The organism is Streptomyces sp. NPDC001796, from assembly GCF_042892355.1.
In the GTDB taxonomy this organism is placed as follows: Bacteria; Actinomycetota; Actinomycetes; order Streptomycetales; family Streptomycetaceae; genus Streptomyces.
The window spans coordinates 474,920-531,605 of record NZ_JBIAUC010000002.1; the positions used below are offsets into that span (position 1 = coordinate 474,920).

Here is a 56,686-nt window from a genome sequence, read left to right on the forward strand (position 1 = left end):
GACCTGCGACGACCGGTTGATACGGGCACGGTTGGCCTTGCCGGGGTTCAGCTCCAGCTCGACCAGCTGCTGCCTCTCGCCCTGGCGGACGGCGGCCCGGATGATCGCGCGCTCGGCACCCATGCGGACGAGGGGGGCGTCGGAGGAGACGCGGTGGCTGCCGAGGGTGGCGAGGTAGCCGACCGCCTCCACGAGGTTCGTCTTGCCCTGGCCGTTGGGGCCGACGAAGGCGGTGACGCCCGGGTCGAGCGGGACTTCGACCCGGGCGTACGAGCGGAAGTCGGCCAGCGACAGATGCGTGACGTGCATGGTCGTTCGCCGACCTCCCCCAGGGTTGTGGACCGCCGTGCGGTCCTGCGGACTACTTCTTCTCCACGGCGTGGCCGCCGAACTGGTTGCGCAGCGCGGCGATCATCTTCATCTGCGGCGAGTCCTCCTGCCGGGAGCTGAAGCGGGCGAAGAGGGACGCCGTGATCGCCGGGAGCGGGACGGCGTTGTCGATGGCAGCCTCGACGGTCCAGCGGCCCTCGCCGGAGTCCTCGGCGTAGCCGCGAAGCTTGTCCAGGTGCTCGTCCTCGTCCAGGGCGTTGACCGCGAGGTCGAGCAGCCAGGAGCGGATGACGGTGCCCTCCTGCCAGGAGCGGAAGACCTCGCGGACGTTGTCCACGGACTTGATCTTCTCCAGCAGTTCCCAGCCCTCGGCGTAGGCCTGCATCATGGCGTACTCGATGCCGTTGTGGACCATCTTCGAGAAGTGGCCGGCACCGACCCTGCCCGCGTGGACCGAGCCGTACGGCCCCTCCGGCTTGAGCGCGTCGAAGATCGGCTGCACCTTGGCGATGTTCTCGGGGTCGCCGCCGTACATCAGGGCATAGCCGTTCTGCAGGCCCCACACACCGCCGGAGACGCCGCAGTCGACGAAGCCGATGCCCTTGACGCCTAGTTCGGCGGCGTGCTTCTCGTCGTCCGTCCAGCGGGAGTTGCCGCCGTCCACGACGACGTCACCGGGCTCGAGGAGCTCGGCCAGCTCGTCGATCGTCGACTGGGTCGGGGCACCGGCCGGGACCATCACCCAGACCACACGCGGACCCTTCAGCTTGCCCACAAGCTCTTCGAGGCTGTGGACATCGGCGAGGTCCGGGTTGCGGTCGTATCCGATGACGGTGTGGCCCGCGCGGCGTATCCGCTCGCGCATGTTGCCGCCCATCTTGCCGAGGCCGACGAGACCGAGCTCCATCAGTTGTTCCTTAGGTCGCTGTGTGGCGTGTGGGGCACGTTCGTACCCATGCCCGAGCCTAAACCCGGACGGTCACGCACAGCTGTGGGCATACGCGCTCATACGTGGTCCCACCTGCGGCTTCCCCCTGGGACCCGTCGTCCACCGGACCCCAGGGGACTGTGGACGACCGTCAGCCGCTGAGGCGCACCGGCATGATCAGGTACTTGTACGCCTGGTCCGCCTCGGCGTCCATGGCCGGCTTGCCGCCCAGCAGCGCGGGCTTGGTGGACGTCGTGAAGGACAGCTGGGCCACCGGGGAGTCGATCGCGCTCAGGCCGTCCAGCAGGAAGGTCGGGTTGAAGGCGATCGAGATGTCGTCGCCCTCCAGATTGGCGTCGACCCTTTCCACAGCCTGTGCGTCGTCGCTGGAACCGGCCTCCAGGATCAGTACGCCCTGCTCGAAGCTCAGCCGCACCGGGGTGTTGCGCTCGGCGACCAGCGCCACGCGCTTGACGGCCTCCACGAAGGGGGCGGTCTCCAGGGTGGCGACCGAGTTGAACTCCGTCGGGAACAGCGTGCGGTACTTCGGCAGGTCGCCCTCCAGGAGGCGGGTCGTCGTCCGCCGCCCGGCACCCTCGAAACCGATCAGGCCCTCACCCGCGCCCGAGCCGGACAGCGCCAGGGTCACGCTGTCGCCGCTGGTCAGCGCCTTGGCGGTGTCCAGGAGCGTCTTGGCGGGCACCAGGGCGACCGCGGACGCCTCCGGGTTCTCCGGCTTCCACAGGAACTCGCGGACCGCGAAGCGGTAGCGGTCGGTGGAGGCCAGCGTGACCGTGTCGCCCTCGATCTCGATACGCACACCGGTCAGTACGGGCAGCGTGTCGTCACGGCCGGCGGCGATCGCGACCTGCTGCACGGCGGAGGCGAAGACCTCGCCGGGGACCGTGCCCGTCGCGTTCGGCATCTGCGGCAGCGCCGGGTACTCCTCCACAGGCAGTGTGTGCAGGGTGAACCGGGAGGACCCGCACACCACCGTCGCCCGTACACCGTCTGTGGAAATCTCCACCGGACGGTTGGGGAGGGCGCGGGAGATGTCGGCAAGAAGGCGGCCGGAGACGAGGACCGTGCCCTCCTCCTCGACCTCGGCCTCCACCGACACACGTGCGGAGACCTCGTAGTCGAAGCTGGACAGGCTCAGCTGGCCGTCCTCGGCCCTCAGCAGCAGGCCGGCGAGGACAGGCGCCGGCGGACGGGCCGGGAGGCTGCGCGCCGCCCAGGCCACTGCCTCCGCGAGTACGTCGCGTTCCACCCGGATCTTCACCGTAAGCCGCCTCCTGCTGTTGCCGGCGCTCTCGCCCTGCTGGCCTTCGTCGTCTGACTCGGTGTCGTGGGTCCCGGCGAGGGGAAGGACACCGGGGACCAGTCTGACGCACCCCGCTGACAGTAGGTGCCTCTCGGGGTCAAGTCGTGACGAGGGGCAGTCGGGAGCCGGAGGGCGAGTTGTGCACAGACCCCGCTTCCAAGCGAATTTCCCGGTCTCTCTAGTCGGGAGTAGTAGTAGGGCCTGTGGAAACCGTGGATAACCCCGTTGTCCCAGGTCGGAGGCGGAATTTTGTCCACGGGGCCTGTGGGCGCAGCCCGTGGACAACCTGGGGTCTCTGTGGAGAACGGAAAGTTCTGCACATCCCGTGCACAGCCTCGGGGCACTTCTCCCCAGTGCCGTCCCCAGTTTTACCCACCTTTCCCACAGGGCAACCCAGCACCTTGATGTGACGGCTTTCACTCCCGTCGGTGAGCAGGCGCGCCGCGTTGCCGAACAGTGGACAGGACTGTGGAGAAGCTGGGGATCACTGGGGACAACCCGCCTCGGCCTGTGGGTTGCCGGTGGACAACTCCGTGCACAGCCTGTGGATCTTCTCCTCGTCCACAGTCTGTGGAGACTCTCCGTCCACGAATCCACAAGCCCGTGAGCTGGCCTGATGCTTCTTCCCCAGCACTCCCTGTGGACGCGATCTGGACAACTCCGCAGTCCCCAGGATGTGGACGGAAGAAAGTCACCGAATCTGTGGAGGGTGGCCGTAACGCGGCAGCTAATCGAACAGCGGGTGTCCTGAGGCGTCTGGTGGTCGGGGACGCGGGAGGAGCAGGACCGGAACGCAAAGGCGCCCCGGGGCCTTGCCCCAGGGCGCCTGCGGAGGCGGATGACCGTCCGCGTCGGCTGTGGTGAGCGCGCCGGCCGTGGCGAGCGCGTCAGCGGTGGCGACCGCGCCGGCCGTGGCGAGCGCGTCAGCGGTGGCGACCGCGCCGGCCGTGGCGAGCGCGTCAGCGGTGGCGACCGCGTCAGCCGTTCTTGATGCGGTTCGTCAGCTCCGTCACCTGGTTGTAGATGGAGCGCCGCTCGGCCATCAGCGCGCGGATCTTGCGGTCGGCGTGCATGACCGTCGTGTGGTCGCGGCCCCCGAACTGCGCGCCGATCTTCGGCAGCGACAGATCGGTCAGCTCACGGCACAGGTACATCGCGATCTGCCGCGCGGTCACCAGGGCGCGACCGCGTGAGGTGCCGCACAGGTCCTCCACCGTCAGCCCGAAGTAGGCGGCGGTGGCGGCCATGATGGCGGTCGCGGTGATCTCGGGTGCCGTGTCCTCGCCGCCCGGGATCAGGTCCTTGAGCACGATCTCCGTCAGGCCCAGGTCCACGGGCTGCCGGTTGAGCGACGCGAACGCCGTCACCCGGATCAGCGCGCCCTCCAGCTCGCGGATGTTGCGCGAGATGCGGGAGGCGATGAACTCCAGCACCTCCGGCGGCGCGTTCAGCTGCTCTTGGACCGCCTTCTTGCGCAGGATCGCGATGCGCGTCTCCAGCTCGGGCGGCTGGACGTCGGTGATCAGCCCCCACTCGAAGCGGTTGCGCAGCCGGTCCTCCAGGGTGACCAGCTGCTTGGGCGGCCGGTCCGAGGACAGCACGATCTGCTTGTTGGCGTTGTGGAGTGTGTTGAACGTGTGGAAGAACTCCTCCTGCGTCGACTCCTTCTGCGCCAGGAACTGGATGTCGTCGACGAGCAGGATGTCCATGTCGCGGTAGCGCTTGCGGAAGGCATCCGCCTTGCCGTCGCGGATGGAGTTGATGAACTCGTTGGTGAACTCCTCGGAGCTCACGTACCGAACGCGCGTGCCGGGGTACAGGCTGCGCGCGTAGTGCCCGATCGCGTGCAGCAGGTGCGTCTTGCCGAGCCCGGACTCCCCGTAGATGAACAGGGGGTTGTAGGCCTTGGCCGGTGCCTCGGCGACGGCGACGGCGGCGGCGTGCGCGAAGCGGTTGGAGGCACCGATCACGAACGTGTCGAAGAGGTACTTGGGGTTCAGGCGCGCGGTGGGCTCGCCCGGCCCGGTCGCCGGCGCGGGCTGCGCGGCCAGCGGGCCGGGGGCGCCGGTCGTGGGCAGGTTCGGGCCGACCGGGCCCCCTCTGTGCACGTGGCCGTTGCCGGAGGGCGGCTCCGGTAGTTCGCGGCGGTCGGGCCGCTGCTGGTCGTAGTCGGGGCGTCCGCTGTCGTAGTCCGGGCGCCCACTTTCGTAGTCCGGGCGTCCGCTGTCGTAGTCGGGGCGTCCGCCGTCGTAATCCGAGCGCTGCTGCTCGTAGGGCGAGCGGTCCAGCGACTGCGTGCGGTAGTCCGGTGTCGCGTACGGGTCGCGCTCGGGGAAGCCGAGGCGCTGCTGCTGCCAGCCGTAGTCGTCCTGGGCGGGGCGCGGCCATGCGCCGGGCTCCGGGCGCTGGTACTCGCCCGGGTACGCGGGCCGGGCCGCCGGGAGCTGGTTGGCGCGGGCGGGCGGGAGCTGGTCACCGGGACGCTGCTCGGGGCGGCCGGCGCGATGATCGCGGTGGTCGCGGTGGTCGTCCGCGCGGTGGCGGCCGTACCCCTCGTAGCCGCTGCCGTCATATGCGTCGCGCCCCTGGGGAGAGGGCAGCTCGGGCTCCTCGTAGCGCGACTGGGCGGGCGGGGCGGGCGGCTCACCCGCGGAGTCGTCGACGGTGATCGCGATGCGGATCGGGCGGCCGCACTCACGGCTCAGCGTCTCGCTGACGATCGGCGCGAGCCGGCCCTCGAGGACACCCTTCGCGAACTCGTTCGGAACGGCGAGCAGGGCGGTGTCGGCCACCAGCGCCAGCGGCTGGCAGCGCCTGATCCAGTGCTCGTCCTTCGCCTCGACGCCCGGCCCGTGGCCCTCACCGAGGAGCTGCTCGAGTACTCGCGGCCATACTGCGGCAAGATCGGCGGGTACGTCAGCCACAGGGCACGCTCTCTCACAGGTCCCACGAACGTCTGGTTGCGGGACGGGTCGGGATGTGAATCGGTTCGGTCAGGTCGGGGGCAAAACTGCTCGGGCAGCGATAAAGGAACGAATCGGAGTCCAGTCACGGTAGTCAGGGCGGCCCGTGCGGTTCAAGTTGTTGTCCCCAGCCTGTGGACAAGTGTCCCCGACCGGCCACCGGTTTGACCGGATGGCGCAGCCCCGCGTACCGTAACCAGGTCGAGTTGTCGATGGCTGCTGCCGCCTGCCTCCGATGGGCACAGATCACGTATCAGTGTGCCGACCAGGGCACATTTCGGTGATCGGGAAGCGGTGCACTCGGGCGTAACGCGAGCTACTCGTGGGCGCACGGTGACAGCCAGGTGACACCCCGCCACCCACCGAATCATTACTGGAGCCCCCGAGTGAGCAAGCGCACCTTCCAGCCGAACAACCGTCGTCGCGCGAAGACCCACGGCTTCCGGCTGCGTATGCGCACCCGTGCCGGCCGCGCCATCCTGGCGTCCCGCCGCAGCAAGGGTCGCGCCCGCCTGTCCGCCTGATCGCGTACAGGTCATGACGTGCTGCCTACCGAGCATCGGCTGAGGCGGCGCGAGGACTTCGCGACCGCGGTACGCCGAGGACGCCGGGCCGGACGCCCGCTTCTCGTCGTCCACCTTCGTAGCGGTGCCACGGACCCGCACGCGCCTGGGGAGAGCGCTCCCCCGACGCGTGCGGGTTTCGTCGTGAGCAAGGCTGTGGGTGGAGCGGTCGTTCGCAACAAGGTGAAGCGCAGGCTTCGCCATCTGATGCGTGACCGAGTGGCCCTGGTGCCCCCCGGTAGCCTGGTAGTCGTACGAGCGCTGCCCGGTGCGGGTGACGCCGACCATGCACAGCTGGCCCGAGACCTGGATGCCGCTCTCCAGCGGCTGCTGGGAGGAGGGGGCACGCGATGAAGTACCCGCTGCTGGCTCTGATCAAGCTGTACCAGTGGACGATCAGTCCACTGCTCGGGCCCGTGTGCAAGTACTACCCGTCGTGTTCCCACTACGGCTACACGGCCATCGACCGGCACGGTGCGATCAAGGGGACGGCACTGACCGCCTGGCGCATCCTGCGGTGCAATCCGTGGTCGCTCGGCGGTGTGGACCATGTCCCGCCGCGCAAGCGTCCGCGGTGGCACGAAATGCTGCGTGACGCCTGGCGCACACGCAAGGGCGGGCCCTCCGCCGCCGAACCGGCCACCGAGGAGAATCTCCCCTCGAGCCCGGCCGCAGAGACCTCGTCCCATGCCCAAGGAGCATGATTAGTGGACACGATTGCCAGCCTCTTCAGCTTCATCACCACACCCGTTTCCTGGGTCATCGTCCAGTTCCACAAGGTGTATGGCGCGATCTTCGGCGCCGACACGGGCTGGGCCTGGGGCCTGTCCATCGTGTCCCTGGTGATCCTTATCCGTATCTGCCTGATCCCGCTCTTCGTGAAGCAGATCAAGGCGACCCGGGCCATGCAGACGCTCCAGCCCGAGATGAAGAAGATCCAGGAGCGCTACAAGAACGACAAGCAGCGTCAGTCCGAAGAGATGATGAAGCTGTACAAGGAGTCGGGCACCAACCCGCTCTCCTCGTGCCTTCCCATCCTGGCGCAGTCTCCGTTCTTCTTCGCCCTCTACCACGTGCTCAACGGCATCGCGACGGGCAAGACGATCGGTGTCATCAATGACACGCTGCTTGCCAGCGCCCGTAAGGCGCACATCTTCGGCGCCCCGCTGGCCGCGAAGTTCACAGACGGCTCGGGCAAGGTCGCCCAGCTCGGTGCCTCGCTGACCGACGTCCGGGTCGTCACCGCGGTCATGATCGTCCTGATGTCGGCGTCGCAGTTCTACACGCAGCGCCAGCTGATGACCAAGAACGTCGACACGACGGTGAAGACGCCGTTCATGCAGCAGCAGAAGATGCTGATGTACGTCTTCCCGGTCATGTTCGCCGTCTTCGGCATCAACTTCCCGGTCGGTGTCCTCGTCTACTGGCTGACCACCAACGTGTGGACCATGGGCCAGCAGATGTACGTCATCCACAACAACCCGACCCCGGGTTCCAAGGCCCAGGCGGCCTACCTGGAGCGCCTGAGCAATCACGTCACGCACCACGGCAAGATCCGTCGTCGCAGCGAGAAGACCATCGTCAAGGCGATCGTCGCCAAGGGCCGGGACCGCAACGAGTTCGAGCGCAAGTTCATCAACGCTCTGAACAAGGCCGGCCTCGCGGCCCAGCCCGACGGCACCGTGGTGAAGAGCGAGGTCACGGCCGTCGCCACCGCCGAGGACGGTACGACGGTCGCCGGTGCCGCCGCCCCGAAGCGTCAGCAGCCCAAGCGGCAGAGCAAGGCACAGCGCCAGTCCGGTGCTGTCAAGCCGGCCGGGGGCTCCGAGCCGACGACCTCCTCGCCGTCGCTGGACAAGGCCGATGAGCCGCAGGACGCCAAGCCGGCCGGTGCCGCCAAGAAGGCGGCGCAGCAGCCCGGCAGTGGCACCCGTAGCCGGGCCCAGTCCGGCCAGCGCAAGGGTCCGCAGCGGCCCAAGTCCCCGTCCAAGAAGTAAGAAGGAGTCCATCCCGTGACGGAAGGCACCACCTCCGCCGCTGCCGAGGGTGCAGACACCCTGACCCGCCTGGAGCAGGAGGGTGAGATCGCGGCGGACTACCTCGAGGGTCTGCTGGACATCGCCGATCTCGACGGCGACATCGACATGGACGTCGAGGGCGACCGCGCGTCCGTCTCGATCATCAGCGACACGGGCAGCCGTGACCTGCAGAAGCTGGTCGGCCGTGACGGTGAGGTGCTGGAGGCGCTCCAGGAGCTCACGCGCCTGGCCGTGCACCGGGAGACCGGCGACCGCAGCCGCCTGATGCTCGACATCGCGGGCTTCCGGGCCAAGAAGCGCGCCGAGCTCTCGGAACTCGGTGCCAAGGCGGCGGCCGAGGCCAAGAGCACCGGGGAGCCCGTGAAGCTCAAGCCGATGACGCCGTTCGAGCGCAAGGTGGTGCACGACGCGGTCAAGTCCGCGGGCCTGCGCAGCGAGTCCGAGGGCGAGGAGCCACAGCGCTTCGTCGTCGTGCTGCCCGCCTGAATCGGTCCGTACGTCTCTCCGGCCCCGTCTGTAGCGCAGGCGGGGCCGAACTTTGTCAGCCTGGTAGTTCTGGTGATCGGCGCTGGTCGCGCTGATGCGGTACGGAAGGACGGTCCCCGTGACGGAGGCAGCGGAGCTCCCCCCTGCGCCCGAAAAGGCACGTGACGTATTCGGTGATCGCTTCGCGGATGCGGTCCGGTACGCCGAATTGCTGGCAGAGGCGGGCGTGCAACGAGGGCTGATCGGCCCGCGCGAGGTGCCCCGCCTGTGGGAGAGGCACCTGCTGAACTGCGCGGTCCTTTCGGAGGTCGTCCCCGAAGGAGTGACGGTGTGCGACGTCGGCTCGGGTGCCGGCCTGCCCGGTATTCCCCTGGCGCTCGTTCGGGACGACCTGAAGATCACGCTGCTCGAGCCGCTGCTGCGGCGGACCAATTTCCTCACCGAGGTCGTCGAGCTGCTCGGCCTGGATCATGTGACCGTGGTTCGTGGTCGCGCCGAGGAAGTCATGGGCAAGATTCCACCGGTCCATGTCGTGACCGCGCGGGCGGTGGCTCCGCTGGATCGTCTGGCCACCTGGGGCATCCCCCTGCTGCGTCCCTACGGGGAGATGCTGGCGCTCAAGGGCGACACCGCGGAAGAGGAACTGAAGAGTGCGGCCACCGCTCTGGCCAAGCTCGGTGCGGTCGAGACGTCCATCCTCCATGTAGGGGAGGGCATCGTGGACCCGCTGTCGACCGTGGTGCGGGTCGAGGTCGGGGAGAGCCCCGGTGGGGTGCGATTCGCGGCCAAGCGGGCCAAGGCGGCCCGGACGGGGCGGGCACGCCGACGTCGTTGATCTGGCGATTGTCTGATCTGCTCTGAGTCTGGGCCGTACGCCACACAAGCTGCCAAACCTGCGCATCTCGGAGTGTCGCGGAGGCCTGACCGCGGCTGCTGTGCATCGTGTTTCACGTGAAACGTCGCTCACTGCTGCACGGCATCATCAGTCGCGGCCGGGCCGCGGCCGAACCCCGCGAACGCAAGCCTCTCGGATCTCTCGGAGAACCGTCCACTCGTAGCGTGGTACCCCCCGTGGAGGGTACGGAGTTGTCCACAGAGGTGGATTTCTCCACAGAAGACCAGACCTCACTGGTTCACAACCCCGAAGGCATGGGAGGCTCTGTTCATTGCGAGCCTGATGTCGAGGAGAGTGAATCCTTGCGGTCCGACGCCAACATCGCGGGACCGATGACCGATCCGGTCCCCGGTCCCCGTACCGAGTCGATGGGGGAGGATGTTTCACGTGAAACACCGCCCCCGATGGACGACACTCCCATCGGTCGTGCTGCCCAACTTGCGGTGGAGGCACTGGGTCGTGCCGGCGAAGGCCTGCCGCGGCCAGAGCAGACCCGGGTCATCGTGGTCGCCAACCAGAAGGGTGGCGTGGGCAAGACGACGACGACCGTCAATCTCGCCGCCTCCCTCGCCCTGCATGGCGCCCGCGTCCTGGTGATCGACCTGGACCCGCAGGGCAATGCGTCTACCGCGCTGGGGATCGACCACCACGCCGAAGTCCCTTCCATCTATGACGTGTTGGTCGAGAGTAGGCCGCTCGCGGAGGTCGTTCAGCCCGTCCCCGATGTGGAAGGTCTCTTCTGCGCTCCCGCCACGATCGACCTGGCGGGTGCAGAGATCGAGCTGGTATCCCTGGTGGCCCGGGAGAGCCGACTGCAGCGGGCGATTCAGGCCTATGAGCAGCCGTTGGACTACATCCTCATCGACTGCCCGCCCTCTCTTGGCCTGTTGACGGTCAACGCCCTGGTCGCCGGGCAGGAGGTGCTCATCCCGATCCAGTGCGAGTACTACGCACTGGAGGGTCTGGGCCAGCTGCTTCGCAACGTCGACCTGGTGCGGGGACACCTCAATCCAGCTCTGCATGTGTCGACCATCCTGCTCACCATGTACGACGGCCGGACGCGCCTGGCATCCCAGGTCGCGGAAGAGGTGCGCAACCACTTCGGCGGCGAGGTGCTGAGGACTAGCATTCCTCGCTCGGTCCGTATTTCCGAGGCGCCGAGCTACGGACAGACGGTGCTGACCTACGATCCAGGATCGAGCGGTGCGCTCTCGTATCTTGAGGCGGCACGTGAAATCGCGCTGAAGGGTGTTGGCGTCCACTACGACGCACAGCACGCCCATGTCGGCGCCCGGACGGAACAGAGCATGGTGGAGGGGATTCAGTGAGCGAGCGACGGAGGGGGTTGGGCCGTGGTCTCGGCGCACTGATCCCCGCTGCCCCGACAGGGGACAAGGCGACGACTCAGGGGGCGGTGGGCGGCGGTGCACCCGCCTCATCGGCGGCGGTGCCCGTCCTGACCACGGACCGGGGAGTGGCGGCCGCGAAGGTGGCCACGCTGTCGACTGTTTCACGTGAAACCGAGGACGCGTCTGCGCAGGGCGCGGTGGAGACGACCGCGTCGCCGATCGGTGCTCACTTCGCTGAGTTGCCCCTCGACGCCATCACCCCGAATCCACGGCAGCCCCGTGAGGTGTTCGACGAGGACGCGCTCGCCGAACTCGTCACCTCCATCAAGGAGGTGGGCCTTCTCCAGCCGATCGTGGTGCGTCAAGTGGGTCCGGCGCGCTACGAGCTCATCATGGGCGAGCGGCGCTGGCGGGCCTGCCGAGAGGCAGGCCTGGAGGCCATCCCGGCGATCGTGCGAGCCACGGACGACGAGAAGCTGCTGCTGGACGCCCTCCTGGAGAACCTGCACCGAGCGCAGCTGAACCCGCTGGAAGAGGCAGCCGCCTATGACCAGCTCCTCAAGGACTTCAACTGCACCCACGACCAGCTGGCCGACCGCATCGGCCGGTCACGTCCTCAGGTGTCCAACACCCTGCGGCTGCTGAAGCTGTCGCCGGCGGTGCAGCGTCGGGTGGCCGCCGGGGTGCTGTCCGCGGGCCACGCCCGGGCGCTGCTGTCCGTGGAGGACTCGGAGGAACAGGACCGGCTGGCGCACCGGATTGTGGCCGAGGGGCTGTCCGTGCGCGCCGTCGAGGAGATCGTCACGCTCATGGGGTCCCGGCCGCGCAGTGCCCCGCGGTCCAAGGGACCACGCGCCGGTGCCCGGGTTTCCCCGGCGCTCAGCGACCTGGCGACTCGGCTCTCGGATCGCTTTGAGACCCGGGTGAAGGTGGACCTGGGACAGAAGAAGGGCAAGATCACCGTCGAGTTCGCCTCGATGGAGGATCTGGAGCGGATCCTCAGCACGCTTGCCCCGGGTGAGGGACCGGTCCTGCACAAGGGCCTGCAGGACGGCGATGCCGAGGAGCCGGAGGACTAAGCCTTCCGGGTGAAGCCGGTCGTGATCGGTGACCCTCCGGGTGGGCCGTGTCCGGCGTGTACGGAACACGGCCCGCTCTTTGCTTTCAGGCAGTACCGATGGAATCACCAACGTGGATACGATGCGTTGGGGTATGGCGCATCCACCTGACGGCACCTTGATCGGGGAGGCGGGGGCCATGCGAACCATGAGCCGTACCGGACTGATGACTGCGGGCCTGAGTGTGGGAGCGGTCGGCGGGTTCGTCGGCAGCCTGCTCAGGGAGCGGAGCGCTCTGACAGCCGCCCGCAGTGCTGCGGGCGAAGGAAGCGAGGAACTGCCTTCATGGGGCGTCGGCTCGTACCGCTCACGCTGGACAACCTTCCGGATCTTCCCAAGCGCTGTCGCGCGTGTGTCTTCTGGGAACTGGACCCCGTCAGCGGAGAGGCGGCGGTAAAGGCCGGGACGTCCACGCTCGAGAAAGAGGCCTGGATCTCCGCCGTCCTGCTGGACTGGGGCTCCTGCGGCCGGGTGGTCTACGTGGACGACGTACCGGTGGGCTTCGTGCTGTACGCGCCGCCCGCCTATGTCCCGCGCTCCACGGCCTTCCCCACGAGCCCGGTGTCACCGGACGCGGTCCAGCTGATGACCGCCTTCATCATGCCTGGTTACCAGGGCCAGGGGCTTGGCCGGGTGATGGTCCAGACGGTCGCCAAGGATTTGTTGCGCCGGGGCTTCAAAGCCATCGAGGCCTTCGGCGACGCACGCTGGAAGGAACCGGCGTGCCTGCTGCCCGCCGACCACCTGCTGGCCGTGGGATTCAAGACGGTACGGCCGCACCCGACGTACCCCCGGCTCAGGCTGGAACTGCGCTCGACGCTTTCCTGGAAGGAAGACGTCGAGCTGGCGTTGGACCGTCTGCTGGGAGCCGTGCAGAAGGAGCCGGCGCTGCGTCCTCTGTAGACCGGGCTCATGCCTAGGGGCCGACCTCTGAAGGTCGGCCCCTAGGCGTTTCACGTGAAACATCGCCACCTCGCTCGGCCACCTCGCTCGGCGGCCCGGCTGAGTGGCCTCGCCGTCTACTCGGCGATGAAGTCCTCGAGGTCGCGGACGATCGCGGCCTTCGGCTTGGCACCGACGATGGTCTTGGCGACCTCGCCACCCTGGTAGACGTTCAGGGTCGGGATCGACATGACGCCGTACTTCGCGGCCGTCGCCGGGTTCTCGTCGATGTTGAGCTTGACGACCTCGATCTTTTCGCCGTACTCGGCGGCGATCGCCTCGAGCGACGGGGCGATCTGGCGGCAGGGGCCGCACCAGGCAGCCCAGAAGTCCACCAGGACGGGCTTGTCGCTCTTGAGGACGTCCTCCTCGAAGGAGGCGTCGGTCACGTTCTTCAGGGTGCCTGCCACGGCGGGCTCCTTACCTCGGTGATGCGATGGGCGAAACGGGGGTCAGACGGTGGTCTTCTCGGGCTCGGCCTGCTGCTCGCTGTCTGCGAGGGCGGCGAGGTAGCGCTCGGCGTCAAGGGCGGCGGAGCAACCCGTGCCGGCGGCGGTGATCGCCTGGCGGTAGGTGTGGTCGACGACGTCGCCCGCGCCGAAGACACCGGTCAGGTTGGTGCGGGTCGAGGGGGCATCCACCTTGAGGTAGCCCTCCTCGTCGAGGTCGAGCTGGCCCTTGAACAGCTCGGTCCGCGGGTCGTGCCCGATCGCGATGAACAGGCCGGTCACCGGCAGATCGGTGAGCTCACCGGTCTTCAGGTTCCGCAGCGACAGGCCCTCGAGCTTCGGGTTGCCCTTGATCTCGGCTACCTCGCTGTCCCACACGAACTTGATCTTCGGGTCGGCGAAGGCGCGGTCCTGCATCGCCTTCGAGGCCCGCAGGGTGTCACGACGGTGGACGACGGTGACGGACTTGGCGAAGCGCGAGAGGAAGGTGGCCTCCTCCATCGCGGTGTCGCCGCCGCCGATCACGGCGATGTCCTGGTCCTTGAAGAAGAAGCCGTCACAGGTGGCGCACCAGGAGACTCCGCGGCCGGAGAGGGCGTCCTCGTTCGGCAGGCCCAGCTTGCGGTGCTGGGAGCCGGTGGCGACGATAACGGCCTTCGCCTTGTGCACCGTGCCCGCGGTGTCCGTGACGGTCTTGATCTCACCGGTGAGGTCGACGGAGACGATGTCGTCGGGAACCAACTCGGCACCGAAGCGCTCGGCCTGCGCGCGCATGTTGTCCATGAGCTCGGGGCCCATGATGCCGTCCTGGAAGCCGGGGAAGTTCTCGACCTCGGTCGTGTTCATGAGCGCACCCCCCGCGGTGACGGCGCCCTCGAACACCAGTGGCTTCAGCGACGCGCGCGCGGTGTAGAGCGCCGCCGTGTAACCGGCGGGCCCGGAGCCGATGATGATCACGTTACGGACGTCGCTCACGGCTTGATTCCTCGTCTCTGGAGACTGCTGCTGCCTACTGCCGGTGGGAGCCTCGCTCGGCGCTCTCACCCCACCCAACGGATCCTAAGGGGCCCGCATTCCCGGTGTGTCCGGGTACACGGAGACACGGCACCGCACACAGTTCCCAATGACACTCGGGTAGGAACCGGTCCGGGGCGGGAAACCTCAGGAGCGGGCGTACGAGTGGGTCAGCAGCACCTTGCCGGGGGGCCCCGAGGCCTGCTTCACGCAGGCCGCGTCGACGATGTAGGCCGTGACCTTGGTGCTGTCGGAGGCGTCAGGGGTGACGAGCAGATAGACGAGGGTCCCCTGGTACACGCCCTTGTCGGCGGCGAGGACGCTCTCCTTGGTGGTGACGGCCTGCTGGACGCAGGTCGGCACGTTGACCGTGGTGTCCTGGAACGTCCTGTTCGGCCGCATGCCTGAAGAACCGGTCGTGCCCGGGTCGGACTGGACGCCCCAGGGTTTGTCACTGGCGGGGCTGCCCTCGTCCGTCTTCCCGGCGAGCAGGTTGGTGACCTGACTCTGCAGGGTGCCCTCGGAGTAGGTGTGCGCGGAGTCGGTGTGCTGCGGCGTGGCCGTTGTGTTCTTCCCCGTGTCGCCGCCCAGCGTCTGCACCAGGAGGACGCCCAGACCCACGGCCGCAGCTGTGAAGACGGCGGCCACGGCGACGGTCCTGCGGCGGAGGCGACGGGTGCGCTCGGCGCGGCCCGGTCCGGTGGCCGCACGGGCGTGGCCCGAAGGTCGGTCAGCGGCGGCAGTGGTCGCTGTTTCACGTGAAACATGCGCGGTGATGAGTTCGGGTGAATCCGTATGCGCGCTGTTGGGTGCCGATGCCGGTGGCGCGACGTCCGGCAGTGCCTCCGCGGCGAGCGCGGCATCGATACGGTTCGCCACATCGTCGGGCATGCGGGGCGGGTCCGGACTCGCGCCAAGGAGTCCGCGGATCTCCTCCAGGGAGTCGTACACGTCCGCACACAGAGGGCACTCGTCCAGATGCCGCCGCACGTCCGCGACACGGGAGGGTGGCAGAAGCCCTTCGCTGAGGTCGGAGAGCTCCTCGACGTCCGGGTGCCCGGCCCTATCGGTCGTGGATGTCACGCTCGCCCACCTCCGCCCTTCACAGCAGCTGAATCGCTTGGCCCTGCGTCATGTGGTCCTGCTGCGGGTGGGACGGATGTCCCCTGAGCCCGGTTCCGTCCGCCGCCCGACTTCTTTTCGTCCCTGCCTCCGCCCTCCGCGCGCAGATGGGTGAGCAGCGGCAGCAGTCTGGCTCTGCCACGGGCACAGCGGCTCTTCACCGTGCCCGTCGGCACATCGAGGATGCGGGCGGCCTCCGCGACCGGGTAGCCCTGCATGTCCACGAGGACGAGAGCGGCACGCTGGTCCGGGGGCAGGGTGCCCAGAGCCTCCAGCAGCTGGCGGTGCAGATCATTCCGCTCGGCCGGCGCCGAGGCCGACTCATGCGGCTCCAGGAGCTGTTCCAGGCGTGCGGTGTCGTCCACGGGCGAGGTCTTCCTGGAGGCCGCCTTACGGGCGCGGTCCAGGCACGCGTTCACCGTGATCCGGTGCAACCAGGTGGTGACGGCGGACTGGCCCCGAAACGTATGGGCCGCCCGGTAGGCAGAAACCAGAGCGTCCTGAACGGCGTCGGCGGCCTCCTCACGGTCCCCGAGCGTGCGCAGGGCCACGGCCCAGAGCCGGTCCCGGTGCCGGCGCACGATCTCACCGAAGGCGTCGGGGTCGCCGGCTATATGACGGGCGAGGAGGTCCTGATCGCTAGCGTCGTCGTATGCGGTGCCATCCGCCATCGGACCCCCTCCCCTTGATGAATGCTCAGCCGGTGAACTTCACGTCGGTGATGGCCTGCTTGTAGCCGGCTCCGCTGTAGCCGTCGCTCGGCGCCATCGGCACAGCGGTGATCCACAGCAGGACGTACTGCGTCTTCAACGACTTGGTCGCCTTCACAGTGAGAGAGGTACCGCTCGTGGTGGCGGTTCCGATCTCCGTCATTCCCTCGACCCCTGTGGAGGGGGACAGCGAGTCCGTTGCATAGAGATGGATCGTCGTGTGGCTGCCCGGGTAGCGGAGCCCTATGGACGCGGCAGCGATCTTCCTGGCGGAGCCGAGGTCGTAGACGATGCCCACACCGGGCTTGTAGGGCGCCAGCTCGGGACCGTCGTTGTAGCGCTTGGTCCGCCAGTAGGTGGAGCTGTCCCCGTCGTACGTCTTCTTCACGTCCTCGGGTGCCTGCGCGTCACCACTCGCGACGTACTCCTGCGCCCCCTGAATCTTGATCTGGGTGGTGGGCCGACTGGGCGTGATGCCGCCGTTCTTGTCGTTCCCGTCCGTCGTATGGGTCTGGTTCGTGTTGTCCGACTTCTTGCGCTGGTCCATAAGGGCTTCAGCCAACTGCCAGCTGCCCAGGCCCAGTGCCGCGATCAGCAGCGCGGAGACCGCCCACTTGAGGGCCTTGCCCGTGCGGCTCTGCAATGGGGGCGGCGGGGCCTGCACGGGCTGGGTGATGCCCGGGCCGGCCGCGGGGCGGCCGTACGTGCCCTGCTGGTACGTCGTGCGCTGGTAGTCGGGCGGCGCTGTGAACGAGGGCTCCGGCGGGCGGATGCGGGGCATCTCGCCGATCGCCTTGACCAGTTCCTCGGGCGTGGTGCACGGAGCCTCGTGGCGGGAGGCGGTGGCACCGTCGTTGGCCAGCGCCCGCATGGCGAGTTCGGACAGACCGCGGTGCACGCCGGCGCGGACCTGGTCCGGCGCGATCAGGCCGACTCCCTTGGGCAGCCCGGACAGACCGTAGGCGTCGTCCTCGTAGGGCCAGCGCTGGGTGAGGGCGGCGTACAGGAGTGCGCCGATGGCCTCCGTGTCGGTGCGCTGCGGGGTGTTGGAGCTGATGCCGCGCAGGGCGGCGTTCACCGCGAGGCCGCGGATGCGCCACTGGCCGGAGGAGGTGCGCAGGATCGTGCCGGGGTTCAGCCGGAGATGGGAGAGGCCCTCGCGGTGGGCGGCGGCCATGGCTTGGGCCACCTGGGTGACCATCTGGTAGGCGTCGTGCGCTTCCAGCGGTCCGGTGGCGAGCAGCGTGGTCAGTTCGACGGCGTCCGGCAGCCATTCGTGCACGACATAGACGAGGTCGTTCTCCTCGACCGCGTCCAGGACCTGCACGAATCGCGGGTCGCCGAGCAGCGCGGAGGAGCGGGCCGCGGCCAGCACCGAACGCGCCCTGGTGTGGTCCGAGGGAAGGACGTGAATACCGACGGCGCGGCGAAGTTTCTCGTCCACCGCACGCCAGCTGCTGAATCCGTCCAGACGGGTGACGCACTCCTCGAGACGGTAGCGTCTGGCGAGCTTGTGGCCGCTGTGCAGTTCGGGTGGTGAGGCCTTCCCGGGACGCTCGGTCCCGCCGCTCCCCTGCGGCTCGTCGCTGTCCGTGTCCCGCTCCCGGTCCTGGGCCACCCCGTCGGACGTGGACTGGTCCGCCTTGGCGGTCAGCGGCTCGTCACCGCTGTTGTCTGCCACGTCGACGGCAGCCGTGCTCCGTTCCGCCACCGTCGTACCTGCCTCCCCATCCGTTGCGCGCTGTCCGACGCAGAAACCAATTGTGCCCACAGTCCGCCGTTATGCACGACACACGGCGGCGGACAATGGTTGTGCGCGTACCCCCGCCTCAGCGCCCCAGGCGCCCGCGGACCATGCCGACCATTGAGTTGAGTTCCTCGATGCGCATCTTGCGTGCGGCGACGTAGAAGACACCGAGAAGCAGGACGCCACCGCCGACGAGCGCGGCCAGCGAGCCGGCCACCCCCTGCCCCAGCGTGTGGCCGATCTCGTAGCAGGCCGCTCCGCTCAGCAGAGCGGCCGGCACCGAGGCGATGCCGAGCCGTGCGTACGTCCGCAGCACCCGGGCGCCGTCCAGGTCGCCGCCCAGCCGCTTGCGTAGCCGGGCCCAGGCGACACCGACGCCGATCGCGTACGCGAGGCCGTAGGAGCCCGCCATGCCGATCACGGCCCAGCGGGCCGGGAGGACGAAGTAGCAGACGGCGGAGGCCCCCGCGTTCACGGCGGCCACGATGACCGTGTTGTAGAAGGGGGTGCGGGTGTCCTCGTACGCGTAGAAGGCGCGGAGCACGACGTACTGCACGGAGTAAGGGATGAGGCCGAGGCCGAAGGCCATCAGCATGTAGCCCATGTTGGTGGCCTCGCTGGTGCCCGACGAGCCGAAGATCAGGGTGCACATCGGGATGCCCAGCGAGACGAACCCGAACGCGATCGGCACGATCGCGACGGCCGTGGTGCGCAGGCCCTGCGAGATGTCGTCGCGGACGGCTCCCCCGTCGCCCTCGGCGGCCGAGCGTGAGATGCGCGGCAGCAGGGCCGCCATCAGGGAGACGGTGATGATCGCCTGCGGGAGCCCCCAGATCAGCTGGGCGTTGGCGTAGGCGGCGAAGCCGGTGCCGTCGACCGGGGAGTGCTTGCCCGCCGAGGTGGACAACTGTGAGACGACGAGCGCGCCCGCCTGGTTGGCGAGGACGAACAGGACGGTCCACTTGGCGAGCGTCGCGGCCTTGCCGAGGCCATGGCCCTTCCAGTCGAAGCGCGGCCGCAGCCGGAACCCGGTCTCGCGCAGGTACGGGATCATCGCCAGAGCCTGTACGACCATGCCGAGCAGCACGCCGATTCCGAGCAACCGCTGCCCCTCCGGCGGGATGTTCGTCACCTTCATCCCGGAGTTGGCCGCGCTGCCGTACACCCAGATGAACGCGCCGAGCGTCACGATGATGACGATGTTGTTCAGGACCGGGGTCCACATCATCGCGCCGAACTTCCCCCGCGCGTTGAGAACCTGCCCCATCACCACGTGGATGCCCATGAAGAAGATCGAGGGCAGGAAGTAACGGACGAAGGTGACGCCGACCTCGTTGGCCGCCGGGTCGCTGGCGACCGAGTCGGACAGCAGGCGGATCAGGAAGGGCGCCCCCAGGATCGCGACCACGGTGAGTCCACCGAGCGCCACCATGACCAGAGTCAGCAGCCGGTTGGCGTACGCCTCGCCGCCGTCCTCGTCCTCCTTCATCGCGCGCACCAGCTGCGGCACGAAGACGGAGTTGAGGCCACCGCCCACGGTGAGGATGTAGATCATCGTCGGCAGCTGGTAGGCGACCTGGAAGGTGTCGCCGAGGAGACCGACGCCGAGCGCCGAGACGATCAGCGCCGAGCGGATGAACCCGGTGAGCCGGGAGACCATCGTGCCCGCCGCCATCACGGCGCTGGACTTCAGCAGGTTCGAGGCCCGCCCGCCCTTCTTCCCTTCGGGCGCGGGTGGCGCGGTGGGCTCGGCGGTCGCCTCGGGCGCGACCACCGGTGCCGCAGGAGCCGCCGGTGAGGGGGCGGCGTACGTCCGCTCCTGCGGGGACGCCTGGGCGTAGGCGGGTGCCGGGTACGGTTCGGCCGGTCCCTGGCCCTGAGCCGGTGCGGGGCCCGGTACGGACGGCTGCCGCACGTAGGGCTGTGTGCCGCCCTGCTGCTGGTCCCTGAACAGGTGCGCGAAGGCGTCCGGCTCGTGGCGCTCCTCACCGGCCTGGGTGACGAGGTCGTCGACGCCGACGAACTGGGTGGTGCGGGGGTCGTCGCCGTACGGCAGGTACTGCGACGGTCCCTCCGGCTCGGGCGCCGGCGGCTGGGCCCACACGTGAGGGTCGGGGGTGTACCGCGGCGTCGGCGGCTGGGCGTACAGGGGCTGCTGCGGCTGGTACGGGCCGGGGGGCGGCGGGGGGTGCGCGGCGCGGTCGTAGAGCGCCTCGGTCACCGGGTCCTGAGCGGAGAGGTCGTGCGCCTGGTAGGGGTCCTGGTGGTAGGCGTCCTGCAGGTACATGTCGGCCGGGGGCTGCGGCGGTACCTGACCGGGCTGGTGCGGTGGCGGGCCCTCGGGGTAGCCCGACCTGCCCACGGCGCCCTCCTCGCGGTCACCGTCGTACGGCGCGTTCATGGTTTACCCCACCTCGTTGTCCCCGGGCCCTTGGCCACGACATCGCTCAACGGTCCACTCTCTCACCCGTCCCGGACGGGTCGGTGCTTTCCGGTGCGGTGTCCGGCCCCGGGTCACTCGGGTGCTCCGGGTCGTCTGCCCCGGTCTCCGCATCCGACTCCTGTGCGGGTGCCGTCGCGGATCCTGCGGTGTCCCCAGTGTCTACGGTGCCGTCGGCGGCCTTGTTCAGACCCTTGTCGTCCGCGTCCTGCGGGTCGTCCTGCTGTTCCTCCTCGGCCTGCCGTGCGGCCAGGCGCTTGCGCTGGGTGTACATGCGGAACCCGGCGAGCACCAGGAGCAGGACACCACCGGCGATGACGAGCATCACGGTGGGAGTGATCTCGGTGACGTTCACATCGAAGGTGATCGGAGGGCCGTAGGCCTGCCCGTCCTCGGTGAAGAGCTGGGCGACGACTGCGGCCCGGCCGTTGGCGTTGGCCGTGGTGGTGAACTTCACGGACTGGCTGTGCCCGCCCGAGACGGAGATGGGCTGCTCGGAATAGGGGCCGTTGCCGATCTTCAAACGCGTCGGCTGCTGGGAGGTGAGCCGCAGGACCAGGTGGTCGACCCCCTGCATGAGATTGTTCTGCACCGTCACGGGGATGGTCGCGCTGCGGCCGGAGAGCTTCGTCTCGGACTTCTCGATCAGCCGGACCTGGGCGGTGAGCCCGTCGAGGTACGACTCCACGCCCTGACGGAAGGCCGAGGCGTCGGAGGCGTGCCCGCGCCACGAGGTGGACATCGCGCGGTCTATGGCCCGCCCGAAGGGGGTGACGACGCGTGCGGGGTCGGTCAGGATCACCTTGAAGCTGTCGAGCTTGTCCTGCGTGTTCTCGATCTGCTCGAACGCGGACTGCGGAAGCTCCTGCCTGCGCAGCGAGGAGGGGTAGCGAGACGCGGCCGGCACCTTCGTCGTGGCATCCGGGTCCGGCTTGGCCTTGGCGGCCGCGGACAGATCGGCCGACTCCGACCAGTGGCTGCCCTGCAGGGCCGTCAGCGCCTCCGCCATCGACTGGGCCTGGCTCGCGGACGGCATCCGCGGGGGAGCGACCACGATGCTGCGCTGCTTGTCCGGCTCCTCGAGGTTGATCATCAGGCTCTCCGCCAGGAAATCCTGGACGGCGAGGGTGGAGTTCCGGGCCGAGGTCATGTCGCCGTCGAAGGCGGTCGACAGGCCGTCGTCCGCTACCACCGCTGTGGTGCCGCCCCCGATGGGGCGCGCGGCGGTGGGCGTGTAGGACAGGCCGCGGGTCTCCTGGAGGCTGCCGCTGCCGGCGATCACCTTGTCGGCGCCGGCAGAGGTGGCGACCTTGATGATGGAGGGGTCGATCGCGCCGTCCACGGGCCAGGCGAAGTCCGTGTCGGGTTTCACGTGGAGGATGGTCTCCACGGTGCTCGCTGCGACGTCCGTGGCGTCCTTGAGGTGGCTGAGGGAGCCGGTGACGTTCTTGCCGTTGTGGGCGAGCGAGGCCAGGTCGGGGTCGCCGTAGGGCAGAGCGACGACCTCCTTGTTCTGGACCGCCTTCTGAAGGTCGGCGAGCCACTGCTTGGCGACCGCCTGGCTCTTGCCTGCCGTGACCTGGTCGCCGCCACCCTTGATGCTGTAGCTGCCCGCCATCGCGTCCACGGAGGCGAGCAGGTCGGGGTCGATCACCCAGGTGACGTCGAGGTTCCTGCCCTGTGACAGGAGCTGGGAGAGACGGCCGCCCGGGGCGATCTCCTTGGCCAGGTCGTCGTTCTGGAAGACGGGTGTCTGCTGCTGGTTGGGGAGGGTCTCCGCGGTCATGTGGACATCGGAGACCAGCGGCCACAGGAACGTGGTCTGCGTCTTGGTGGCGGCGTCGTCGGGCTGCCAGGGCAGGAACGTCCGCTTGATGCCGAGCACCTGCTCGTCGGGCTGCGCGGCGGTCCGGCCGGAGAGCGAGACGCCGAGCGGGTAGACCCCGTCGGAGCCGAGGTCCAGCTCCTTGACGGGCACGGAGATGCTGAATTCCTGGGTGGCTCCGGGCGCGAGCTGGGCGAACTTCTCGACGTACTTGCCGCCGACCTCGGTGCCGTCGACGCCCGGCAGGTAGGAGGTGCGCCGGGCGAGGTTGTCGATGGAGGCGCGGTTGGTCAGCTCCTGGCCGACGCGCAGGCCCACGTGGGCGTCGGTGACGGCCTGCTTGCCGTTGTTGGTGACCGTGCCGGAGACGGTGAGGGTGTCGCCATCGGTCGGCACGCTGGGGCTGAGCGAGTCGAGGGAAATACTGACCGCTCGGGAGCTGCCGGCCTCCACCGCGGCGCTCCTGACGGCGGCGTGTGCGGCCGGGCCGGCGGGCAGCTGCAGCAGGCCGGCCAGCAGGGGGGCGCCCGCGAGCAGGGCTCCGGTGCGCCGGAGCCACCGGCGGGCAGGTGAGGAACTCATCCCCTGGAAGTCTGCCGCCTCGGCCACGCGCTCGCCCGTCCCTCGTCGTCAGTGGTCGTCGGAATGTGCGTCCCCGCATGGTAACGATGCGCGCGGAAGGGAAGTGCCGGGGTCCGCACCACAAGATCGGAAAGCGAGCGGGGCCGTCCCGTCATTGCGCGGATTGGCAGGCTCATCGCGACGCACTGTTTCCGGTCGTTCACGGAACGCTTGTGGAGCTTTAATGCGGGCGCCCGCCACCGCCCGGGACACGTACCCTTTTCTGTTGTGCCGAACGCCAACGAAGACAATCCCCGTGCCCTGAGTCAGGTACAGCAGCGCGCCGTGGGCGAGCTGCTGCGGGTCTCCCCTGTCGCCGACGACCTCGCCCGCCGCTTCAAGGAAGCGGGCTTCTCGCTCGCTCTGGTCGGTGGCTCGGTGCGGGACGCCCTCCTCGGCCGGCTCGGCAACGACCTGGACTTCACGACGGACGCCCGCCCCGAAGACGTCCTGAAGATCGTGCGGCCGTGGGCGGACGCCACATGGGAGGTGGGGATCGCCTTCGGCACGGTAGGGGCCCAGAAGGACGCCCGCGTCGGAGACGCAGTCCAACGCTTCCAGATCGAGGTGACGACCTACCGGTCGGAGGCCTATGACCGGAGCTCGCGCAAGCCCGAGGTGTCGTACGGCGACTCCATCGAGGAGGATCTGGTCCGGCGTGACTTCACGGTCAACGCGATGGCCGTCGCGCTGCCCGAGAAGGAGTTCATCGACCCGCACCGGGGGCTCGACGATCTCGCGGCCCGGGTGCTGCGCACTCCGGGCACCCCCGAGGAGTCGTTCTCGGACGATCCGCTGCGGATGATGCGGGCCGCCCGCTTCGCGGCCCAGCTGGACTTCGAGGTGGCTCCCGAGGTCGTCACGGCCATGAAGGAGATGGCCGGGCGCATCGAGATCGTCTCCGCCGAACGCGTACGGGACGAGGTGAACAAGTTGGTCCTGTCCGCCTACCCGCGCAAGGGGCTGACGCTGCTGGTCGATACAGGGCTCGCCGATCACGTTCTGCCGGAGCTGCCCGCCCTGCGGCTGGAGCGTGACGAGCACCACCGGCACAAGGACGTCTATGACCACACGCTGATCGTCCTGGAGCAGGCGATGGCGCTTGAGCAGGACGGCCCCGATCTGGTGCTGCGGCTCGCCGCGCTGCTGCATGACATCGGAAAGCCGAAGACGCGCCGTTTCGAGAAGGACGGCCGTGTCTCCTTCCACCACCACGAGGTGGTCGGCGCGAAGATGACCAAGAAGCGGATGACGGCGCTGAAGTACCCCAACGACCTGGTGAAAGACGTCTCCCGTCTGGTCGAACTGCACCTGCGCTTCCACGGCTACGGCACGGGAGAGTGGACGGACTCGGCGGTGCGCCGGTACGTCCGTGACGCGGGCCCGCTCCTCGACCGCCTCCACAAACTGACCCGCTCGGACTGCACGACCCGCAACAAGCGCAAGGCGGCCGCGCTCTCCCGGGCGTACGACGGCCTGGAGGAGCGCATCGCCCAGCTCAAGGAACAGGAGGAGCTGGACGCGATCCGCCCCGACTTGGATGGCAACCAGATCATGGAGATCCTGGGGGTGGGTCCGGGGCCCGTGGTCGGTCGTGCGTACAAGCACATGCTGGAGCTGCGTCTGGAGAACGGCCCTATGGGGCATGACGCAGCGGTGGCCGCGCTCAAGGAGTGGTGGGCCGAGCAGGGCGACGAATGAGGGGACGGGGTCATGTTTCACGTGAAACATGACCCCGGAACGCCACCACGGCAAGCATGGAGGGGCGATGTTTCACGTGAAACATCGCCCCTCCATGCTTGCCGTGGGTCGGTCTACTTCTTGAGCTCGTTCAGGCAGAGCACGATGTCGTGGCCGCCGCCGTACTGGATGTAGGAGATCGTCGCGTCCTTGACGTCCTGGCACTTGTTTTCATCGCTGCTGCCGTCAAACTTCTGGACGACCTTGTACTGGGCGCTGCTGGACGAGCAGTCCACCTCCTTGAGGTCGGCCTTGGAGTCCGTGCCGTCGTTGTGCATGCATGCTCCCACCGACGTGGTCTCCGCGTCGTCGCGGTTGAGGAACCAGCTCAGGCCGAATCCGGCGCCGAACTTCAGCAGGGCGATGATGACAAAGGCGACGACGGCGCCTATGATCCGCAGCGCCTTCTTGCCTCCCCGCTTGGCGGGTGCGGCCGACGGGGGAACGGGTGCGCCCTGCTGCTGAGGGAAGGGGGGATACGGCTGCTGCTGCGGGTACGTCTGCTGCGGCGGATAGGGCTGCTGCGGAGCGTACGGCTGCTGCGCGACTCCCGGCTGGCCGGGCTGCTGCCCCATGGGCACGGTGGGCTGCTGGGCGTACGGATTCGTGCCCTGGGGCGGCGGAGTGGTCACTTTCGGGGTCCCCCTCGAACGTGGGTGCGCATAGCGCGAAATAAGACGCCCGTAAGCTACAGGTCGGCACTGACAACCTTGAAGTCGCCTGGGTCTCCGTAGCCTTGATGTGACACTTACTGGCGTTCAAAGCGGGACATAGACAGAGCAACTGCCGCGTAGAGCACGGCCACCATGACGACCAGAGCGGCTGATCGGCCGTCAGGCGGCAGCATCAAGGCGGCGACCGCGGCCGCGCCGACGAAGGCCACATTGAAGAGCACGTCGTAGACCGAGAAGATCCGGCCGCGGAAGCCGTCGTCGACCGAGGACTGAACGATCGTGTCGGTAGAGATCTTCGCGCCCTGTGTGGTCAACCCCAGGACGAACGCGGCCGCCAGCAGGGGGCCCGCGGCGAACGGCAGGCCGAGCGAGGGCTCCAGTACGGCGGCGGACCCCGCGCACACTGCGATCCAGCGGCCGGCACCGAGACGCCCTGCCGCCCACGGTGTCAGCACGGCCGCGGCGAAGAACCCCGCCCCGGAGACGCCCAGCGCCAGTCCCAGCAGGGCCAGCCCCTGGCGCGGGTTCGCGGACAGGGCGTAGCGACACAGCATGAGCAGCAGAACGAGCAGCGCGCCGTAGCAGAACCGCATCAGGGTCATCGAGGTGAGCGCCCACGCGGCCTCCCGACGCGGGGGTGCCGCCAGATGCCGTACACCGGCCGCCAGATCCTGCGTGGTGCCGACCAGCACGGCGCCGAGGCGCGGCTGCACCGCATCCCTGTCCGGGCCCAGCGATTGCGGAGCCAGGCTCAGCGAGGCGAGGGCCGATCCCAGATACAGGAGCGCACCCAGCAGCACCACCGCGGCATCGGAGTCGGCGATCACCAGTCGTACGGCGAAGGCGAGTCCGCCACCCGCGGTCGCCGCGAGCGTGCCCGCCGTCGGGGAGAGCGAGTTGGCCATCACCAGGCGTTCGGCGTCGACCACCCGGGGCAGCGCCGCGGACAGGCCGGAGAGGACGAAACGGTTGACCGCGGTGACGCACAGCGCGGAGACGTAGAAGAGCCAGTCCGGTACATGGCTCACCATCAGGACGGCGGTCGCGCAGGCCAGCAGGGCGCGCAGCAGATTGCCGTGGAGGAAGACCTGGCGGCGCTGCCACCGGTCCAGCAGGACCCCCGCGAAGGGGCCGACGAGGGAATAGGGCAGGAGCAGCACGGCCATGGCGGAGGCGATGGCGGTGGCCGAGGTCTGCTTCTCAGGGGAGAAGACCACGTACGTGGCGAGCGCGACCTGGTAGACGCCGTCGGCCCCCTGGGACAGCAGCCGTACGGCGAGCAGGCGCCTGAAACCGCTGAAGCGCAGCAGGACGCGCAGATCGCGCACGACGGACATGGGGCACAGCCTCACATACGTGCGGGGTCCCCGGGCGGACGACCCGGGGACCCCGGCACGGGGACGGGAGCGACGTCAGCGCTCGACCTCGCCCCTGATGAACTTCTCGACGTTCTCGCGGGCCTCGTCGTCGAAGTACTGGACCGGCGGGGACTTCATGAAGTACGAGGAAGCGGAGAGGATCGGGCCGCCGATTCCCCGATCCTTGGCGATCTTCGCGGCGCGCAGCGCGTCGATGATGACACCCGCGGAGTTCGGGGAGTCCCAGACCTCGAGCTTGTACTCCAGGTTCAGCGGCACGTCACCGAAGGCACGGCCCTCCAGGCGGACGTACGCCCACTTGCGGTCGTCCAGCCAGGCCACGTAGTCGGACGGGCCGATGTGGACGTTCTTCTCGCCGAGGTCCCGGTCGGGAATCTGGGAGGTGACGGCCTGCGTCTTGGAGATCTTCTTGGACTCCAGGCGGTCGCGCTCGAGCATGTTCTTGAAGTCCATGTTGCCGCCGACGTTCAGCTGCATCGTGCGGTCCAGGATCACGCCCCGGTCCTCGAACAGCTTCGCCATGACGCGGTGCGTGATGGTCGCGCCGACCTGCGACTTGATGTCGTCACCGACGATCGGGACACCGGCCTCGGTGAACTTGTCGGCCCACTCCTTCGTGCCGGCGATGAAGACCGGAAGGGCGTTGACGAAGGCGACCTTGGCGTCGATGGCGCACTGGGCGTAGAACTTCGCCGCGTCCTCGGAGCCGACGGGCAGGTAGCAGACGAGCACGTCGACCTGCTTGTCCTTGAGGACCTGGACGACGTCGACCGGCTCCTCGGCGGACTCCTCGATGGTGGCGCGGTAGTACTTGCCGAGGCCGTCGAGGGTGTGGCCGCGCTGGACCGTCACGCCGGTGGACGGGACGTCGCAGATCTTGATGGTGTTGTTCTCCGAGGCGCCGATGGCGTCCGCGAGGTCGAGGCCGACCTTCTTGGCGTCCACGTCGAACGCGGCGACGAACTCCACGTCACGGACGTGGTAGTCGCCGAACTGGACGTGCATCAGACCCGGGACCTTGGACGCCGGGTCGGCGTCCTTGTAGTACTCGACTCCCTGCACCAGCGATGCGGCGCAGTTGCCCACGCCGACGATGGCTACGCGAACCGAACCCATTCCGGTTGCTCCCTGTGTGTACGTGTGAGGCCCCGACCGGGCCTCACGTGGTGGTGTCGTCGGACGGATCCGGCCCGGTGCTGTCCCGGTGCCGGGGCAGGCCGCCCGTCGATCCAGATGTGCTGCCAGGAGCGGAGCCGTCGGCAGTGGAACCCCTGAGGTCCCGTCCGGCCCGCTCACTCTCGATGAGCTCGTTCAGCCAGCGCACTTCGCGCTCCACGGACTCCATCCCGTGGCGCTGGAGCTCGAGGGTGTAGTCGTCGAGGCGCTCCCGGGTGCGCGCCAGGGAGGCACGCATCTTCTCCAGGCGCTCCTCCAGTCGGCTGCGGCGGCCCTCCAGAACGCGCATGCGCACGTCACGGGACGTCTGTCCGAAGAAGGCGAAACGAGCGGCGAAGTGCTCGTCCTCGTACGCGTCGGGACCCGTCTGGGAGAGCAGCTCCTCGAAGTGCTCCTTGCCTTCGGGTGTCAGCCGATAGACGATCTTGGCTCGCCGCCCGGCGAGCGGAGCAGCGCCCGCGTCGTCGGGGGCACTCCCCGGCTCCTCGGTCAACCAGCCGTTGGCGACCAGCGTCTTGAGGCACGGGTAGAGCGTCCCGTAGCTGAACGCGCGAAATACACCCAGTGACGTATTGAGTCGTTTGCGCAGCTCATAGCCGTGCATCGGGGACTCGCGGAGCAGGCCGAGGACGGCGAACTCGAGGATCCCGGAACGCCGGCTCATGTGCGCCTCCCTCCTTTCACTGTCCCGTCCGCACGGTCTTTATGCCGCGCTGATGTATCGACTCGATACATCACGACGATAGAACGCCCCTCCGGGTGCGACAAGAGGGGGCGCGGTGAACGGCGTCACATCACCGATTCGTAGTAGGCAAGTTGCCTGGTTTGGGGTGAAGTTCAGGGCTCGGCAGGATTTGGCGGTGCGTAGTCTGTGCGCCATGCACACCACCGGGAACCGAGTGACCCATGAGGGACGTCCTCGTCCTTGGTGCAGTACGGGTGAATGCCGAAACGACCGCATCCGTACTTCGGGGGGACCGGAAACCAGCCGCCGTTTCCAGGCGCGCAAGGGTGCGCCTGCCCGAGGAGTAACCGTTCGATGAGCGAGCACCGTCGCAAACCGCCGCAGCCGCAGGGAGGCGGACGTGCCGCGACCCGACGCGGCCAGTCGGCGTCCCCCGGCCGCCGCGCGGCACCGCGAGGCGCCACCGGGTCTCCGTCCGCCCCCTATGGAGCGGGAGGTGAGGAGCGCCCGTACGGTGGCCGAGCCGAGGCCCGCCGGGCGGCCCAGAGAAACGCGGGCAGCCGACGCAGAGCGGCCGACGGCGCGGGCCGTGGCAGGGGGGCTGCCCCCGCCAGGAAACGCTTCATCGACTACCCGCGCGCGGGCAAGTACGGCGTCGCGCGCTGGCTGCCCTCCTGGAAGCTGGTCGCGGGACTGTTCATCGGGTTCATAGGGAGCCTGGTGGCGGTGGCGGGCGTCGGGTACGCGATGGTGAGCGTGCCGGACGTCGCCAAGACCGCGCAGTCCCAGAACAACGTCTACTACTGGGCCGACGGCAGCCAGATGGTCGCCACGGGTGGTGAGACCAACCGGCAGATCGTCAACCTGTCGCAGATCCCCAAGGCGATGCAGTACGCCGTCATCTCCCAGGAGAACAAGACCTTCTACACCGACAGCGGCGTCGACCCGAAGGGCATCGCCCGGGCCGTCTTCAACATGGCCACGGGCGGTCAGACCCAGGGCGGCTCCACCATCACCCAGCAGTATGTGAAGAACGCGAGGCTGGACGACCAGTCACAGACGATCTCCAGGAAGTTCAAGGAGATCTTCATCGCGATCAAGGTGGGGGCCACCGTCAAGAAGGACGACATCCTGGCCGGCTACCTGAACTCCGCGTACTACGGGCGGAACGCCTACGGGATCGAGGCCGCCGCGCACGCGTACTTCAACAAGTCCGCCATCGAGCTGAACCCCGGCGAGTGCGCCTTCCTGGCGGCGATGCTCAAGGGCGCCACGTACTACGACCCGGCAGGCGCCACGTCCATCGACCCGAAGAACGCCACCCCCCAGGCAAACCAGAAGCGTGCCACCCTGCAGATGCAGGACACCCTCAACAAGATGGTCCAGTACGGGCACCTGAGCGCCGCGGAGCGCGCCAAGTACACGACGCTTCCGCAGGTCCAGAACCCGAGGTCGAACACCCGGCTGAGCGGCCAGATCGGTTACCTCGTCGACCTGGCCAACAGCTACCTGGTCACCCACAGCAGCACGACCCACATCACCCAGGAGAAGCTGCAGCAGGGCGGGTACCAGATCCACACGACCTTCGAGAAGAAGAAGGTCGACGAACTCGAGGCCGCGGTCAAGAACGTCCAGAAGGCCAACATCAAACCCAACCTGCGCCCGAACACGGATAAATTCGTCCAGTTCGGCGGGGCTTCCGTGGATCCGGGCACCGGTGCGATCAAGGCGATCTACGGTGGTGAGGACGCGACCAAGCACTTCACCAACAACGCCGACTCGACCGGTGCACAGGTGGGGTCGACGTTCAAGCCGTTCGTGCTGGCTGCGGCGATGAAGTGGGGCGTCCGCAACCCCGACCTCGGACCGGAGCAGGCCCAGGACGAGCGCACCGTCGTCTCACCGAAGAGTTTCTACAGCGGCAAGAACAAGCTGAAGATCAAGGAGTACAACGGGAACGTCTGGAAGAACGAGAAGGGCCAGGAGTGGCTGCAGACGAACGACGGCGACGAGTCGGTGGGCGAGCCGCCCTCCTACAAGATCGACCTGCGTGAGGCGATGCAGTTCTCGGTGAACACCGCCTATGTGCAGCTGGGCATGGACGTCGGCCTCGACAAGGTGAAGCAGACCGCCCTGGACGCCGGCATCCTGGAGGGCAGCCTCGCCAGTTCGAACTATCCCTCGTTCTCCATCGGCACCTCCTCCCCGAGCGCGATCCGCATGGCCGGCGCCTACGCCACCTTCGCGGCCAGCGGCAAGCAGAACGACCCCTACTCGGTCGAATACGTCAAGAGCAAGGACGGCCCGGTCTTCGAACACCGCAAGCAGGCCAAGGACGCGTTCACCGCGAAGGTCGCCGACAACGTCACGGACGTCCTGAAGACCGTGGTCGACAAGGGCACCGGTACCGCGGCGAAGCTGCCGGGACGCGATGTGGCGGGCAAGACCGGTACGACGGACGGCAACAAGTCAGCCTGGTTCGTCGGGTACACCCCGCAGCTGTCCACCGCGATCAGCATGTTCCGCATGGACGACAACGAGTCCAACAAGAACCGCACGTTCCTGGAGATGTATGGAACGGGCGCGCAGAAGAAGATCCACGGTGCCTCGTTCCCGGCCGAGATCTGGCACGACTACATGGACCAGGCGCTCAAGGGGCAACCCGCGAAGTCGTTCCCGACGCCCGAGCCCATCGGCACGGTCGTCAACGACACTCCCAGCCCGAGCGTGACCCCCACGCCCACCCAGAGCGTCACCCAGAGCCCGACGCCGAGCGCGTCGCCGAGCCCGTCGAGGATCTCGCCCTCGCCCTCGCCGAGCGACACCTGCGGCTTCTGGGGCAACAGCCCCTGCAACGGAGGCGGCAACGGGAACGGTGGAACCGGCCCAGGTGGCACCGACGCGGGCGGTACGGGCGGAGTGACCTCTTCGCCGACAGAGTCGACCGGCAACGGAAACACCCGGGGCAACGGCAACGGAGGGATCTTCGCGGGGCCGAACGGGTAGTCGTCACCGACCGTGTTTCACGTGAAACAGTCCGTTTCACGTGAAACATCGCTCGAAGAGGGCCGTCACACCAACCGGGTGGGGCGGCCCTCAGCGTTTTCCTGGCTGCATACGGCAGGATGAGCCTCATGCCCAGTGCAGAGACGACGCGCGTGAGCGTGCCCCAGCCGGATGTGGTGCGGCCGACCAGGGAAGACGAGGTCGCCGCGGCCGGCAGCGAGCTGATCGGCGGGCCCGTCGGACGGCGCTCCCTGGTCGGGACGTCCTGGTGGACGCCCGTGCGGATCGTGGCGCTCGTCGCGATCGGCATGTTCGCCCTCGGCATGGTCCAGAAGCTGCCCTGCTACGACAGCGGCTGGTTCTTCGGCGCCAGCTCGCAGTACACGCACGCCTGCTACTCGGACATCCCGCACCTCTACCAGGGACGCGGCTTCGCCGACGGGCTCGTGCCCTACTTCGACAAGCTCCCGGGCGACATGGACTACCTCGAGTACCCGGTGCTCACCGGTGTGTTCATGGAGGTCGCCTCCTGGATGACTCCGAGCGGCGGCGGCATCCAGGCCCGAGAGCAGGCCTACTGGATGGTCAACGCCGGAATGCTCATGGTGTGTGCGGTGGTCATCGCCGTGTGCACCGCCCGCATCCACCGCAGGCGCCCCTGGGACGGCCTTCTCGTCGCCCTCGCGCCCGCCTTCGCGCTGACCGCGACGATCAACTGGGACCTGCTCGCCGTGGCCCTGCTGGCCGCCGCGATGCTGATGTGGTCACGTGGCCGGCCCCTTGCCTTCGGTGTCCTCGTGGGGCTCGCCACGGCCGCCAAGTTCTACCCGTTCCTGGTGCTCGGACCGCTCCTCGTGCTGTGCTGGCGGGCGGGCAGGTGGCGGGAGTACGGGACGGCCGTCCTGGGCGCCGTCGGCGCGTGGCTCGTGGTCAACCTGCCGGTGATGTGGCTCGCCCCCGAGGGCTGGTCCAAGTTCTACCGCTTCAGCCAGGAGCGCGGGGTGGACTTCGGGTCCGTCTTCCTGTTCGTCTCACGCTGGTTCAACATCGACATCACCGCGGACACCGCCAACACCTACGCGATGATCACGATGGTGCTCGCCTGTGTCGGCATCACCGCGATGACGCTGACCGCTCCGCGCCGCCCGCGCTTCGCGCAGCTCGCCTTCCTGATCGTCGCCGCGTTCATCCTCACCAACAAGGTCTACTCGCCGCAGTACGTGCTGTGGCTGGTCCCCCTCGCCGCACTCGCCCGGCCGCGCTGGCGGGACTTCCTGATCTGGCAGGCCTGCGAGGTCGCGTACTTCCTGGGGATCTGGATGTACCTCGCGTACACGACCAGTGGAGACGCCCACAAGGGCCTGCCGACGGACGGGTACCAGCTCGCCATCGCGGTCCACCTGCTGGGGACGCTCTACCTGTGCGCCGTCGTCGTACGCGACATCTTCCTGCCGGAACGGGACGTGGTGCGCCGGGCCGGCGACGACGACCCGTCCGGCGGCGTACTGGACGGTGCGCCGGACGTCTTCGCGCTCGGAGCCGCCGCTCATCCTCCGCGGCACGCGGCACACTTCGAGGGGCCGCAGGTGGAGTGGGGGAGCCCCGGCGCGCAACCGGCTGACGACGGGTCGCGCTGAGCGAAAACCGCGCCAGGCCGTCGCTGACAAGGCCGTACACGAGCTACGTGTACGGCCTTCGTCGTGCTCCCGGCTCTGTGCTCAGCGGTCGACGAGCCGGTCGAACTGCGTGGTCGTGTGCCTCAGATGGGCCACCAGTTCATCGCCCACCTTCGGCTCTGTGGCGTCCGCCGGGATGAACAGGATCGAGACCTGCATGTGCGGCGGCTCGGCGAACCAGCGCTGCTTGCCCGCCCAGACGAACGGCGACAGGTTACGGTTCACCGTCGCGAGGCCGGCCCGGGCCACTCCCTTGGCGCGCGGCATCACGCCGTGCATGGCCTTGGGGGCCTCCAGACCCACTCCGTGCGACGTCCCGCCCGCCACGACGACCAGGAAGCCGTCGGAGGCCGCCTTCTGCTGCCGGTAGCCGAAGCGGTCGCCCTTGGCCACACGCGTCACGTCCAGGACCGCCCCGCGGTACTCGGTGGCCTCGTGGTCCCCGAGCCACAGCCGGGTGCCGATGCGGGCGCGGAAGCGGGTCTGCGGGAACTGCTGCTGCAGCCGGACCAGCTCATCGGCCTTGAGGTGGCTCACGAACATCGTGTGCAGCGGCAGCCGGGCCGCGCGCAGTCGGTCCATCCAGCCGATGACCTCCTCCACTGCGTCGGAGCCGTCGGTACGGTCCAGCGGCAGGTGGATGGCGAAGCCTTCCAGGCGCACGTTCTCTATGGCCGCGTGCAGCTGCGGCAGGTCCTGCTCGCTGACCCCGTGGCGCTTCATCGAGGACATCACCTCGATGACCACCCGGGCGCCCACGAGCCCGTACACGCCGTCCACGGACGACACCGAGCGGATGACGCGGTCCGGCAGCGGCACGGGCTCCTCGCCCCGCCGGAACGGCGTCAGCACCAGCAGGTCGCCACCGAACCAGTCCTTGATCCGGGCCGCCTCGTACGTCGTGCCCACGGCGAGCATGTCCGCGCCCAGGCGGGTGGCCTCCTCCGCCAGCCGCTCGTGGCCGAACCCGTAGCCGTTGCCCTTGCAGACGGGGACCAGCCCCGGGAACTGCTCCTGCACGTGCTTGTGGTGTGCCCGCCAGCGCGCGGTGTCGACGTAGAGCGTGAGCGCCATGGCCGGTCCCGGAACCTTTCTCGTGGCTGCCGTGTGTCAGAGGTCTGAGAGGGAATTGTGACGGATCCGCCGGACCGACGGGCTGGCCGGGCCGCTCGGGCGGCTCGGGCGGCCCGGCGCGGGGCTCCGGCCTCAGCGGCGCGACATGTAGATGTCGAGCGCCTTGTGGAGCAGCTTGTTGAGCGGGAAGTCCCACTCACCGAGATACTCGGCGGCCTGCCCGCCCGTGCCCACCTTGAACTGGATCAGGCCGAAGAGGTGGTCGGTCTCGTCCAGCGAGTCCGAGATGCCGCGCAGGTCGTAGACGGTGGCACCGAGCGCGTAGGCGTCGCGCAGCATCCGCCACTGCATCGCGTTCGAAGGCCGCACCTCACGGCCGATGTTGTCGGAGGCTCCGTAGGAGTACCAGACATGACCGCCGACGATCAGCATGGTCGCCGCCGACAGGTTCACACCGTTGTGCCGCGCGAAGTACAGCCGCATACGGTTGGGGTCCTCGCTGTTGAGGGCCGTCCACATGCGCTGGAAGTACGACAACGGGCGGGGCCGGAAGTGGTCGCGCACCGCGGTGATCTCGTACAGGCGCTGCCACTCCTCGAGGTCGTGGTAGCCGCCCTGGACCACCTCGACGCCCGCCTTCTCGGCCTTCTTGATGTTGCGGCGCCACAACTGGTTGAAGTTCTTGTGGACCTCTTCCAGGGACCGGTTGGCGAGCGGCACCTGGAAGACGTACCGCGGCTGCACGTCGCCGAAGCCGGCACCGCCGTCCTCGCCCTGCTGCCAGCCCATCCGGCGCAGCTTGTCGGAGACTTCGAACGCGCGCGGCTCGATGAAGTCGGCCTCCAGGTCACGCAGCCGCTTGACGTCCGGGTCCTGGATGCCCTTCTTGATGGTCTCCGCGTTCCACCGTCGAATGATCACCGGCGGGCCCATCTTCACCGAGAAGGCGCCCTGTTGCTTCAGGTGCGCCAGCATCGGCTGGATCCAGTCCTCCAGGTTCGGCGCGAACCAGTTGATCACCGGACCCTCGGGGAGATACGCCAGGTAGCGCTTGATCTTGGGCAGCTGCCGGTACAACACCAGACCGACGCCAACCAGTTCGCCACTCTTGTCGAACCAGCCGAGGTTCTCGGAGCGCCACTCCGCCTTGACGTCTGCCCAGGCCGGGACCTGCATGTGGCTCGCCGCCGGCAGGCTCTGGATGTACGCCAGATGCTGCTCGCGACTGATCGTCCTCAGGGTCAGGCTCATTCGGGGCGCTCCTCGGGCTGGTGTGTCCCCATGGGTACAGGGGCTCCGGCTCTCGCGCCGAAGCCTACTGCGCCCCGCGAGCGCCCCGACTGGCCCTACGCAACCTGTGCGTCCGGCGGGTCGCCTCACGGACCCGCCGACGGCACCGCGGCTCGACGGTCAGTGGCCGACGACCCCGCCGAAGAGACCGCCGTGGGCCATGCCCAGGAAGAAGCCGACGGCCGAGGCACCGAGCCCCAGGATCAGGCCGAAGCGCTCTCGGGTCGTCACGGAGATGTACTGCCCGTAGGCGCCGGTGAAGATCCCCACCAGGCCGGTCCAGGAGCTGATCAGATGCAGGTCCTTGGACACCAGCGCCGTCACGAAGGCCGTGACACCGAGCACCAGGGTCACCGCGAGCAGGGTGTCCTGGACGGGATGGGCCTTGCCGTCCGTGGCGAACAGGGAACCGGTGGTGTTGGGTCGCAATACCTGTGCCATGGGGCACCTCCTGCGGAAGGCGGCGCATCGTAGCGCCATACACACCCGATGTGTACAGATTGACGGCCTCCGGGGCCGGATTTCAACCGGAAGCACGTGTGCGGGTACTCTGTACCGTCTGCACCCGTGTCTGCCCAGGCACAGCCTGGTCAACCGTCGACCGGCCTCTGATTGTCAGTGGCGGCTGATTTACTGACAGGCACGGTTGCGTACGCATCACAACCCTCCTGCCACGGAACGACCGTGGCCGCTGAGTCCGAAGGAGGTGGGTTCCACATGCGTCACTACGAGGTGATGGTCATCCTCGACCCCGATCTCGAGGAGCGTGCTGTCTCCCCGCTGATCGAGAACTTCCTTTCCGTCGTCCGTGACGGTGGAGGAAAGGTCGAGAAGGTCGACACCTGGGGTCGTCGTCGTCTCGCCTACGAGATCAAGAAGAAGCCCGAGGGCATCTACTCGGTCATCGACCTGCAGGCCGAGCCTGCGGTCGTCAAGGAGCTCGACCGCCAGATGAACCTGAACGAGTCGGTCCTCCGGACCAAGGTCCTCCGCCCCGAGACCCACTGAGCCTCGCGCTCGGTTGATCCCGGGATTCGAGTAGCACCAGCAGCCAGCAGCAAACCCGCCGAGAGGTTCCCCCATGGCAGGCGAGACCGTCATCACGGTCGTCGGCAACCTTGTCGATGACCCCGAGCTGCGCTTCACCCCGTCCGGTGCGGCGGTCGCGAAGTTCCGCATCGCGTCCACTCCCCGCACCTTCGACCGTCAGACCAACGAGTGGAAGGACGGCGAGAGCCTCTTCCTGACCTGCTCGGTCTGGCGCCAGGCGGCGGAGAACGTCGCCGAGTCGCTTCAGCGAGGCATGCGCGTCATCGTGCAGGGCCGACTGAAGCAGCGGTCCTACGAGGACCGTGAGGGCGTCAAGCGCACGGTCTACGAGCTCGACGTCGACGAGGTCGGCGCCAGCCTGCGCAACGCCACGGCCAAGGTCACCAAGACCGCCGGCCGCGGTGGCCAGGGCGGTTACGGCGGCGGTGGTGGCCAGGGCCAGGGCGGCGGTTGGGGCGGCGGCCCCGGCGGCGGTCAGGGCGGTGCTCCGGCCGACGACCCGTGGGCGACCGGCGCTCCCGCCGGCGGCCAGGGCGGAGGCGGCCAGGGCGGCGGCTGGGGCGGTGGCTCCGGCGGCGGTGGCGGCTACTCGGACGAGCCCCCCTTCTAGGCGGGCCGTACCCCAAACTTCTTGATCACACAGGAGAAACACCATGGCGAAGCCGCCTGTGCGCAAGCCGAAGAAGAAGGTCTGCGCATTCTGCAAGGACAAGGTCACGTACGTGGACTACAAGGACACGAACATGCTGCGGAAGTTCATTTCCGACCGCGGCAAGATCCGTGCCCGTCGCGTGACCGGCAACTGCACGCAGCACCAGCGTGACGTCGCCACGGCCGTCAAGAACAGCCGTGAGATGGCGCTGCTGCCCTACACGTCCACCGCGCGCTAAAGGAAGGGTGACCGACTCATGAAGATCATCCTCACCCACGAGGTCTCCGGCCTCGGCGCCGCGGGCGACGTCGTCGACGTCAAGGACGGGTACGCCCGCAACTACCTGATCCCGCGGAATTTCGCGATCCGCTGGACCAAGGGTGGCGAGAAGGACGTCGAGCAGATCCGTCGTGCTCGCAAGATCCACGAGATCCAGACCATCGAGCAGGCCAACCAGGTCAAGGCCCAGCTCGAGGGCGTGAAGGTCCGCCTGGCCGTCCGCTCCGGCGACTCCGGCCGTCTCTTCGGTTCCGTCACCCCGGCCGACATCGCCTCGGCGATCAAGGCCTCCGGTGGCCCCGAGGTCGACAAGCGTCGCATCGAGCTCGGTGCGCCGATCAAGACGCTGGGCGCCCACGAGACGTCCGTGCGTCTGCACCCCGAGGTGGCCGCCAAGGTCAACATCGAGGTCGTCGCGGCCTGATCGTCGCACTCGGCTTGAGCAGCTCTGAAAGGGGCCGCACCCCTCCCGGGTGCGGCCCCTTTCAGCTGGCGGCAGTCGTCACCGGTCCATGTTTCACGTGAAACGGTCAGCGCGTCGCGCCCGTCACGATCCATCGACCGGAGCGGGCGCGCAGCCACAGGGTCAGCATGCGGATCGTCATCATCAGTGTCATAGCCGCCCAGAGGGCGGTGAGTCCGCCGCCGAGCGTGGGGACGAGCAGGGCCACCGGTGCGAAGACGGCCAGGGTGACGACCATCGCCCAGGCCAGATACGCCCCGTCGCCGGCACCCATCAGGACTCCGTCCAGAACGAAGACGATCCCGCATACGGGCTGGGACAGTGCCACCATCAGCAAGGCGGGCAGGGCCGTGTCCTTCACCGCTGAGTCACTCGTGAACAGTGGGAGGAACAGCGGCCGGGCCACGAGCACGAGCAGTCCGAGCACGAGGCCGGCGACGATGCCCCACTGCACCATGCGGCGGCATGCTGCGCGGGCGCCCCACGCGTCGTCCGCCCCGAGATAGCGTCCGATGATGGCCTGCCCTGTGATGGCGATCGCGTCCAGAGCGAACGCGAGCAGGCTCCACAGGGACAGGATGATCTGGTGCGCGGCGATGTCGGCGTCCCCGAGCCGCGCGGCGACGGCCGTTGCGATCATGAGGATCGCCCGCAGCGAGAGCGTACGGATCAACAGCGGTGCCCCCGCCTGCGCGCAGGCGCGTATCCCGGCCGCGTCCGGCCGTAGCGAGGCGCCGTGCCGACGGGCGCCGCGGACGACGACGTACACGTATGCGGCCGCCATCCCGCACTGTGCTGCGACGGTGCCCCACGCGGATCCGGCGATGCCCAGGCCCGTGCCGTAGACGAGTCCCGCGTTGAGGGCGGCGTTCGCCATGAAGCCCGCGACCGCCACGTACAGCGGTGTCCTCGTGTTCTGCAGTCCGCGCAGGACGCCGGTGGCGGCCAGTACGACCAGCATCGCGGGGATGCCGAGTGCCGAGATCCGCAGATACGTCGTCGCATACGGAGCCGCGGTCGGCGAGGCGCCGAAGAGGGTCACGATGCCGGGCGCCGTGGGCAGTACGACGGCGATGACGGCCGCCCCCAGCAGCAGTGCCAGCCAGATGCCGTCCATGCCCTGCCGGATGGCGGATCGTAGATCGCCCGCACCGACACGGCGCGCGACCGCAGCCGTGGTGGCGTAGGCGAGAAACACGAAGATGCTGACGGCGGTGGTGAGAAGTGCCGAGGCGACGCCGAGGCCGGCCAGCTGCGCGGTGCCGAGATGGCCGACGATCGCGCTGTCGGCCATCACGAAGAGGGGCTCCGCGATGAGTGCGCCGAAGGCCGGAACGGCCAGTGCGACGATCTCCCGGTCGTGCCGGCGTCCAAGGGCGCGGGGTGTCGCGGGAGCCTGTGTCATGCCCACCAATCTAATCGTCCACAGGTAAGAGCTGCAATGGGGTTATGTCCCTTACGGTAGACGCTGTGTCCCGGCGTGCCGTCCACGGCCAGCAGCGATCTTGATCCGACTGGGGAAGTTTTTCTTCTGCACAAGCAGTGGACGGGAAATCCCCAGGTCAGATGGGTTCTTGCGAATCAGCTGAGGGCTTGTTCACAGAGCTGTCCACCGTGTCGTGCACAGGTTTCGCGGAGTTGTCCACAACGTTGGGCGTCTCGTCCACATGGCCTGTGGATAACCAGATTGGCTGACGGTGCCCAGGGGCCTAACGTGGTCCGGCGCCCACTCCCTCTCCGTCCTCGGACAACGCGCCCAGCCGACGCGTCTGAACCGGAGCTGGGCTTCTCGCTTTGTCAGTGTCGTGCCCTAGAACTGGGGTGCACGGCGAGGTCCGCGCGGCGGACGGGAGGAGGCGGCCCGGTGAGCATTTCCGAGCCCTTGGACGATCAGTGGGCCGACAGCGGCCCCGGCGATCGTGTCCCCGCCTCCCGCCGACGCGGCGAGGGCGGCCGGGGCCGTGACGAGCAGCACGACAGGGGACCGGACAGCGGCACGTGGGACGGGGGTGGCTCCGCCTTCGAGCGGGTGCCGCCGCAGGACCTGGACGCCGAGCAGTCCGTCCTCGGAGGCATGCTCCTGTCCAAGGACGCGATCGCGGACGTCGTGGAGATCCTCAAGGGCCATGACTTCTACCGGCCGGCACACGAAACGATCTACCAGGCGATCCTCGACCTGTACGCGAAGGGTGAGCCGGCCGACCCCATCACGGTCGCGGCGGAGCTGACCAAGCGCGGTGAGATCACCAAGGTCGGCGGTGCCTCGTACCTGCACACGCTGGTGCAGACCGTGCCGACCGCGGCGAACGCCGAGTACTACGCGCAGATCGTGCACGAGCGGGCGGTACTGCGGCGCCTGGTGGAGGCCGGTACGCGCATCACGCAGATGGGGTACGCGGCGGACGGCGACATCGACGAGATCGTCAACAGCGCTCAGGCCGAGATCTTCGCGGTGACCGAGCAGCGCACGGCGGAGGACTATCTGCCGCTGAGCGAGATCATGGAGGGGGCGCTCGACGAGATCGAGGCGATCGGCTCACGGTCGGGGGAGATGACCGGTGTGCCGACCGGCTTCACCGATCTGGACCAGCTCACCAACGGTCTGCACCCGGGCCAGATGATCATCATCGCCGCGCGTCCCGCGATGGGTAAGTCGACGCTGGCTCTGGACTTCGCCCGAGCGGCTGCCATCAAGCACAACCTGCCCAGCGTGATCTTCTCGCTCGAGATGGGCCGCAACGAGATCGCGATGCGTCTGCTGTCCGCGGAGGCCCGGGTGGCGCTGCACCACATGCGGTCGGGCACGATGACGGACGAGGACTGGACCAGGCTGGCGCGTCGTATGCCGGACGTCTCGGCCGCCCCCCTCTACATCGACGACTCGCCGAACCTGTCGATGATGGAGATCCGGGCGAAGTGCCGTCGTCTGAAGCAGCGCAATGATCTGAAACTGGTCGTCATCGACTATCTGCAGCTGATGCAGTCCGGTTCCAAGCGCTCCGAGAGCCGGCAGCAGGAGGTCTCCGAGATGTCGCGAAACCTGAAGCTGCTGGCCAAGGAGCTGGAGCTGCCGGTGATCGCGCTGTCGCAGCTGAACCGTGGTCCGGAGCAGCGGACGGACAAGAAGCCCATGGTGTCCGACCTGCGTGAGTCGGGTTCGATCGAGCAGGACGCCGACATGGTGATCCTGCTGCACCGTGAGGACGCCTACGAGAAGGAGTCGCCGCGCGCGGGCGAGGCGGACATCATCGTCGGCAAGCACCGTAACGGCCCCACCGCGACGATCACGGTCGCCTTCCAGGGCCACTACTCCCGGTTCGTGGACATGGCACAGACCTGATCCGTCGTCCTGGAGGGTCTCAGCTTTCGCGGCACATCTCATCTCCGATGATCACCGATGCCCTCTCCAGGCCCGCGGCCCCCTCGTCGCCTTCGACCTGGCGACGCACGCCGGCCGTGAGGCCGCCGCGTTGCTGCGCCGCTGGTCCACCACCGCCGAGTCAGCCAACGCAGTTCGGCGCATTGGTCGGCGCAGCCGTCCGACGGCTACGAAACCCCAGTTCTTGACTTCAAGGTCAAGAATGATGTTAGTGTTCTGGCCATGGGAAGGCCCAAGCAGTTCGATCCGGATGTCGCCGTCGAGCGGGCCATGGACGTGTTCTGGCGGAAGGGATATGCCGGAACCACCCCGCAGGACCTCGTCGACGCGCTCGGCATCGGCAAGGGAAGCCTCTACAACACCTTCGGCAGCAAGCACGCCTTGTTCGAGCGGGCGCTGCGCCGCTATCGCGACAGCCAGGCCGTCACTCTGGTCGAGATGCTCGAGGAGCCCGGTCCGGTCAAGGCGCGCCTGCGCAAAACGCTGGAGTTTCTCGCCGAGACGGACCTCGCCGACCCGGATCGTCGGGGCTGTATGGCCGTGAACGCGGCGGCGGAACTCGCCACAACAGATGTGGCGGCAACCGAACTCGTCCAGCGCATGTTCGCCCGGACTGAGGATGCCTTCCGCGCGCTGATCGAGGAAGGGCAGCGTTCGGGAGAGATCGCACCCGACCGCGATTCCGCAGCCCTGGGGAGTCTGCTGCTGAACACGGTCGTGGGCTTGCGGCTCATGGCGCGCGTCGCCGAAAGTCCTGACCGACTCGTCCGGGTGATCGACGCGACGGTCGATTCCCTCTGATCCGAACCGCGGTACTCGCTCCGTAGGGAGTGCCTGCTACCCGCATTTTGTACTTATAGTTCAAGAACTGGAGTGTCGTGAACCTCAACCTGACTTCCAAGACAGCCGTCGTCACCGGCGCCAGCCGGGGCATCGGACTTGCCACCGTCCGGTCCCTGACCGCCGAAGGCGTCCGCGTCGTCGGCGCCGCCCGCACGATCACGCCCGAGCTGAAGGAAACCGGCGCGCACGCGGTGTCAGCCGACCTGAGCACCGCCGACGGCGTCGCCGCCCTGATGGACAGCGCCCTCGACGAACTCGGTGGTATCGACCTGCTGGTGAACAACGTCGGTGCCGGGGACGACGTGGAACCCGTCGGCTTCCTCGACACCGACGACACCCAGTGGACCCGCGTCTTCGACCTCAACCTGCTCAGCGCCGTCCGTGCCACCCGCGCGGCCCTTCCCAGCCTGATCGAACGCCGCGGATCGATCGTCAACGTCTCGTCCATCAACTCGCGACTGCCCGCCGCCGGCCCTGTCGCCTACAGCGCGGCCAAGGCAGCCCTCGCCGCGTTGGGGAAGTCCCTGGCCGAGGAATTCGGACCCCAGGGAGTGCGGGTGAACACCGTCTCCCCCGGAGTTGTCCGCACCTCCATCTGGGAGGACCCTGACGGCTTCGGCGGCAAGGTGGCGGCCGGAGCCGGAGCAGAGCACACCGCATTCCTCCAGCAGATCCCGGAAGCCTTCGACATCACTACTGGTCGGATCACCGAACCCGAAGAAGTTGCGGCCTTGATCGCGTTCCTTCTCTCTGACGTCGCCGGCAACATCACCGGCGCGGACTACGTCATCGACGGTGGCACGGTCAAGACGGTCTGAATCGGGGGAGCCCCGGCGAGACCCGCCCGCATCGAAGCCCGCAACTTTGGTGACGCGCGGCCGAAGGACCGGAGACCAGTACCCGCCCAGGCACCAGGTCGGCGCTGACGCATTGAGACGACGCATGGTGGCACCTGGGAAATGGGCTCGACGCGGGATGCCGCGCCGGGTGGACTGGAGCCATGACGCAATCTCAGGAAGAGCTGCTTCCCACAACGCGCCGAGCCCTGCTGCACCGGATCGCCGTCGCGCAGGCCGAGGGGCGGGCGCCGTCACTGGTGGCGGCCGTTGTCCGGGGCGGGCGGACGGTGTGGCACGGTGCGCGATCCTGCGTGAACGGCCATGCCCCGGACGCGAACGTGCAGTACCGGATCGGGTCCATCACCAAGACGTTCACAGCGGTTCTCGTGCTGCGGCTGCGTGACGAGGGGGTTCTGGATCTGGGCGATCCGCTGGAGAAGCATCTGCCCGGCACAGGGGTGGGGGAGGCGACCATCGCCGATCTGTTGGCGCATACCGGTGGTCTCGCGGCGGAGTCGCCTGGGCCGTGGTGGGAACGGACGCCGGGAACGCTGCGGCCCGAGCTGGCGGACGTGCTGGGCGAGCATCCCTTGCGGCACCCGGTCGGACGCAGGTTCCACTACTCCAACCCCGGCTACACGCTCCTGGGCGCGCTGGTCGAGGAGGTGCGCGGGGCGCCGTGGGAGGACGTTCTGCGGCGTGAGGTGCTGGAGCCGCTGGGACTGCACCGGACCGGCGGCCGGCCGCAGGCACCGCATGCGGGCGGGTGGGCAGTTCATCCGTGGGCGGATGTGATGCTGCCGGAGCCTGCCGAGGATCTCGGACGGATGGCTCCGGCCGGTCAACTGTGGTCGACCACCGGCGACTTGGCTCGTTTCGCTGTTTTCCTGGCGCAGGGTGACGAGCGAGTGCTGAGTGCGGAGTCCGTACGGGAGATGCGGACGCCTGCCGCGCCGCCCGAGGCGTCGGATGTGGTCGCGGGTTCCGCGTACGGTCTCGGGTTGCGGCTTCAGCGCCGGGACAGCCGTCTCCTGATCGGGCATTCCGGTTCCCTGCCCGGGTTCCTGGCCGATCTCACGCTGAGCGTGGAGGATGACGTGGCGGCCGTCGTGCTGGCCAACTGTACGTCGGGACCGGCTGTCTCCTCCCTTGCCGCCGACCTCGTGGCGATCGTGGCGGAGGCCGAGCCGCGGATCCCCGAGCCGTGGCGGCCGCTGCCCGATGTGGACCGGTCGGTGCTGGAGCTGGTGGGGCAGTGGTACTGGGGCACGCAGGGGTTCGTCCTGCGGCTGACGGCCGATGGGAGTATCTCGCTGGAGCCGTTGTCCGGTACGGGTCGGCGAGCGCGTCTGCGGCCCAACGGGGACGGCACCTGGACGGGACTGGACGGCTACTACGCGGGGGAGGTTCTGAAGGCGGTACGGCGGCCGGACGGATCGGTGAGCCATCTGGACCTCGGGTCGTTCGTGTTCACGCGTCAGCCGTACGAGGAGGGGACTCCCGTGCCCGGCGGTGTGGACCAGGACGGGTGGAGGGGGATCCGGTAGGTCCCGGTGATGGGCAGGAAGGGCCTGTTTCACGTGAAACAGGCCCTCACCGGTGAGCGATGTCAGAGCTGCCGCTTGAAGCCCACGTGCGACGCCTGGAAGCCGAGGCGTTCATAGAAGCGGTGGGCGTCGGTGCGGGTGGCGTCGGAGGTCAGCTGGACCAACTGGCAGTCGTGGCGCCTGGATTCGTCGATCGCCCATTCGATGAGTTGCGTTCCCAGGCCACCGCCGCGTTCGTCGGCATGGATGCGGACGGCCTCGATGATTGAGCGGGTGGCGCCCACGCGGGAGAGGCCGGGAATGATGGTGAGCTGGAGGGTGCCCACCACCCGGCCGTCGCGTACGGCGACCATGAGGTGCTGGTTCGGGTCGCTGCTCACCCGCTTGAGGGCGTTCAGGTAGGGCGTCAGGTCCTCCGGTGATTCACGCTGGGCGCCGAGTGGGTCGTCGGCGAGCATGGCGACGATCGCGGGGACGTCGCCCGCGACGGCGGGCCGTATGTCGAGTTCTCCCATACCTGCACCCTAGGGCCGCTTCGACCACGCTGAGTGGCCGGGAGCGGATGGTCCTAGGCCGGCACGTCCAAGGACTCGACGACGCGGACGAGCGGTGCCAGTTCCGGCTTCTTCGCCGCCTCGGCGAGGGCTTCTCGGAGGGCGGCGTTGTTGGTGGGCCGGGCCTCTTCCAGGAGCTTGAGGCCGGCCTCGGTGACGTTGGTGTAGATGCCGCGACGGTCGGTGGGGCAGAGATACCGCGAGAGCAGGCCGCGGTCCTCGAGTCTGGTCACCAGCCGGGTCGTGGCGCTCTGGCTGAGGACCACCGCGTCGGCGACCTGCTTCATCTGGAGATGTCCCCCCTCGCCGTCGTGTTGACGGCTGAGTACGTCCAGCAAGGAGTACTCCCGCACGCTCAGCCCGTGTTTGGCCTGGAGCGCGCGTTCGAGGTGGGCCTCGATCCTTCCGTGCAGCAGGGAGAGGGCGCACCAGCCCTGGGCGAGGGCGGTGAGCGTGGGGTCCGTCGCTGACATGGCGTTGTCCTCCATCCCGGAGCAGCTCACCACCAGGGTAGAGCACGCCGGCAATAGACCGCGTTTGCATATATAGCGCGTCTGCAATTATTGTCGAGGCACGCAAGACGCTCACACAAACATTGGGAAGGTGTCCCCCCATGCCCCTCGCGCTTCTGGCCCTGGCCATCGGAGCCTTCGGGATCGGAACCACAGAGTTCGTGATCATGGGTGTGCTGCCCGAGGTCGCGAGCGATTTCGGCGTCTCGATCCCTACCGCCGGGCTCCTGGTGACCGGCTATGCCCTGGGAGTGATGTTCGGCGCTCCGATCATGACGGCGCTCGGTACCAAGGTCCCCCGAAAGCGGATGCTGATGCTCCTGATGGGCCTGTTCATCGTGGGCAACCTGCTGTCCGCCGTCGCCCCGGTCTTCGGACTGATGCTGGTGGGCCGGGTGGTGGCCTCACTGGCCCACGGCGCGTTCTTCGGCATCGGCTCGGTGGTCGCCGCCGATCTGGTCGCACCGGAGAAGAAGGCCGGCGCCATCTCCATGATGTTCAGCGGTCTGACCATCGCCAACGTCGTCGGCGTCCCTCTCGGCACACTCGTCGGACAGTCCGCCGGCTGGCGGGTCACCTTCACGCTGGTCGCCGCGCTCGGTGTGGTCGGGCTGCTGGGGGTCGCGAAGCTCGTGCCCGAGATGCCGAGGCCCGAGGGCGTGCATCTGCGCCATGAGCTGGCCGCCTTCAAGAACGCCCAGGTGCTGCTCGCGATGGCGATGACCGTCCTCGGCTTCGGCGGTGTGTTCGCGGCCATCACCTATATCGCGCCGATGATGACGCATGTCACCGGCTTCGCCGACAGCTCGGTCACCTGGCTGCTCGTTCTCTTCGGCCTCGGCATGGTCGGCGGGAACCTCATCGGCGGCAAGTACGCGGACCGTGCCCTGATGCCGATGCTGTACGTGTCACTGGGCGGTCTCGCCCTCGTGCTCGCGCTGTTCACCGTCACCGCGCACACCAAGACGCTCGCCGCCGTCACGATCGTGCTGATCGGCGCCCTCGGGTTCGCGACCGTGCCGCCCCTGCAGAAGCGGGTGCTGGACCACGCGCACGGCGCTCCTACCCTTGCCTCGGCCGCGAACATCGGTGCCTTCAACCTCGGCAACGCCCTGTCGGCCTGGCTCGGCGGCCTGGTCATCGCCGCCGGACTCGGCTACACCGCCCCCAACTGGGTCGGCGCCGTCCTCGCGGTGTCCGCCCTGGTGCTGGCGTTCCTCTCGGCCACGCTGGAGCGCCGGGAGACGGCATCGAGCCCGGTCGTGGCGGGCGCCGCGCCCAGCGAACGGCGCACCGCAGTGCGCCACTGAGTGGCTCTGCGAACGCGACGCGTGCCCCCGGCGCCGGCGGCACGCGTCGCGCCGTGCGCCTCTGCTCAGCCCGCCGCCACCGTCAGGGGGGCGAAACGCCGGGCCCAGTCGCCGGGCAGGTCCGGGATGGCGTACGTCATGACTTCGTTGACGCCCGCCGAGGCGAGACCCCGCTCCTTCAACCAGGTCAGCAGTTCCTCGTGCCGTACATCGACATCCGTGCGCAGCGGGCGGTCGGTGTACGCGGCCAGGGAGGCGACGAGTGCCTTCGCCGTCTCCGTGTCACGGGCGATGAGCGGACCCACGACATGGGTGTCCATGTTGGGCCAAGCAGCCGCGTACCCGATGATCCGCCCTTTCTCCTCGGCGACCCGCAACTGGTCGGCGAAGGCGGGCAACCGTGTGATCATGTGCGTACGGTCTGCGCCGAACACCTCCTCGTCGAGCCGGACGAGGGTGGCGAGGTCCTCCCCGGTGGCCGGACGGGTGGAGACGGCGGGGGACGGTCCACCGGCCGTGAAGTGCCCACGCACCATCTCGGAACCGCCGATGACCTTGAAGCCGAGCTCCTCGTAGAGGGGACGGCCGTACGGGGTCGCGTACAGCGTGAGCGGGGCGGTGCCCGATTCCGCGACCACATGCCGCATCAGCCGGCGACCGATGCCCTGGCGGGCGTGCCGCTCGGCGACGAGCACCATGCCGATGGCGCACAGATCGGGACGGTAGCTGGACCCGTACTCGGTGACGACACACGCGGTGACCAGACCACCCTCGGGATCGTCGATGCCGTATCCCTTCCCGGCAGCCAGGAGCAGGCCCCACTTGTGTTCCTCGCGGGGCCAGCCCCGGTCCTCGGACAAGTCGGCGCAGGCACGGAGGTCGCGGGGGGTCAGGCGGCGGATGGGCAGAGCGGCGAGGGCAGGTGTCGACACGCTGGTCAGGCTGTCTGACATGGGCCACCGGCGTCCACCGGTTTGAGGTGTAACACACATGCTTTTGGCCATGTCTGTCCGACCGCACAGCGCAGCACCAGACGTTTCACGTGAAACGTCGGCCCCGGCTTCAGCCGAGGTCCGGCGCGTGCATGGCCCGTATGCCCTCGATGTTCCCGTCCAGGTAGTGCCGCAGCGACAGCGGAACGAGATGGACCGAGGCGATGCCTACGCGGGTGAACGGCACCCGCACGACCTCGTACTCCCCGGCCGGCTCCTCAACCTCGGGACCGTGCCGAAGGCGCTCGTCCATCGACTCCAAACGGCAAACGAAGAAGTGCTGGACCTTCACGCCGGTCGGGCCGCCGCAGTCTCCGATGTGCTCCACCGTGTCCACGAAGCAGGGCACGACATCGGTGATCTTGGCACCGAGTTCCTCGTCGACTTCTCTGTGCAGCGCGTCGATGACGGTCGTGTCGGACGGCTCGACCCCGCCACCCGGAGTGACCCAGTAGGGATCCACACCGGGCTTGGTTCGTTTGATCAGGATCAGATCGTCACCATCCAGCAGGATGGCGCGGGCGGTGCGCTTGACCACGGGGCGAACGGTCATGGGAGAAATGTGGCCCAGCATGTTCCACGTGAAACATCGCCCGCCTCACATCGCACCCCATCCCAGGTGAACACCGGGCGACGTCGCCGCGGGTGTCACAGCCGTCACCGGGCCAGGTCACCGTCGCCCGCATCTTCGTCACGAGCGGTAGTCGATCAACCCCAGTCGGCCGCAGCCCGCAGCAGCCGCTCATGGGCCCGGGCTATGGGCGGCATGGCAAGTGTGCCGGTCCGAACCACGAGGAAGTAGGTCCGCAGTGGGGGAACCGTGGGTTCGTGCAGGGCCACCACCTCACCTCGCTCCAGTGCGGAGGCGCACAGATAGCGCGGCAGCACGGCGAGCCCGGCACCGTTGGCGGTGCAGCCGAGCACGGCGCGCAGATCGGGGACGATGACCGTGCCGGCGGCGGCCGGGCGGGAGTCGAAGACGGAGGCCCAGTAGCGGGAGACGAAGGGCAGCGACTCGTGCACCTCGACCACCGGAAAGTTCTCCAGCGCGTAGGCGCCCTTGCGGCGCAGCCTGCCGGGTCCGATGCGGGACGCCCAGCGCGGCGCGGCGACCAGGACATGCTCCTCGTCGCACAGCGGAGTCGCCGTGAGCAGCGCGCCACGCGGCCTGGTCGTGGTGATGGCCAGATCGTGGAGCCCCGCGGCGAGCCCTTCCAGCGTCTCGTCCACGGTCCCGAAGGAGACGCGCAGGGCCAGCCCCCTGCCGTCGTCGCCGGTCAGCTCCGCCAGCGCGGGCAGGGCGCGCTCTGCGGTGAACTCCGGGGGCCCGGCGAGATGCAGCGTGCGCAGCGACATCTGCTCGTCCAGCCCGGTCTCGGCGATCTCCACCAGGGCGTCGAGATGGGGCGCGGCCTTGTGCGCGAGTTCGTCGCCGATGGTCGTGGGCGTCACCCCGCGGGCCTGTCGCAGGAACAGGGGGCGGCCCAGCTGCCGTTCCAGCGTGCGGATCTGGGAGGTGACCGCCGGCTGCGAGAGGCCGAGCAGCGCCGCGGCGCGGGTGAACGAGCCGGCCCGGTGGACGGTCACGAAGGTGCGCAGCAGGGCCAGATCCATGGTGCTCCCTCCGCTCCCCGCACCCTCGGACCCGCCCAACTATAAATAAGTCGATAGGTCGCTGTCGCTACTGTGATTGGACACTGACAGGGAGTCAACTAGCCTAGTTCGCGCGGTTCTTCGCGCGCGGAACCGGGGCGGTCCGAGCCATGAGGGGGGAGGCTCGGACCGTCCGTCGTACGTAGATGGGCATTCTCGGCCGGTGGACCGGCTCCCCCAACGTGCGTAGCCCAGGTGGTGCCCGGTGGCCGGCCAGGTGGTCAGTGGGCCGACTCCTCCAGCGCACGGAGCACATCGGTCACCAGGTCCTCGGGATCCTCGGCGCCGACCGACAGCCGGATGAAGCCTTCCGGCACTGCGTCACCGCCCCAGCGTCCACGCCGCTCGGCGGTGGACCGCACCCCTCCGAAGCTCGTCGCGTCGTCGACGAGCCGCAGCGCGTCCAGAAAACGCTCGGCACGCGCGCGTGTGGGCAACGCGAACGACACCACACACCCGAAGCGCCGCATCTGCTGCGCGGCGACCTTGTGGGACGGGTCGTCGGGCAGGCCGGGATACCGCAGCCCGGTCACCTCGGGCCGGCCGCGCAGCACCTCTGCGACGGCGAGCGCGTTGGCCGTCTGCCGGTCGGCGCGCAGGTGGAGAGTGGCGAGCGACCGGTGCGCCAGCCAGGCCTCCATGGGACCCGGGATCGCGCCGGCGATCTTGCGCCAGCGCCGTACTGAGGTCATCAGCCCGGCGTTCCGGGAGGCCACGTATCCGAGCAGCAGGTCGCCGTGCCCGGTGAGCATCTTGGTGCCGCTGGCCACGGAGAAGTCGGCGCCCAGCTCCAGGGGCCGCTGACCGAGCGGGGTCGCGAGGGTGTTGTCCACGGCGACGAGGGTGCCCTGCGCGTGGGCCGCCTCGACGAGCCGTCGCACGTCGCAGACGTCCAGTCCCGGGTTCGAGGGGGTCTCGATCCACAGCAGCCTCGCGCCGTCGAGGACGCCGAGCTGGGCGTCGCCGGCGGTCGGCGCGGTACGCACCTCGATGCCGTACGCCGTGAGCTGCTCGCGCACCAGCGGCAGCACCTGGTAGCCGTCCGCGGGCAGCACCACCGTGTCGCCCGCACGCAGCTGGGAGAACAGGACGGCCGAGATCGCGGCCATGCCGGAGGCGAAGGTGAGTGTCTCCACGCCGTCCTCACCGGGTGCCTCCAGCTCGCCGACGGCGCGCTCCAGACGGCTCCAGGTGGGGTTCTCGTCCCGGCCGTAGGTGTATGGACCGGTCGGCTCGCCGGGCAGGTGGTAGTGCGCGGCGAAGACGGGACCCGGCAGGGTCGGCTCGTGCTTGACAGGCTCGGGCAGTCCCGCGCGGACCGCGCGTGTGCCGTCGCCGTATCCCGCGCCGGCCGTGCCGGCATCCTCTGAACTCATGCTGCCCGTCCCTCCACCTTCTCGCGTACAGCGGCGAGCAGACCCAGGCTCGCCGCCTCCACCATCTCAAGGCACTCCTCGAAGCCGTCCAGCCCCCCGTAGTACGGGTCCGGTACGTCGAGATCGCCGTCGGCGGCCGGGTCGTAGGAACGCAGGAGCCGAACCTTCCCCGCGTCCTCGGGGGTGGGCGCGAGGCGGCGCAGGGCCTTCAGGTGCCCCGAGTCCAGGGCGATCACCAGATCCAGGCCGGAGAACCAGGAGGGCTGGAACTGCCGTGCGACATGATCGCTGTCGTAGCCGTTGTCCTCCAGGACGGCCACGGTGCGCGGATCGGCGCCGTCTCCCTCGTGCCAGCCGCCCGTGCCGGCGCTGTCGACCTCGACCCGGTCGTCGAGACCGGCCTCCTCGATGCGGGCGCGAAAGACGGACTCGGCCATCGGGGAACGGCAGATGTTGCCGGTGCAGACGAAACAGACGCGGTAGGTCATGCGGCTCACTCAGTCCTTGTCGTCGGGCAGCACGACGTGCAGGGCCCAGGAGACGATCGAGATGATCAGGCCGCCCAGGACGGCGGTCCAGAAGCCCTCGACGTGGAAGCTCAGGTCCAGCTTGCCCGCCAGCCACGAGGTGAGCAGCAGCATCAGTGCGTTGACGACCAGGGTGATCAGCCCCAGCGTCAGGATGAACAGCGGGAAGGTCAGCACCTTCACGATCGGCTTGACCAGGAAGTTCACCAGGCCGAACAGCAGCGCCACGACGATGAGCGTGCCTATCTTCCGGCCGGTGTTCGAACCCGTGAGGGTGATCTTGTCGAGGAGCCAGACGGCGACGGCGAGGGCCCCCGCGTTGGCGATCGTCTTGACTACGAAATTCTTCATGTGTCTGATCGTGGCAGACCGGATCACAGGCGAGCACCGAGCAAGGGCGGACAAGGGCGATGAAGGCTTTCCGGCTGGACGAACTGGAGGCGGAGCGCGCCGCCAACGAGGGGGCGTACCTGCAGTTCCTGCGGGAGCGGAACATGTCGGTCGGCCTGTACGCGCTCGACGCGGGCGACCTGGACCCGCAGAAGCCGCACCGGCAGGACGAGGTGTACTTCGTCGTCAGCGGACGCGCCTCGATCACCGTCGGCATGGAGACGACCCAGGTCGGGCGCGGCAGCGTCGTCTACGTGCCCGCCGGAGTCCCCCACAAGTTCCACCACATCACCGAGGACCTGAGGGTGCTGGTGGTGTTCTCTCCGCCCGAGAGCTGAGGCGCGTCTAGGGGTTCCCTCAGGGGAGGAATCAGGGGAGGACAAGGGACGCGAGACGCCCGGCGCTCCCCTCGGCGGCCCTAGCATCGAGGGCAGGACATCGAGGAACCGCAAGCGCCGTCGCCGGACGGGACGCGGGCCCGAAGACGCACACAGACACCGAGAGACAAGGACAAGGGCGATGCGAGAGATCTTCGCGGGTTTGCCGTGGTGGGTGAAGTGGATCGCGGTGCCGGTCATCGCCCTGGTCGTCTTCGGCGGCGTGATCGCGTCCGTCATCGGCTTCGTGATCGGGCTGCTCTTCAAGGTGCTGCTCTTCGTCGCGCTGGTCGGCGGACTCATCTACGTCGTACGGAAGTTCATGTCGAGCTCCACATCCCGCGGAGACTGGTGAGCCGTCCGCGGCGCGCCAAGACGAAGGACGCTCCACGGGGAGGCGCTCTTGGGGGGCGGGGGCTCAGCGGTAACAGGGAACAGGACGTTCCCTCGGGGGAGGGAAGTTTTCCCGGCGGCGCCGTCGGATCCCGGTGACGGACCGTTAAAGTCCGGAACTCGCGCGCGGCAGCCCCCGCGCGCTGCGCACCCCCCTCTCGTGTCCCCGCACGGGAGGCCGCCCTCGCGCTCCGGGAGTGATCTTTGGCCACGGTTGGTACCGCATCCGCAGACTCAACCGCTCCGCCCGCACAGCGACGGACTTCACCGGCGGAGGCACACCCCCGACTCCCACCCGCACAAACGACCTCCACCACCCTCATCGGATCCGTACAGCGCGCGATGCGTCTGCTCGAGGCCGTCGCAGGACGCCCGTACGGAGCCACCGCCAAACAACTGGCCCGCGAGGTCGGCCTGGCGCTCCCCACGGCCTACCACCTGCTGCGCACCCTGACTCACGAGGGCTATCTGCGCCGCGAGAAGGGCCTGTTCTTCCTCGGTGAGGCGGCCGAGCGGCTGAGCGCCCGCGCAGCCCAGCAGAAACGTCGCAGCATGGTGGACGACGCGCTCGCACAATGGCGTGATTCCATCGGTGTCCCCGTCTACTACGCGGTCTATCGCGAGGGCGAGATCGACGTCCTGGGCGTCGCCGACACCCCCGGCAACCCGGCGGTGGAGGAGTGGGCCGACTTCCGGGAGACCGGGTACGCCCATGCGATCGGCCAGTGCCTGCTGTCCCAGCTCGACGACGAGGCCCGCCGAGACCACCTCGACCGCTACCCCGTTCGGGCGATCACGCCGTACACCGTCCATGACGAGCGCGTGTTCCTCCGGCGACTGGAGCGCCTGCAGCGCACGGAACCCGTGATCGAGCGTCAGGAGTACGCGCTCGGGACCGTCTGTGCCGCGATTCCCCTGACCGTGGGGTCGACGGCCGCCACGATGGCGATCTCCCTGCCGTCCTGTGAGGCCGATCGGCTGCTGCCGACGGCACGCCGGCTTCAGGAGGAGATCGGACGGATGCTCGGGACATTCGCCCTCTCTATCAGCATCTGAAAACTCACTCCTTGTGATCTGCCATGTACGTTCAGCAAACTTCCAGCAGGTGTCAGGGGATGTTTCCTGGCCAGTCCACGGCTACTGACGGGGTAGACGATGCGCGAGTCGGTACAGGCAGAGGTGATGATGAGCTTTCTCGTCTCGGAGGAGCTCTCGTTCCGCATTCCGGTGGAACTGTGTTACGAGACCTGTGATCCCTATGCCGTGCGGCTGACCTTCCACTTGCCCGGGGACGCTCCTGTGACCTGGGCGTTCGGGCGCGAGCTGCTGGTCGACGGAGTGGGCCGGCCATGCGGCGACGGAGATGTGCACATCGCGCCCGCCGAGCCGGACACCTTCGGCGATGTGCTGATCCGGCTCCAGGTGGGTGCAGACCGGGCGCTGTTCCGGTCCGGGGCGGTGCCGCTGGTCGCGTTCCTGGACCGTACGGACAAGCTGGTGCCGCTCGGTCAGGAGGGGTCCCTCGCCGACTTCGACGCGCATCTCGACGAGGCGCTGGACCGGATCCTGGCCGAGGAGCAGAGCGCGGGCTGAGGCCACGCTTCGGTGCCGTAACGGTTCCTCGGGGAGCCGTGCGGGGCGCGGTGGGTGCCGTAACGCTTCTGCGGTGCCTCCCCGCGGTTCGGGCGCCTCAGTGCCTGCGGCGCCGCCCGCGCCCACCGCGGGCCGGTGCGGCGGCCGGAGCGGCGGCCGGAACGGCGGACCGGCCGGAGCCGTCGGAGCGGTCGGCGGAGACCACCAGGGCGGCCAGTGCCGTGGTCACCGGCACCGAGGCGACCAGGCCGATCGAACCGACGAGCGTGCGCACGATCTCCTCCGCGACCAGCTCGCTGTCGGCAACGGTGACCACGCTGCTCTGCGCGATCGAGAACAGCAGCAACAGCGGCAGAGCGGCACCCGCGTACGCCAGGACGAGTGTGTTGACGACCGACGCGATGTGGTCGCGGCCGATGCGGATTCCCGCGCGGTACAGACCACGCCAGCCCATCGACGGGTTCGCTTCGTGGAGTTCCCAGACCGCCGAGGTCTGCGTCACCGTCACATCGTCGAGGACGCCGAGGGAGCCGATGATGACGCCGGCCAGCAGCAGGCCGCTCATGTCGATACCCGGGTACAGGCCGTGGATCAGGCCGGTGTTGTCGTCGGTGTTGCCGGTCAGCGCGGCCCAGCCGATGAACAGGGAGCCCAGCACACCGATCAGGGACAGGGAGATGAGCGTGCCGAGCACCGCCACCGAGGTGCGTGCCGAGAGGCCGTGGCACATGTAGAGGGCGATCAGCATGATGGCGCTGGACCCGACCACGGCCACGAGCAGGGGGTTCGAGCCCTGCAGGATCGCCGGCAGGATGAACAGGCTCAGCACCAGGAAGCTGACGGCCAGCGCGATGAGCGCCATCACACCGCGCATCCGGCCGACGACCACCACGGCGATGGCGAAGATGCCGGCCAGCAACGCCATGGGGACCTTGCGGTTCACATCCGCCACTGAGTACTGCAGGTCCCTGGGGGCGGACGGTTCGTACGCGACCACGACCTTCTCGCCCTGATGCAACTGCCGTGACTGGTCCGGCTGGACGATCTCCGTGAACGTCCGGCCCTGGTCCTTGCCCGTGTCGACGCGCACGGTCGCCTTCTTGCAGGTGCCGGTCGACTGCTGCTGGGCCGAGGAGCCCTCGGCCGTGGAAGTGTCACCGGTCGGGGTGTCACCCGAGGCGTTCACGGACTTGCAGTCCACCTCCACCACCCTGGTGACCGTGGCCTGCTGGGTCTGCCGGTCGAATCCCACGCCGGTGCGCTTGTGTGACGGCACTCCGCCGGGCCACAGCACGACCAGACCGACGACCACGGCTGCCGTGAAGGGAATGAGGATCGCGGCGATGACCCTGCGCAGGTGCAGCGACACGGGCGCCGCCGAGCCATGGCTGTGGCTGTGGCTGTGGCTGTGCGAGTGACCGTGCCCGCCGCGTGTTCCCTGCCCGTGCCCGCCGCTCGGTCCATGGCCATGTGCGTCACCCGGGCCGTGGCCGTGGGGCGGGTCGGGCGGTGGGTACGGGGGCGGATGCTGTGTCGTGGTCACCGAGGCATCATCGCAAGAAGGCGTGAGGCCCACTGTTCAGCTCGCGCAAAGAGACGCTAGCGTGGGGGGACCTTTGCACACGCGGGAGCTCGGAGCACCGGGCTGAGAGGGCGCTGACCTCCGTAGACGCGATGTTTCACGTGGAACATCGGCGGACGGAAACCGCTGCGTCGACCGCTGAACCTGTTACCGGGTAATGCCGGCGTAGGGAGTAGGTCTCATGACCAACAAGGACGTACGCACGCCTGCCTCCGTTCAGGGCGAACAGTCGCAGGAGGCTGGACAGTCCATCGGCTGGCACAAGGCGTACATCGAGGGCTCACGCCCCGACCTGCGGGTGCCGGTCCGTCGGGTGCACCTCACCAACGGGCAGTCGGTCACGCTGTACGACACCTCCGGCCCGTACACCGATCCACTGGTCCAGACCGACGTCCGCAGGGGCTTGCCCCCATTGCGGGAGAACTGGATCACCGCCCGCGGCGACACCGAGGAGTACGCGGGCCGTCCCGTCCGCCCCGAGGACGACGGCATCAAGCACACGTCGCCGCGGGGCGGACTGCGCAACCTCGACGCGGTGTTCCCGGGGCGCCCGCGTCAGCCTCGCCGCGGCCGCGACGGCAAAGCGGTGACGCAACTGGCGTACGCACGCCGTGGGGAGATCACGCCCGAGATGGAGTTCGTCGCCCTCCGGGAGAACGTGTCCCCGGAAGTGGTGCGCGAGGAGATCGCGGCAGGCCGTGCGGTCCTCCCGGCCAACGTCAACCACCCCGAGATCGAGCCGATGATCATCGGTAAGCGGTTCCTGGTGAAGGTCAACGCCAACATCGGCAACTCCGCCGTCACCTCGTC

At 68.5% G+C, this 56,686-nt stretch carries 54 protein-coding genes and 1 riboswitch (2 of these 55 cut by a window edge); of the genes, 26 read left to right on the top strand and 28 right to left on the bottom strand.

The annotated features are described in order from the left end of the window. From recF to dnaA, 4 genes are all read right to left on the bottom strand, one after another. On the bottom strand, positions 1-309 hold the beginning of the coding sequence (recF, locus tag ACFYZE_RS05665) for a DNA replication/repair protein RecF (RefSeq protein WP_388989036.1). Its footprint begins 813 nt before the window's first position; the window shows 309 of its 1,122 coding nt (coding positions 1-309); it begins with the start codon at positions 307-309; the stop codon falls past the left edge of the window. Between the two features lie 52 nt (positions 310-361). Further along, a complete protein-coding gene (gene gnd / locus ACFYZE_RS05670; RefSeq protein ID WP_388989040.1) occupies positions 362-1,237 on the bottom strand; it encodes a phosphogluconate dehydrogenase (NAD(+)-dependent, decarboxylating) in 876 nt (291 codons plus the stop codon). Positions 1,238-1,409: 172 nt separating this feature from the next. Continuing rightward, on the bottom strand, positions 1,410-2,540 hold the full coding sequence (gene dnaN / locus ACFYZE_RS05675; RefSeq protein ID WP_388989043.1) for a DNA polymerase III subunit beta: 1,131 nt from the start codon (positions 2,538-2,540) through the stop codon (positions 1,410-1,412). A gap of 1,019 nt (positions 2,541-3,559) precedes the next feature. Then, entirely contained in the window at positions 3,560-5,506 is a 1,947-nt protein-coding gene (gene dnaA, locus ACFYZE_RS05680; RefSeq protein ID WP_388989046.1) for a chromosomal replication initiator protein DnaA, read from the bottom strand. Between the two features lie 425 nt (positions 5,507-5,931). Between dnaA and rpmH the strand changes: the two genes are divergently transcribed. From rpmH to ACFYZE_RS05725, 9 genes are all read left to right on the top strand, one after another. Further along, positions 5,932-6,069, top strand: coding sequence for a 50S ribosomal protein L34 (gene rpmH, locus ACFYZE_RS05685; protein WP_003956500.1), 138 nt, complete (start codon positions 5,932-5,934; stop codon positions 6,067-6,069). 18 nt (positions 6,070-6,087) lie between these two features. Then, entirely contained in the window at positions 6,088-6,462 is a 375-nt protein-coding gene (gene rnpA, locus ACFYZE_RS05690; protein WP_388989049.1) for a ribonuclease P protein component, read from the top strand. Continuing rightward, entirely contained in the window at positions 6,459-6,812 is a 354-nt protein-coding gene (gene yidD / locus ACFYZE_RS05695; protein WP_388989052.1) for a membrane protein insertion efficiency factor YidD, read from the top strand. The genes rnpA and yidD overlap by 4 nt, the downstream gene beginning before the upstream one ends. A gap of 3 nt (positions 6,813-6,815) precedes the next feature. Further along, positions 6,816-8,105: a membrane protein insertase YidC gene (yidC, locus tag ACFYZE_RS05700; protein ID WP_388989055.1), complete on the top strand. Its 1,290-nt coding sequence runs from the start codon at positions 6,816-6,818 to the stop codon at positions 8,103-8,105. 15 nt (positions 8,106-8,120) lie between these two features. Next, positions 8,121-8,633: a protein jag gene (locus ACFYZE_RS05705; RefSeq protein ID WP_388989058.1), complete on the top strand. Its 513-nt coding sequence runs from the start codon at positions 8,121-8,123 to the stop codon at positions 8,631-8,633. A gap of 118 nt (positions 8,634-8,751) precedes the next feature. Next, complete coding sequence (gene rsmG, locus ACFYZE_RS05710) at positions 8,752-9,468, top strand: 16S rRNA (guanine(527)-N(7))-methyltransferase RsmG (RefSeq protein WP_103837291.1); 717 nt, start codon at positions 8,752-8,754, stop codon at positions 9,466-9,468. 314 nt (positions 9,469-9,782) lie between these two features. After that, positions 9,783-10,856, top strand: coding sequence for a ParA family protein (locus tag ACFYZE_RS05715; RefSeq protein ID WP_388989539.1), 1,074 nt, complete (start codon positions 9,783-9,785; stop codon positions 10,854-10,856). Then, positions 10,853-11,956, top strand: a complete 1,104-nt coding sequence (locus tag ACFYZE_RS05720; RefSeq protein WP_388989063.1) for a ParB/RepB/Spo0J family partition protein — start codon at positions 10,853-10,855, stop codon at positions 11,954-11,956. The genes ACFYZE_RS05715 and ACFYZE_RS05720 overlap by 4 nt, the downstream gene beginning before the upstream one ends. 324 nt (positions 11,957-12,280) lie before the next feature. Beyond that, positions 12,281-12,898 (top strand): GNAT family N-acetyltransferase, encoded by a 618-nt coding sequence (locus ACFYZE_RS05725; RefSeq protein WP_388569715.1) that lies wholly within the window; start codon positions 12,281-12,283, stop codon positions 12,896-12,898. 116 nt (positions 12,899-13,014) lie between these two features. Here the strand turns inward: ACFYZE_RS05725 and trxA are convergent, their stop codons facing one another. From trxA to ACFYZE_RS05760, 7 genes are all read right to left on the bottom strand, one after another. Further along, entirely contained in the window at positions 13,015-13,347 is a 333-nt protein-coding gene (gene trxA, locus ACFYZE_RS05730) for a thioredoxin (protein WP_103837288.1), read from the bottom strand. Positions 13,348-13,389: 42 nt separating this feature from the next. Further along, the gene (trxB, locus tag ACFYZE_RS05735) at positions 13,390-14,361 is read right to left on the bottom strand and encodes a thioredoxin-disulfide reductase (protein ID WP_388989066.1); all 972 of its coding nucleotides are present in this window, start codon (positions 14,359-14,361) and stop codon (positions 13,390-13,392) included. A gap of 186 nt (positions 14,362-14,547) precedes the next feature. Continuing rightward, entirely contained in the window at positions 14,548-15,483 is a 936-nt protein-coding gene (locus ACFYZE_RS05740; RefSeq protein WP_388989069.1) for an anti-sigma factor family protein, read from the bottom strand. Next, the gene (gene sigM, locus ACFYZE_RS05745) at positions 15,480-16,193 is read right to left on the bottom strand and encodes an RNA polymerase sigma factor SigM (protein ID WP_388989072.1); all 714 of its coding nucleotides are present in this window, start codon (positions 16,191-16,193) and stop codon (positions 15,480-15,482) included. Before sigM ends, ACFYZE_RS05740 begins: the two co-directional genes overlap by 4 nt. A 25-nt stretch (positions 16,194-16,218) precedes the next feature. Then, positions 16,219-17,943 (bottom strand): serine/threonine protein kinase, encoded by a 1,725-nt coding sequence (locus ACFYZE_RS05750; RefSeq protein ID WP_388989075.1) that lies wholly within the window; start codon positions 17,941-17,943, stop codon positions 16,219-16,221. Between the two features lie 118 nt (positions 17,944-18,061). After that, entirely contained in the window at positions 18,062-20,380 is a 2,319-nt protein-coding gene (murJ, locus tag ACFYZE_RS05755; RefSeq protein ID WP_388989078.1) for a murein biosynthesis integral membrane protein MurJ, read from the bottom strand. 46 nt (positions 20,381-20,426) lie between these two features. Continuing rightward, entirely contained in the window at positions 20,427-22,853 is a 2,427-nt protein-coding gene (locus ACFYZE_RS05760) for a DUF6049 family protein (protein WP_388989081.1), read from the bottom strand. A gap of 240 nt (positions 22,854-23,093) precedes the next feature. On the opposite strand from ACFYZE_RS05760, the gene ACFYZE_RS05765 reads away from it, so the two are divergent. Continuing rightward, positions 23,094-24,566: a CCA tRNA nucleotidyltransferase gene (locus ACFYZE_RS05765; RefSeq protein ID WP_388989084.1), complete on the top strand. Its 1,473-nt coding sequence runs from the start codon at positions 23,094-23,096 to the stop codon at positions 24,564-24,566. 113 nt (positions 24,567-24,679) lie between these two features. On the opposite strand, the gene ACFYZE_RS05770 is transcribed toward ACFYZE_RS05765, so the two are convergent. The 4 genes from ACFYZE_RS05770 to ACFYZE_RS05785 all read right to left on the bottom strand — a co-directional run bounded on the left by ACFYZE_RS05770 (position 24,680) and on the right by ACFYZE_RS05785 (position 28,498). Then, on the bottom strand, positions 24,680-25,237 hold the full coding sequence (locus ACFYZE_RS05770; RefSeq protein ID WP_388989087.1) for a hypothetical protein: 558 nt from the start codon (positions 25,235-25,237) through the stop codon (positions 24,680-24,682). Between the two features lie 116 nt (positions 25,238-25,353). Continuing rightward, positions 25,354-26,616 (bottom strand): MFS transporter, encoded by a 1,263-nt coding sequence (locus ACFYZE_RS05775; protein ID WP_388989090.1) that lies wholly within the window; start codon positions 26,614-26,616, stop codon positions 25,354-25,356. Positions 26,617-26,691: 75 nt separating this feature from the next. After that, positions 26,692-27,774 carry an inositol-3-phosphate synthase gene (locus ACFYZE_RS05780; RefSeq protein WP_388989093.1) on the bottom strand — a complete coding sequence of 361 codons (1,083 nt, stop codon included), beginning with the start codon at positions 27,772-27,774 and terminating at the stop codon, positions 26,692-26,694. Positions 27,775-27,817: 43 nt separating this feature from the next. After that, entirely contained in the window at positions 27,818-28,498 is a 681-nt protein-coding gene (locus ACFYZE_RS05785; RefSeq protein WP_388989096.1) for a helix-turn-helix transcriptional regulator, read from the bottom strand. Between the two features lie 375 nt (positions 28,499-28,873). On the opposite strand from ACFYZE_RS05785, the gene ACFYZE_RS05790 reads away from it, so the two are divergent. Both ACFYZE_RS05790 and ACFYZE_RS05795 read left to right on the top strand, forming a co-directional pair. Continuing rightward, complete coding sequence (locus ACFYZE_RS05790; RefSeq protein WP_388989099.1) at positions 28,874-31,525, top strand: transglycosylase domain-containing protein; 2,652 nt, start codon at positions 28,874-28,876, stop codon at positions 31,523-31,525. A gap of 128 nt (positions 31,526-31,653) precedes the next feature. After that, positions 31,654-33,162 (top strand): glycosyltransferase family 87 protein, encoded by a 1,509-nt coding sequence (locus ACFYZE_RS05795; protein WP_388989102.1) that lies wholly within the window; start codon positions 31,654-31,656, stop codon positions 33,160-33,162. A gap of 81 nt (positions 33,163-33,243) precedes the next feature. Here ACFYZE_RS05795 and ACFYZE_RS05800 read toward each other — a convergent pair whose 3' ends face one another. From ACFYZE_RS05800 to ACFYZE_RS05810, 3 genes are all read right to left on the bottom strand, one after another. Further along, positions 33,244-34,275 (bottom strand): alanine racemase, encoded by a 1,032-nt coding sequence (locus ACFYZE_RS05800; protein ID WP_388989105.1) that lies wholly within the window; start codon positions 34,273-34,275, stop codon positions 33,244-33,246. A 132-nt stretch (positions 34,276-34,407) separates the two neighbouring features. After that, positions 34,408-35,526: a peptidoglycan bridge formation glycyltransferase FemX gene (gene femX, locus ACFYZE_RS05805; protein WP_103837273.1), complete on the bottom strand. Its 1,119-nt coding sequence runs from the start codon at positions 35,524-35,526 to the stop codon at positions 34,408-34,410. 159 nt (positions 35,527-35,685) lie between these two features. After that, on the bottom strand, positions 35,686-36,006 hold the full coding sequence (locus ACFYZE_RS05810; protein WP_388989108.1) for a hypothetical protein: 321 nt from the start codon (positions 36,004-36,006) through the stop codon (positions 35,686-35,688). Between the two features lie 276 nt (positions 36,007-36,282). Between ACFYZE_RS05810 and rpsF the strand changes: the two genes are divergently transcribed. The 4 genes from rpsF (at position 36,283) to rplI (ending at position 37,970) form a co-directional block, all read left to right on the top strand. Beyond that, complete coding sequence (gene rpsF, locus ACFYZE_RS05815; protein WP_014673750.1) at positions 36,283-36,573, top strand: 30S ribosomal protein S6; 291 nt, start codon at positions 36,283-36,285, stop codon at positions 36,571-36,573. A 73-nt stretch (positions 36,574-36,646) separates the two neighbouring features. Beyond that, on the top strand, positions 36,647-37,225 hold the full coding sequence (locus tag ACFYZE_RS05820; RefSeq protein WP_388989111.1) for a single-stranded DNA-binding protein: 579 nt from the start codon (positions 36,647-36,649) through the stop codon (positions 37,223-37,225). A 43-nt stretch (positions 37,226-37,268) separates the two neighbouring features. Further along, positions 37,269-37,505 carry a 30S ribosomal protein S18 gene (gene rpsR, locus ACFYZE_RS05825; protein WP_003949403.1) on the top strand — a complete coding sequence of 79 codons (237 nt, stop codon included), beginning with the start codon at positions 37,269-37,271 and terminating at the stop codon, positions 37,503-37,505. 18 nt (positions 37,506-37,523) lie between these two features. Further along, the gene (gene rplI / locus ACFYZE_RS05830) at positions 37,524-37,970 is read left to right on the top strand and encodes a 50S ribosomal protein L9 (protein ID WP_361245018.1); all 447 of its coding nucleotides are present in this window, start codon (positions 37,524-37,526) and stop codon (positions 37,968-37,970) included. A 106-nt stretch (positions 37,971-38,076) separates the two neighbouring features. On the opposite strand, the gene ACFYZE_RS05835 is transcribed toward rplI, so the two are convergent. Next, on the bottom strand, positions 38,077-39,414 hold the full coding sequence (locus ACFYZE_RS05835; protein WP_388989115.1) for an MATE family efflux transporter: 1,338 nt from the start codon (positions 39,412-39,414) through the stop codon (positions 38,077-38,079). A gap of 459 nt (positions 39,415-39,873) precedes the next feature. Here ACFYZE_RS05835 and dnaB point away from each other — a divergent pair, with 459 nt between their 5' ends. The 4 genes from dnaB to ACFYZE_RS05855 all read left to right on the top strand — a co-directional run bounded on the left by dnaB (position 39,874) and on the right by ACFYZE_RS05855 (position 44,617). Continuing rightward, positions 39,874-41,349, top strand: a complete 1,476-nt coding sequence (gene dnaB / locus ACFYZE_RS05840) for a replicative DNA helicase (RefSeq protein WP_388989118.1) — start codon at positions 39,874-39,876, stop codon at positions 41,347-41,349. Positions 41,350-41,610: 261 nt separating this feature from the next. Then, complete coding sequence (locus tag ACFYZE_RS05845) at positions 41,611-42,189, top strand: TetR/AcrR family transcriptional regulator (protein WP_388989121.1); 579 nt, start codon at positions 41,611-41,613, stop codon at positions 42,187-42,189. A 77-nt stretch (positions 42,190-42,266) separates the two neighbouring features. Then, a complete protein-coding gene (locus ACFYZE_RS05850) occupies positions 42,267-43,049 on the top strand; it encodes an oxidoreductase (RefSeq protein ID WP_388989124.1) in 783 nt (260 codons plus the stop codon). Between the two features lie 182 nt (positions 43,050-43,231). Continuing rightward, positions 43,232-44,617: a serine hydrolase domain-containing protein gene (locus ACFYZE_RS05855; RefSeq protein ID WP_388989127.1), complete on the top strand. Its 1,386-nt coding sequence runs from the start codon at positions 43,232-43,234 to the stop codon at positions 44,615-44,617. Between the two features lie 62 nt (positions 44,618-44,679). Here the strand turns inward: ACFYZE_RS05855 and ACFYZE_RS05860 are convergent, their stop codons facing one another. After that, positions 44,680-45,132 carry a GNAT family N-acetyltransferase gene (locus tag ACFYZE_RS05860; RefSeq protein ID WP_388989130.1) on the bottom strand — a complete coding sequence of 151 codons (453 nt, stop codon included), beginning with the start codon at positions 45,130-45,132 and terminating at the stop codon, positions 44,680-44,682. 53 nt (positions 45,133-45,185) lie between these two features. Further along, positions 45,186-45,644, bottom strand: coding sequence for a MarR family winged helix-turn-helix transcriptional regulator (locus tag ACFYZE_RS05865; RefSeq protein WP_388989133.1), 459 nt, complete (start codon positions 45,642-45,644; stop codon positions 45,186-45,188). Between the two features lie 140 nt (positions 45,645-45,784). Between ACFYZE_RS05865 and ACFYZE_RS05870 the strand changes: the two genes are divergently transcribed. Continuing rightward, positions 45,785-46,993 carry an MFS transporter gene (locus tag ACFYZE_RS05870; RefSeq protein ID WP_388989136.1) on the top strand — a complete coding sequence of 403 codons (1,209 nt, stop codon included), beginning with the start codon at positions 45,785-45,787 and terminating at the stop codon, positions 46,991-46,993. Positions 46,994-47,058: 65 nt separating this feature from the next. Here the strand turns inward: ACFYZE_RS05870 and ACFYZE_RS05875 are convergent, their stop codons facing one another. The 6 genes from ACFYZE_RS05875 to ACFYZE_RS05900 all read right to left on the bottom strand — a co-directional run bounded on the left by ACFYZE_RS05875 (position 47,059) and on the right by ACFYZE_RS05900 (position 51,892). Then, a complete protein-coding gene (locus ACFYZE_RS05875; RefSeq protein ID WP_388989139.1) occupies positions 47,059-47,925 on the bottom strand; it encodes a GNAT family N-acetyltransferase in 867 nt (288 codons plus the stop codon). A gap of 130 nt (positions 47,926-48,055) precedes the next feature. Beyond that, positions 48,056-48,538, bottom strand: a complete 483-nt coding sequence (locus ACFYZE_RS05880; RefSeq protein ID WP_388989142.1) for an NUDIX domain-containing protein — start codon at positions 48,536-48,538, stop codon at positions 48,056-48,058. Positions 48,539-48,693: 155 nt separating this feature from the next. Beyond that, positions 48,694-49,599 (bottom strand): LysR family transcriptional regulator, encoded by a 906-nt coding sequence (locus tag ACFYZE_RS05885; RefSeq protein ID WP_388989145.1) that lies wholly within the window; start codon positions 49,597-49,599, stop codon positions 48,694-48,696. 260 nt (positions 49,600-49,859) lie between these two features. Next, positions 49,860-51,014, bottom strand: coding sequence for a cystathionine gamma-lyase (locus ACFYZE_RS05890; protein WP_388989148.1), 1,155 nt, complete (start codon positions 51,012-51,014; stop codon positions 49,860-49,862). After that, the gene (locus ACFYZE_RS05895) at positions 51,011-51,502 is read right to left on the bottom strand and encodes a low molecular weight protein-tyrosine-phosphatase (RefSeq protein WP_388989151.1); all 492 of its coding nucleotides are present in this window, start codon (positions 51,500-51,502) and stop codon (positions 51,011-51,013) included. Before ACFYZE_RS05895 ends, ACFYZE_RS05890 begins: the two co-directional genes overlap by 4 nt. Positions 51,503-51,511: 9 nt before the next feature. Next, the gene (locus ACFYZE_RS05900; protein ID WP_366025253.1) at positions 51,512-51,892 is read right to left on the bottom strand and encodes a phage holin family protein; all 381 of its coding nucleotides are present in this window, start codon (positions 51,890-51,892) and stop codon (positions 51,512-51,514) included. A 59-nt stretch (positions 51,893-51,951) separates the two neighbouring features. Between ACFYZE_RS05900 and ACFYZE_RS05905 the strand changes: the two genes are divergently transcribed. The 4 genes from ACFYZE_RS05905 to ACFYZE_RS05920 all read left to right on the top strand — a co-directional run bounded on the left by ACFYZE_RS05905 (position 51,952) and on the right by ACFYZE_RS05920 (position 54,294). Further along, positions 51,952-52,269 carry a cupin domain-containing protein gene (locus tag ACFYZE_RS05905; RefSeq protein WP_103837260.1) on the top strand — a complete coding sequence of 106 codons (318 nt, stop codon included), beginning with the start codon at positions 51,952-51,954 and terminating at the stop codon, positions 52,267-52,269. Positions 52,270-52,450: 181 nt separating this feature from the next. Continuing rightward, positions 52,451-52,663 carry a DUF5326 family protein gene (locus ACFYZE_RS05910; protein ID WP_103837259.1) on the top strand — a complete coding sequence of 71 codons (213 nt, stop codon included), beginning with the start codon at positions 52,451-52,453 and terminating at the stop codon, positions 52,661-52,663. 242 nt (positions 52,664-52,905) lie between these two features. After that, positions 52,906-53,757 carry an IclR family transcriptional regulator gene (locus ACFYZE_RS05915; RefSeq protein WP_388989156.1) on the top strand — a complete coding sequence of 284 codons (852 nt, stop codon included), beginning with the start codon at positions 52,906-52,908 and terminating at the stop codon, positions 53,755-53,757. A gap of 99 nt (positions 53,758-53,856) precedes the next feature. Then, positions 53,857-54,294: an SsgA family sporulation/cell division regulator gene (locus ACFYZE_RS05920; protein ID WP_059127372.1), complete on the top strand. Its 438-nt coding sequence runs from the start codon at positions 53,857-53,859 to the stop codon at positions 54,292-54,294. Positions 54,295-54,391: 97 nt separating this feature from the next. Here the strand turns inward: ACFYZE_RS05920 and ACFYZE_RS05925 are convergent, their stop codons facing one another. Continuing rightward, positions 54,392-55,837, bottom strand: a complete 1,446-nt coding sequence (locus ACFYZE_RS05925) for a YibE/F family protein (RefSeq protein ID WP_388989159.1) — start codon at positions 55,835-55,837, stop codon at positions 54,392-54,394. Positions 55,838-55,908: 71 nt separating this feature from the next. Continuing rightward, positions 55,909-56,065: riboswitch (TPP riboswitch) on the top strand. On the opposite strand from ACFYZE_RS05925, the gene thiC reads away from it, so the two are divergent. After that, positions 56,058-56,686: the 5' portion of a phosphomethylpyrimidine synthase ThiC gene (gene thiC, locus ACFYZE_RS05930; protein WP_388989162.1), read on the top strand. Its footprint extends 1,156 nt past the window's final position; the window shows 629 of its 1,785 coding nt (coding positions 1-629); it begins with the start codon at positions 56,058-56,060; the stop codon falls past the right edge of the window. It overlaps the preceding riboswitch by 8 nt.

What these genes read in the sequence shown, in the direction of transcription:
- sigM (WP_388989072.1), bottom strand. Translation starts at nt 16,193, where the DNA reads ATGGCGGATGGCACCGCATACGACGACGCTAGCGATCAGGACCTCCTC.
- rplI (WP_361245018.1), top strand. Translation starts at nt 37,524, where the DNA reads ATGAAGATCATCCTCACCCACGAGGTCTCCGGCCTCGGCGCCGCGGGC.
- ACFYZE_RS05865 (WP_388989133.1), bottom strand. Translation starts at nt 45,644, where the DNA reads ATGTCAGCGACGGACCCCACGCTCACCGCCCTCGCCCAGGGCTGGTGC.
- ACFYZE_RS05905 (WP_103837260.1), top strand. Translation starts at nt 51,952, where the DNA reads ATGAAGGCTTTCCGGCTGGACGAACTGGAGGCGGAGCGCGCCGCCAAC.
- ACFYZE_RS05895 (WP_388989151.1), bottom strand. Translation starts at nt 51,502, where the DNA reads ATGACCTACCGCGTCTGTTTCGTCTGCACCGGCAACATCTGCCGTTCC.
- murJ (WP_388989078.1), bottom strand. Translation starts at nt 20,380, where the DNA reads ATGAACGCGCCGTACGACGGTGACCGCGAGGAGGGCGCCGTGGGCAGG.
- ACFYZE_RS05790 (WP_388989099.1), top strand. Translation starts at nt 28,874, where the DNA reads ATGAGCGAGCACCGTCGCAAACCGCCGCAGCCGCAGGGAGGCGGACGT.
- yidD (WP_388989052.1), top strand. Translation starts at nt 6,459, where the DNA reads ATGAAGTACCCGCTGCTGGCTCTGATCAAGCTGTACCAGTGGACGATC.
- ACFYZE_RS05795 (WP_388989102.1), top strand. Translation starts at nt 31,654, where the DNA reads ATGCCCAGTGCAGAGACGACGCGCGTGAGCGTGCCCCAGCCGGATGTG.
- gnd (WP_388989040.1), bottom strand. Translation starts at nt 1,237, where the DNA reads ATGGAGCTCGGTCTCGTCGGCCTCGGCAAGATGGGCGGCAACATGCGC.
- ACFYZE_RS05715 (WP_388989539.1), top strand. Translation starts at nt 9,783, where the DNA reads ATGGGAGGCTCTGTTCATTGCGAGCCTGATGTCGAGGAGAGTGAATCC.
- ACFYZE_RS05820 (WP_388989111.1), top strand. Translation starts at nt 36,647, where the DNA reads ATGGCAGGCGAGACCGTCATCACGGTCGTCGGCAACCTTGTCGATGAC.
- ACFYZE_RS05885 (WP_388989145.1), bottom strand. Translation starts at nt 49,599, where the DNA reads ATGGATCTGGCCCTGCTGCGCACCTTCGTGACCGTCCACCGGGCCGGC.
- ACFYZE_RS05775 (WP_388989090.1), bottom strand. Translation starts at nt 26,616, where the DNA reads ATGTCCGTCGTGCGCGATCTGCGCGTCCTGCTGCGCTTCAGCGGTTTC.
- ACFYZE_RS05920 (WP_059127372.1), top strand. Translation starts at nt 53,857, where the DNA reads ATGCGCGAGTCGGTACAGGCAGAGGTGATGATGAGCTTTCTCGTCTCG.
- ACFYZE_RS05810 (WP_388989108.1), bottom strand. Translation starts at nt 36,006, where the DNA reads ATGGCACAGGTATTGCGACCCAACACCACCGGTTCCCTGTTCGCCACG.
- ACFYZE_RS05900 (WP_366025253.1), bottom strand. Translation starts at nt 51,892, where the DNA reads ATGAAGAATTTCGTAGTCAAGACGATCGCCAACGCGGGGGCCCTCGCC.
- ACFYZE_RS05785 (WP_388989096.1), bottom strand. Translation starts at nt 28,498, where the DNA reads ATGAGCCGGCGTTCCGGGATCCTCGAGTTCGCCGTCCTCGGCCTGCTC.
- femX (WP_103837273.1), bottom strand. Translation starts at nt 35,526, where the DNA reads ATGAGCCTGACCCTGAGGACGATCAGTCGCGAGCAGCATCTGGCGTAC.
- ACFYZE_RS05890 (WP_388989148.1), bottom strand. Translation starts at nt 51,014, where the DNA reads ATGAGTTCAGAGGATGCCGGCACGGCCGGCGCGGGATACGGCGACGGC.
- ACFYZE_RS05880 (WP_388989142.1), bottom strand. Translation starts at nt 48,538, where the DNA reads ATGACCGTTCGCCCCGTGGTCAAGCGCACCGCCCGCGCCATCCTGCTG.
- ACFYZE_RS05725 (WP_388569715.1), top strand. Translation starts at nt 12,281, where the DNA reads ATGGGGCGTCGGCTCGTACCGCTCACGCTGGACAACCTTCCGGATCTT.
- ACFYZE_RS05835 (WP_388989115.1), bottom strand. Translation starts at nt 39,414, where the DNA reads ATGACACAGGCTCCCGCGACACCCCGCGCCCTTGGACGCCGGCACGAC.
- rpsF (WP_014673750.1), top strand. Translation starts at nt 36,283, where the DNA reads ATGCGTCACTACGAGGTGATGGTCATCCTCGACCCCGATCTCGAGGAG.
- ACFYZE_RS05860 (WP_388989130.1), bottom strand. Translation starts at nt 45,132, where the DNA reads ATGGGAGAACTCGACATACGGCCCGCCGTCGCGGGCGACGTCCCCGCG.
- ACFYZE_RS05855 (WP_388989127.1), top strand. Translation starts at nt 43,232, where the DNA reads ATGACGCAATCTCAGGAAGAGCTGCTTCCCACAACGCGCCGAGCCCTG.
- ACFYZE_RS05800 (WP_388989105.1), bottom strand. Translation starts at nt 34,275, where the DNA reads ATGGCGCTCACGCTCTACGTCGACACCGCGCGCTGGCGGGCACACCAC.
- ACFYZE_RS05780 (WP_388989093.1), bottom strand. Translation starts at nt 27,774, where the DNA reads ATGGGTTCGGTTCGCGTAGCCATCGTCGGCGTGGGCAACTGCGCCGCA.
- rpsR (WP_003949403.1), top strand. Translation starts at nt 37,269, where the DNA reads ATGGCGAAGCCGCCTGTGCGCAAGCCGAAGAAGAAGGTCTGCGCATTC.
- ACFYZE_RS05870 (WP_388989136.1), top strand. Translation starts at nt 45,785, where the DNA reads ATGCCCCTCGCGCTTCTGGCCCTGGCCATCGGAGCCTTCGGGATCGGA.
- ACFYZE_RS05910 (WP_103837259.1), top strand. Translation starts at nt 52,451, where the DNA reads ATGCGAGAGATCTTCGCGGGTTTGCCGTGGTGGGTGAAGTGGATCGCG.
- ACFYZE_RS05845 (WP_388989121.1), top strand. Translation starts at nt 41,611, where the DNA reads ATGGGAAGGCCCAAGCAGTTCGATCCGGATGTCGCCGTCGAGCGGGCC.